This window comes from bacterium (genome assembly GCA_023150945.1).
Classification (GTDB): Bacteria; Zhuqueibacterota; Zhuqueibacteria; order Zhuqueibacterales; family Zhuqueibacteraceae; genus Coneutiohabitans.
Genome location: JAKLJX010000017.1, coordinates 1 through 57,487, shown reverse-complemented (window position 1 = coordinate 57,487; position 57,487 = coordinate 1). Strand labels below are relative to the sequence as shown.

At 59.5% G+C, this 57,487-nt stretch carries 57 protein-coding genes (1 of these 57 cut by a window edge); 14 read left to right on the top strand and 43 right to left on the bottom strand.

Features of this window, described 5'->3' with window-relative positions; translation table 11 throughout:
• Window positions 1–462: the 3' portion of a DUF4097 domain-containing protein gene (locus L6R21_20150; GenBank protein MCK6561515.1), read on the top strand. The gene continues 534 nt to the left of window position 1, outside the view; 462 of the gene's 996 nt are visible here — the last part of the coding sequence; the start codon falls outside the window, past its left edge; its stop codon occupies window positions 460–462.
• 134 nt (window positions 463–596) lie between these two features.
• Here L6R21_20150 and L6R21_20145 read toward each other — a convergent pair whose 3' ends face one another.
• The 9 genes from L6R21_20145 to L6R21_20105 form a co-directional block, all read right to left on the bottom strand.
• Window positions 597–893, bottom strand: a complete 297-nt coding sequence (locus L6R21_20145; GenBank protein MCK6561514.1) for a type II toxin-antitoxin system RelE/ParE family toxin — start codon at window positions 891–893, stop codon at window positions 597–599.
• Between the two features lie 10 nt (window positions 894–903).
• Window positions 904–1,179 (bottom strand): type II toxin-antitoxin system Phd/YefM family antitoxin, encoded by a 276-nt coding sequence (locus L6R21_20140; GenBank protein ID MCK6561513.1) that lies wholly within the window; start codon window positions 1,177–1,179, stop codon window positions 904–906.
• Window positions 1,180–1,280: 101 nt separating this feature from the next.
• The gene (locus L6R21_20135; GenBank protein ID MCK6561512.1) at window positions 1,281–1,700 is read right to left on the bottom strand and encodes a secondary thiamine-phosphate synthase enzyme YjbQ; all 420 of its coding nucleotides are present in this window, start codon (window positions 1,698–1,700) and stop codon (window positions 1,281–1,283) included.
• The gene (locus L6R21_20130) at window positions 1,697–2,782 is read right to left on the bottom strand and encodes an RNA-directed DNA polymerase (protein ID MCK6561511.1); all 1,086 of its coding nucleotides are present in this window, start codon (window positions 2,780–2,782) and stop codon (window positions 1,697–1,699) included. Before L6R21_20130 ends, L6R21_20135 begins: the two co-directional genes overlap by 4 nt.
• A gap of 29 nt (window positions 2,783–2,811) precedes the next feature.
• Window positions 2,812–3,183 carry a diversity-generating retroelement protein Avd gene (gene avd / locus L6R21_20125; GenBank protein ID MCK6561510.1) on the bottom strand — a complete coding sequence of 124 codons (372 nt, stop codon included), beginning with the start codon at window positions 3,181–3,183 and terminating at the stop codon, window positions 2,812–2,814.
• A gap of 125 nt (window positions 3,184–3,308) precedes the next feature.
• Window positions 3,309–3,599 carry an SUMF1/EgtB/PvdO family nonheme iron enzyme gene (locus tag L6R21_20120; protein ID MCK6561509.1) on the bottom strand — a complete coding sequence of 97 codons (291 nt, stop codon included), beginning with the start codon at window positions 3,597–3,599 and terminating at the stop codon, window positions 3,309–3,311.
• A 199-nt stretch (window positions 3,600–3,798) separates the two neighbouring features.
• Window positions 3,799–6,804 (bottom strand): SUMF1/EgtB/PvdO family nonheme iron enzyme, encoded by a 3,006-nt coding sequence (locus L6R21_20115; protein MCK6561508.1) that lies wholly within the window; start codon window positions 6,802–6,804, stop codon window positions 3,799–3,801.
• Window positions 6,805–6,870: 66 nt separating this feature from the next.
• The gene (locus L6R21_20110; protein MCK6561507.1) at window positions 6,871–7,233 is read right to left on the bottom strand and encodes a YraN family protein; all 363 of its coding nucleotides are present in this window, start codon (window positions 7,231–7,233) and stop codon (window positions 6,871–6,873) included.
• Between the two features lie 54 nt (window positions 7,234–7,287).
• Window positions 7,288–7,932 carry a ribonuclease HII gene (locus L6R21_20105; GenBank protein MCK6561506.1) on the bottom strand — a complete coding sequence of 215 codons (645 nt, stop codon included), beginning with the start codon at window positions 7,930–7,932 and terminating at the stop codon, window positions 7,288–7,290.
• 183 nt (window positions 7,933–8,115) lie between these two features.
• Between L6R21_20105 and L6R21_20100 the strand changes: the two genes are divergently transcribed.
• Both L6R21_20100 and L6R21_20095 read left to right on the top strand, forming a co-directional pair.
• Window positions 8,116–8,388: a hypothetical protein gene (locus L6R21_20100; GenBank protein MCK6561505.1), complete on the top strand. Its 273-nt coding sequence runs from the start codon at window positions 8,116–8,118 to the stop codon at window positions 8,386–8,388.
• Window positions 8,389–8,526: 138 nt separating this feature from the next.
• The gene (locus L6R21_20095) at window positions 8,527–9,663 is read left to right on the top strand and encodes a trypsin-like peptidase domain-containing protein (protein MCK6561504.1); all 1,137 of its coding nucleotides are present in this window, start codon (window positions 8,527–8,529) and stop codon (window positions 9,661–9,663) included.
• A gap of 219 nt (window positions 9,664–9,882) precedes the next feature.
• Here L6R21_20095 and L6R21_20090 read toward each other — a convergent pair whose 3' ends face one another.
• The 10 genes from L6R21_20090 to L6R21_20045 all read right to left on the bottom strand — a co-directional run bounded on the left by L6R21_20090 (window position 9,883) and on the right by L6R21_20045 (window position 22,866).
• Window positions 9,883–11,229, bottom strand: coding sequence for an ammonium transporter (locus L6R21_20090; protein MCK6561503.1), 1,347 nt, complete (start codon window positions 11,227–11,229; stop codon window positions 9,883–9,885).
• Window positions 11,230–11,567: 338 nt separating this feature from the next.
• Window positions 11,568–12,596, bottom strand: coding sequence for a hypothetical protein (locus L6R21_20085; protein MCK6561502.1), 1,029 nt, complete (start codon window positions 12,594–12,596; stop codon window positions 11,568–11,570).
• Window positions 12,597–12,602: 6 nt separating this feature from the next.
• Window positions 12,603–13,886, bottom strand: a complete 1,284-nt coding sequence (locus tag L6R21_20080; protein MCK6561501.1) for an alginate export family protein — start codon at window positions 13,884–13,886, stop codon at window positions 12,603–12,605.
• Window positions 13,887–13,934: 48 nt separating this feature from the next.
• The gene (locus tag L6R21_20075) at window positions 13,935–15,419 is read right to left on the bottom strand and encodes an ATP-binding protein (GenBank protein ID MCK6561500.1); all 1,485 of its coding nucleotides are present in this window, start codon (window positions 15,417–15,419) and stop codon (window positions 13,935–13,937) included.
• Complete coding sequence (locus tag L6R21_20070; GenBank protein MCK6561499.1) at window positions 15,416–16,063, bottom strand: DUF4390 domain-containing protein; 648 nt, start codon at window positions 16,061–16,063, stop codon at window positions 15,416–15,418. Before L6R21_20070 ends, L6R21_20075 begins: the two co-directional genes overlap by 4 nt.
• Window positions 16,064–16,069: 6 nt before the next feature.
• Window positions 16,070–17,431: a BamA/TamA family outer membrane protein gene (locus tag L6R21_20065; protein MCK6561498.1), complete on the bottom strand. Its 1,362-nt coding sequence runs from the start codon at window positions 17,429–17,431 to the stop codon at window positions 16,070–16,072.
• A gap of 6 nt (window positions 17,432–17,437) precedes the next feature.
• Window positions 17,438–17,854: a secondary thiamine-phosphate synthase enzyme YjbQ gene (locus tag L6R21_20060; GenBank protein MCK6561497.1), complete on the bottom strand. Its 417-nt coding sequence runs from the start codon at window positions 17,852–17,854 to the stop codon at window positions 17,438–17,440.
• 4 nt (window positions 17,855–17,858) lie between these two features.
• Window positions 17,859–18,821 carry a DUF4351 domain-containing protein gene (locus tag L6R21_20055; protein ID MCK6561496.1) on the bottom strand — a complete coding sequence of 321 codons (963 nt, stop codon included), beginning with the start codon at window positions 18,819–18,821 and terminating at the stop codon, window positions 17,859–17,861.
• Window positions 18,822–18,917: 96 nt separating this feature from the next.
• On the bottom strand, window positions 18,918–20,870 hold the full coding sequence (locus tag L6R21_20050) for an aconitase family protein (protein ID MCK6561495.1): 1,953 nt from the start codon (window positions 20,868–20,870) through the stop codon (window positions 18,918–18,920).
• Window positions 20,871–21,030: 160 nt separating this feature from the next.
• On the bottom strand, window positions 21,031–22,866 hold the full coding sequence (locus tag L6R21_20045; GenBank protein MCK6561494.1) for a PDZ domain-containing protein: 1,836 nt from the start codon (window positions 22,864–22,866) through the stop codon (window positions 21,031–21,033).
• A gap of 246 nt (window positions 22,867–23,112) precedes the next feature.
• Here L6R21_20045 and L6R21_20040 point away from each other — a divergent pair, with 246 nt between their 5' ends.
• From L6R21_20040 to L6R21_19995, 10 genes are all read left to right on the top strand, one after another.
• Complete coding sequence (locus L6R21_20040) at window positions 23,113–24,048, top strand: carbohydrate kinase family protein (protein ID MCK6561493.1); 936 nt, start codon at window positions 23,113–23,115, stop codon at window positions 24,046–24,048.
• A gap of 87 nt (window positions 24,049–24,135) precedes the next feature.
• On the top strand, window positions 24,136–25,053 hold the full coding sequence (gene rfbD, locus L6R21_20035) for a dTDP-4-dehydrorhamnose reductase (GenBank protein ID MCK6561492.1): 918 nt from the start codon (window positions 24,136–24,138) through the stop codon (window positions 25,051–25,053).
• Between the two features lie 129 nt (window positions 25,054–25,182).
• A complete protein-coding gene (locus L6R21_20030) occupies window positions 25,183–25,938 on the top strand; it encodes a polyprenol monophosphomannose synthase (GenBank protein ID MCK6561491.1) in 756 nt (251 codons plus the stop codon).
• A 55-nt stretch (window positions 25,939–25,993) separates the two neighbouring features.
• The gene (locus tag L6R21_20025) at window positions 25,994–28,147 is read left to right on the top strand and encodes a glycosyltransferase (protein MCK6561490.1); all 2,154 of its coding nucleotides are present in this window, start codon (window positions 25,994–25,996) and stop codon (window positions 28,145–28,147) included.
• A gap of 94 nt (window positions 28,148–28,241) precedes the next feature.
• Window positions 28,242–29,201, top strand: coding sequence for an acetyl-CoA carboxylase carboxyltransferase subunit alpha (locus tag L6R21_20020; protein MCK6561489.1), 960 nt, complete (start codon window positions 28,242–28,244; stop codon window positions 29,199–29,201).
• A 124-nt stretch (window positions 29,202–29,325) separates the two neighbouring features.
• A complete protein-coding gene (locus L6R21_20015; protein MCK6561488.1) occupies window positions 29,326–29,691 on the top strand; it encodes a cupin in 366 nt (121 codons plus the stop codon).
• Window positions 29,692–29,822: 131 nt separating this feature from the next.
• Window positions 29,823–30,113, top strand: a complete 291-nt coding sequence (locus tag L6R21_20010; protein ID MCK6561487.1) for a hypothetical protein — start codon at window positions 29,823–29,825, stop codon at window positions 30,111–30,113.
• The gene (locus L6R21_20005) at window positions 30,085–30,318 is read left to right on the top strand and encodes a DUF2283 domain-containing protein (GenBank protein MCK6561486.1); all 234 of its coding nucleotides are present in this window, start codon (window positions 30,085–30,087) and stop codon (window positions 30,316–30,318) included. Before L6R21_20010 ends, L6R21_20005 begins: the two co-directional genes overlap by 29 nt.
• A gap of 84 nt (window positions 30,319–30,402) precedes the next feature.
• Window positions 30,403–31,506, top strand: coding sequence for a hypothetical protein (locus L6R21_20000; GenBank protein ID MCK6561485.1), 1,104 nt, complete (start codon window positions 30,403–30,405; stop codon window positions 31,504–31,506).
• 86 nt (window positions 31,507–31,592) lie between these two features.
• Window positions 31,593–32,006: an acyl-CoA thioesterase gene (locus L6R21_19995; protein MCK6561484.1), complete on the top strand. Its 414-nt coding sequence runs from the start codon at window positions 31,593–31,595 to the stop codon at window positions 32,004–32,006.
• Window positions 32,007–32,046: 40 nt separating this feature from the next.
• On the opposite strand, the gene L6R21_19990 is transcribed toward L6R21_19995, so the two are convergent.
• The 6 genes from L6R21_19990 to L6R21_19965 all read right to left on the bottom strand — a co-directional run bounded on the left by L6R21_19990 (window position 32,047) and on the right by L6R21_19965 (window position 38,904).
• Window positions 32,047–32,352 carry a hypothetical protein gene (locus tag L6R21_19990; GenBank protein ID MCK6561483.1) on the bottom strand — a complete coding sequence of 102 codons (306 nt, stop codon included), beginning with the start codon at window positions 32,350–32,352 and terminating at the stop codon, window positions 32,047–32,049.
• 135 nt (window positions 32,353–32,487) lie between these two features.
• Window positions 32,488–34,407, bottom strand: coding sequence for a M1 family metallopeptidase (locus tag L6R21_19985; protein MCK6561482.1), 1,920 nt, complete (start codon window positions 34,405–34,407; stop codon window positions 32,488–32,490).
• Between the two features lie 215 nt (window positions 34,408–34,622).
• On the bottom strand, window positions 34,623–34,925 hold the full coding sequence (locus L6R21_19980) for a hypothetical protein (GenBank protein MCK6561481.1): 303 nt from the start codon (window positions 34,923–34,925) through the stop codon (window positions 34,623–34,625).
• Entirely contained in the window at window positions 34,922–37,108 is a 2,187-nt protein-coding gene (gene rnr, locus L6R21_19975; protein MCK6561480.1) for a ribonuclease R, read from the bottom strand. Before rnr ends, L6R21_19980 begins: the two co-directional genes overlap by 4 nt.
• A 178-nt stretch (window positions 37,109–37,286) precedes the next feature.
• Entirely contained in the window at window positions 37,287–38,636 is a 1,350-nt protein-coding gene (gene glmM / locus L6R21_19970) for a phosphoglucosamine mutase (protein MCK6561479.1), read from the bottom strand.
• 67 nt (window positions 38,637–38,703) lie between these two features.
• Complete coding sequence (locus tag L6R21_19965) at window positions 38,704–38,904, bottom strand: DUF2283 domain-containing protein (protein ID MCK6561478.1); 201 nt, start codon at window positions 38,902–38,904, stop codon at window positions 38,704–38,706.
• A 47-nt stretch (window positions 38,905–38,951) separates the two neighbouring features.
• Here L6R21_19965 and L6R21_19960 point away from each other — a divergent pair, with 47 nt between their 5' ends.
• Window positions 38,952–39,203 (top strand): hypothetical protein, encoded by a 252-nt coding sequence (locus tag L6R21_19960; GenBank protein ID MCK6561477.1) that lies wholly within the window; start codon window positions 38,952–38,954, stop codon window positions 39,201–39,203.
• Here the strand turns inward: L6R21_19960 and L6R21_19955 are convergent.
• The 18 genes from L6R21_19955 to L6R21_19870 form a co-directional block, all read right to left on the bottom strand.
• Window positions 39,130–39,423, bottom strand: a complete 294-nt coding sequence (locus L6R21_19955; protein MCK6561476.1) for a BrnT family toxin — start codon at window positions 39,421–39,423, stop codon at window positions 39,130–39,132. The genes L6R21_19960 and L6R21_19955 overlap by 74 nt on opposite strands.
• 16 nt (window positions 39,424–39,439) lie before the next feature.
• Window positions 39,440–40,846 carry a phosphomannomutase/phosphoglucomutase gene (locus L6R21_19950; GenBank protein ID MCK6561475.1) on the bottom strand — a complete coding sequence of 469 codons (1,407 nt, stop codon included), beginning with the start codon at window positions 40,844–40,846 and terminating at the stop codon, window positions 39,440–39,442.
• Entirely contained in the window at window positions 40,846–41,712 is an 867-nt protein-coding gene (gene prmC / locus L6R21_19945) for a peptide chain release factor N(5)-glutamine methyltransferase (GenBank protein ID MCK6561474.1), read from the bottom strand. Before prmC ends, L6R21_19950 begins: the two co-directional genes overlap by 1 nt.
• Window positions 41,713–41,835: 123 nt before the next feature.
• Window positions 41,836–42,903 carry a peptide chain release factor 1 gene (gene prfA, locus L6R21_19940; protein MCK6561473.1) on the bottom strand — a complete coding sequence of 356 codons (1,068 nt, stop codon included), beginning with the start codon at window positions 42,901–42,903 and terminating at the stop codon, window positions 41,836–41,838.
• 71 nt (window positions 42,904–42,974) lie between these two features.
• Complete coding sequence (locus tag L6R21_19935; protein MCK6561472.1) at window positions 42,975–43,940, bottom strand: DUF1385 domain-containing protein; 966 nt, start codon at window positions 43,938–43,940, stop codon at window positions 42,975–42,977.
• Between the two features lie 186 nt (window positions 43,941–44,126).
• A complete protein-coding gene (gene rpmE / locus L6R21_19930; protein ID MCK6561471.1) occupies window positions 44,127–44,351 on the bottom strand; it encodes a 50S ribosomal protein L31 in 225 nt (74 codons plus the stop codon).
• A gap of 132 nt (window positions 44,352–44,483) precedes the next feature.
• Window positions 44,484–45,203: a ComF family protein gene (locus L6R21_19925; GenBank protein ID MCK6561470.1), complete on the bottom strand. Its 720-nt coding sequence runs from the start codon at window positions 45,201–45,203 to the stop codon at window positions 44,484–44,486.
• Window positions 45,204–45,221: 18 nt separating this feature from the next.
• Window positions 45,222–46,523, bottom strand: a complete 1,302-nt coding sequence (locus L6R21_19920; protein ID MCK6561469.1) for a hypothetical protein — start codon at window positions 46,521–46,523, stop codon at window positions 45,222–45,224.
• A 230-nt stretch (window positions 46,524–46,753) separates the two neighbouring features.
• Window positions 46,754–47,539, bottom strand: a complete 786-nt coding sequence (locus tag L6R21_19915; GenBank protein MCK6561468.1) for a methylated-DNA--[protein]-cysteine S-methyltransferase — start codon at window positions 47,537–47,539, stop codon at window positions 46,754–46,756.
• Between the two features lie 88 nt (window positions 47,540–47,627).
• Window positions 47,628–49,265: a M1 family metallopeptidase gene (locus L6R21_19910; GenBank protein MCK6561467.1), complete on the bottom strand. Its 1,638-nt coding sequence runs from the start codon at window positions 49,263–49,265 to the stop codon at window positions 47,628–47,630.
• Window positions 49,249–50,187, bottom strand: coding sequence for a DUF1460 domain-containing protein (locus L6R21_19905; protein ID MCK6561466.1), 939 nt, complete (start codon window positions 50,185–50,187; stop codon window positions 49,249–49,251). Before L6R21_19905 ends, L6R21_19910 begins: the two co-directional genes overlap by 17 nt.
• 66 nt (window positions 50,188–50,253) lie before the next feature.
• On the bottom strand, window positions 50,254–51,072 hold the full coding sequence (gene sppA / locus L6R21_19900) for a signal peptide peptidase SppA (GenBank protein MCK6561465.1): 819 nt from the start codon (window positions 51,070–51,072) through the stop codon (window positions 50,254–50,256).
• A gap of 291 nt (window positions 51,073–51,363) precedes the next feature.
• Window positions 51,364–51,588, bottom strand: a complete 225-nt coding sequence (locus L6R21_19895; protein MCK6561464.1) for a hypothetical protein — start codon at window positions 51,586–51,588, stop codon at window positions 51,364–51,366.
• A 320-nt stretch (window positions 51,589–51,908) separates the two neighbouring features.
• The gene (locus L6R21_19890) at window positions 51,909–52,433 is read right to left on the bottom strand and encodes an ester cyclase (GenBank protein MCK6561463.1); all 525 of its coding nucleotides are present in this window, start codon (window positions 52,431–52,433) and stop codon (window positions 51,909–51,911) included.
• A gap of 492 nt (window positions 52,434–52,925) precedes the next feature.
• The gene (locus tag L6R21_19885; protein ID MCK6561462.1) at window positions 52,926–54,494 is read right to left on the bottom strand and encodes a hypothetical protein; all 1,569 of its coding nucleotides are present in this window, start codon (window positions 54,492–54,494) and stop codon (window positions 52,926–52,928) included.
• On the bottom strand, window positions 54,491–55,183 hold the full coding sequence (locus L6R21_19880) for a hypothetical protein (GenBank protein MCK6561461.1): 693 nt from the start codon (window positions 55,181–55,183) through the stop codon (window positions 54,491–54,493). The genes L6R21_19885 and L6R21_19880 overlap by 4 nt, the downstream gene beginning before the upstream one ends.
• Before the next feature lie 660 nt (window positions 55,184–55,843).
• Window positions 55,844–56,131: a hypothetical protein gene (locus L6R21_19875; GenBank protein MCK6561460.1), complete on the bottom strand. Its 288-nt coding sequence runs from the start codon at window positions 56,129–56,131 to the stop codon at window positions 55,844–55,846.
• A gap of 139 nt (window positions 56,132–56,270) precedes the next feature.
• The coding region (locus L6R21_19870) for a DNRLRE domain-containing protein (protein ID MCK6561459.1) at window positions 56,271–57,487 on the bottom strand (1,217 nt) is incomplete at its 5' end.

The window sequence follows — 57,487 nt, the reverse complement described above, 5'->3', positions numbered from 1 at the left end:
CAGGCGAAGGGCCGGCTGGCGGCGCACACCAGCGGCGGCAGCATCACCGTCGGCGAGGTGGACGGCGAGGTCGCGGTCGAAACCTCGGGCGGCTCGATTAGCGTCGATGGTGCCGGCGGCAGTCTGCGCGCGCACACTTCGGGCGGTGGCGTTACGCTGCGGCGTTTACGTGGCTCGGTCACCGCGAGCACTTCCGGCGGCTCACTGAGCGCGGAGTTGCTCGAACAGTTCAACGCGCCCTGTGATCTTTCCACCTCCGGCGGCGGCATCTCGGTTTATCTGGCGCCGGGAATCAAGGCCGATGTCGATGCGCGGACTTCCGGAGGGGACGTTGAAAGCGACTTGCCCATTACGGTGCAAGGCGCGATTGGCGAGGGCAAACTGCAGGGCAAGCTCAACGGCGGCGGGCCGCTGCTGACGTTGCGCACCAGCGGCGGCGATATTCGACTGCGCAGCCGTTGACGTTCCTGCTCTGATCAACACTTCATGCGCGCTGGTCCTCGAGGAGGGATCCTGTGAAGAGGCCAGCATGCGGCGACAATGCCTCCAAGCTGCTGGCGAAACAAAAAAGCCGAAGGGATAACCCTCCGGCTTTTTCATTTGAGCTCAAACAAAAGACTCTCCGCATCCAGGAGTTGGGCGCCATGAATGATCCGCATCACCCAGACCGTGTCCGCGATAATGCAAAAGATGATGCGGTATCGCTTCACCAGCAGGTGACGGTATTCATGCCTGCCTTCGATTTTCTCCGGAATTCTGGCGCAGCGCTGGGGTGACCACCTGAGGCTTTGCACCTTCTGTCGGAGTTTGCCGAAAAACCTTGCTGCAGCCTGGGGATTGTCTTCGGCAATATAGGCGAAAATCCTTGCGAAATCCCGTTCGGCCGCCGGCAAGATGCGAACCTCATAGTTGATGCGACTTGGCAAACTCGCTGAAGAAGTCATCGATGTCCCGCCCTTTTCCTGCGGCAAGTTCTTTCTCAGCCTCTCTGAGCAGACGCGCCAGTCGCTTCGAGGCCAGTTGTTCTCCAAAGGCCTTCACATTCAACAACACGGCAGCGGGCTTTCCGTCCTTGGTCAACACAATCGGCCGGCGTGTTCGCTGGACCTGCCGCAAAAGCTGGGTTGACTTATTCTTGAGATCTGTTACAGGTCGAATATCATCTGAAGAAATTTCCATTTCGAGACCTCCTGTTTGTGCACCACCACAAGAACAGCGCTTGCCCTCTCGCGCGCAACATAAATTATCGCATCATCTTTCGCAAGATATTTGTTGATGCCTTACTCCCCAATAATCTTCACCACCACCCGCTTCTTGCGGCGGCCGTCGAATTCCCCGTAGAAAATCTGTTCCCACGGCCCGAAATCGAGTTTGCCGTTGGTGATGGGCACCACCACTTCGCGGCCCATCACCTGACGTTTGAGATGGGCGTCGGCATTGTCTTCGCCGGTGCGGTTGTGGCGGTATTTCGAAGTCGGTGCGTGCGGCGCCAGGCCTTCCAGCCAGGCATCGAAATCCTGCAGCAGGCCGGATTCGTTGTCGTTGATGAACACCGAGGCGGTGATGTGCTGCGCCGCGACCAGCACCAACCCTTCTTGTACGCCGCTTTTGGCCACCAGCGCTTCGACTTGGTCGGTGATGTTGAGGTAGTCCCGGCGATGCGGGGTGTTGAACCAGAGGTATTCGGTGAGGGATTTCATGGGGCGGCTCCTTTGAGGAATCTTTCGCGCCGGCGAAAAGCGTAACGGTTGAACAACGTGCTGCGCAAGCCCCATGTGTCACCGTGACCAACGTGTCCCAACCAGGCCTGCACTGAGGCATTGACCGTCTGCCAGGACAGGCGGCTTCTCCCGAAGGCGCGCTGCAAAAACCGCAGACGCAGCCGGCTGCGTTTGACGCCGCTGCGCAGCAAGCGACGGTGCGTGGGGAAGACGCGAAAGCCGAGAAACGGAATTCCCTGGGTCACCGGATAGACCGCGACCTTGCGCTCGTGCAATTGCAGCCGCCAATGCACCAAAAAAGCCTGACAGTGCTGCCGGCACCGGTGCAGCCAGGCTTTGTCATCGCTGAACACGAGAACATCATCAACATAACGAATGTACCCCGGCGCGCGCAAGGTCTCTTTGACAAAGTGGTCGAAGGGATTCAGATAAACATTGGCGAAAAACTGGCTGGTCAGATTGCCGATGGGCAAGCCCTTCGCACGCTCGAAAGGCGTGAAAAGATCATCTCCGGGGAAATGGAAATGTGCCGGCTCTTGGGGATTGCTGCGGGTAACCACTTGCGCGATCAGCTCACGCGTGGGGCGGCAGGCAATCGTCCGGTCGATCTCCGCCAACAAAATGAGGTGATCGAGGCACGGGAAATACTTGCGAATATCGAGCTGCAATACATAGCGGAAGCGCCGGCAAAACTGAGTGCAGCGGTCGAGCGCGGCATGCGTGCCCTTGCCGATTTGGTTGGCATAACTGTCGCGAATGAATTTGGCCTCGAACAGCGGCCCGATGACATTGATCAAAGCATGATGCACGACGCGGTCGCGATAGGGCGCCGCGCTGATCATGCGCGGCTTGGGCCGGAAAATACGGTGCGTGCGAAAGCTGCCGAAGGGGTAACTGCCGGTGCGCAGCAGCCGTTGCACCTCCACGAGATTCTCAGCTCGCCGGGCATTGAAGACGGCAACTTCGTCACGAAAACGCTTGCCTTTCTCGGCCTTTTGTGAGGCGAGATAGAGATTTTCAAAGGCACAGATCTCATCAAAAAGATTGAGGTAGCTTTTCAAATTGCAGCCTTGGGTCTATTGTGAAAAACTCATGCAGGGCTTTGTCGTGTCTCTGGCCCTTTGCCCCTTGCCACTTGCTTGATCCAACCGCCCAAATCCGTGCCAATCTCGTACAGGCGATTGCTCGCAAAAGCAAGTTGTTTTGTGCTGAGGAATTTCATGCGTGTGCAGATGGCAAGCAGACGACGGAGTTTTTCGAGCTGAATGTTGGCGCGCTGCAGCTTTTCCAGCTTGTCCTTGCTGTAATAGGCATCGGCCACTTCTTCCAAAATGTCCAGCAGGATCTTGACGCTGCGGTCGCCGAGCAGGAATTTGTAATTGCGCGGAAAGCTTTCGAGATGCGGCAAATACCACACGATGAAATCTTCCAGGCGGGTGAGCAGGTTTTCTTTTTGGGCCATGGGTTTAGTGCCGCGGGGGGTTCTTCGCAAGGCGAACCATAATTTGATGTGGCGCGCCTGAAGGCGCTACTACAAACAAAATGCTACGACAAACAAATGCCCGGCCGCGGCGTTCGAAGACTGCTCTACCAGCCGCTACCGGGCTTTTTTATGTTTGTTCCCACCTTGCGGCAGGACGCCGGACAAGCGCTGTGAACACCCATTACTCCACGCTCTGCCAACCCGTGGGCTGTCAGATTCTGAGAGAATGAGTCTGGGTTCTTGAGGCTTCTTGCCACCTGCAACTTGCCCCTTGCCCCGGGTGTTTTGGCGCACCGAAAGCCGATATTATTGTTGCGAATATCCGGCTCGTTATTGTTGCGGTAGGCGCACGCCGCGTTGTCTGGTTGATTGTTCCACGCGCCGCCCCGCAGCACGCGCGATAAGCGCCTGCCCGTAAAGCAAAATTAATAACCCAGACTGTGGCAGGAAAATTCCTCAAATTTCAAAAAAATTTTCGAGGCAAAACGCGCTACAAGCGCGTTTTGCCTAAAAGTAGTCTTAAATTCTCTTGCCCCTTGCCTTTTGCCCCTTGCTCTGAGTGTAAAGGGTAAAAGGGAAAAGTGCACAGGGTGCTCAGGTTCTGGCGCACCGAAAGCCGATACTATAGCTGCGAATATCCGGCTCGCTAACGTCGCGGAAGGCGCACGCCGCGAAGTCTGGACGATAGTCCCACGCGCCGCCCCGCAGCACGCGCGTCTTCTTCGTATCATCGTAGTAGTCCGTACACCATTCCCATACATTACCCGCACTATCGCAACATCCATAGGGAGAATTTACGTCAGCAAACTGCCCGACTTTCATGGTCATTACGCGGCCGGTGAATTTTTTCGGGTATTCATTTTCCCACCAGGGCTTCCAATCTTTCTCATAGTCCCAAAGATCCCTTTCCGCCCAATAGCTCGCACTGTTGCAGTTGTTGCGGTTCCATGTGTAGCCCCAGGGCCAACGCCGGCCGTCAATGCCGCGGCTGGCTTTTTCCCACTGCTGCTCGGTGGGCAAAACTTTGCCGGCCCATTTGCAAAAGGCTTGGGCGTCATTCCAACTTACCTGCACGACCGGGTGGTCAAGGTTCTTTTCGGTTTGATTTTTGAGTGCAAACGGATTGCGCCAGGTTGCCTGTTTGACTTGTTTCCAATCGCCACCGACAAGCGTCCAGCCACCACCACTCTTTTCGGCTTCAGTGACGAAGTTGGTAGCCTTGACAAAGGCAAAAAACTGTGCGGCAGTTACCGGCATCTTGTCGATCCAGAGGCCCTTTTCGAGAATAACGATTTGCGGCGTCTTGCCGCCGTACTGGCCGCCATAGATGAACGGCCCAGCGGGCACGTAGACCATTTCCACTTCGAAGCCGCCGGGCAGCCGTGAAACAAAGCTGCCGTCCTGGCGGCGGTCAATGCCCTCGGGCAGGCCCTCCTGCTGCAGCGCCTGCACGACTTGCTTGCGATAAAAGTCATCGCGGCGCAGCTCCGGCAACAGCAGATAGTGCAGGAAAGTCACCACCGCGTTGCTGAGCGGCAGCGGGGCGGCGGTGCCGTCCCGCAGCTTGGGCGCCAGCTCTTCGGCGACGAGAAATTCCTGAATCGAACGATGAGAGAATTTGTAGTGGGTGTCACCCGGCCGGATCAAAAACGAGCAGGTGAGAAAATCACGGCTTTTGGTGTTGATCTCCACCGCCTCGGCGCGGGAAAACCGGTTCTCGATCAGCGCTTTGACCTTTTCCGCCGGAAAAGCGGATTCGTCATTTTTCCAGCATTCCATCGCCAGGCCGCGCAGGAGTTCCAGCCGCTGGGTCCGCGGGTTTTGCCGTGGCCACAGCCGTCCGCGTTTTTTCTCCTGGCGTTCCAGCTCGCCGTTGAGATAATCGCGGTAGAGCACGGCGGGGTCGATGTCCAGCTTGGGCAGACCCTTTTGCTCGCGCGCGCGATTTTCTTTGAGCAGGCGCGGCAGGGTTTTGGCGATCATGTCCAACATCACCGCGCGCTTGCCGAGGTCGAGCAGGTCTTCGATTTCACCCATCTTTTCCAGATAGAAATCGGCGTTGCCCTCTTTGTCTGCCTCGCTGTCTGCGATGAGCGGCAGGCGGCGTTCGAGGAAGGTGCGCATTTGTTCCGGAGAGAAGTTCGCCAGCCGCAGCAGTGCCCAGCGCTCGCGCTTCTGTTTGATGGGCGTGACCAGCGTGGCCTTGGGCTTGAGCGCTTTTTCAATTTCATGCTCGTCTTCAAAATACTCTTCGCGGCTGGTGAGAATCACCCGGCTTTCCGGCGCCGGGGCGAGCTTGGCCAGCTCTTCGAAAGCCTGCTTGATGGCGTCGAAATCCGGTACCTGCGCGATCATTTCATCGAAGCCGTCGAGCAGAATCAGCAGCAAACCGGCGCGGTTCATGTGGTCGAAGGCCTCGAAGGAGGCCTCGGCGGCACCGCATTTCGCCAGCACCGCGCGCACCAACCCCTCGATGCCGACATGATGCTGATAATCGTGCAGGCGGATCAGAATCGGAATACGGCCCTGAGCCTGGCCGGCAAGCTCAAAGGCGAGTTTGCGGCAAAAAGAGGTTTTACCGACGCCGTATTCGCCGACGAGGGAAAGGAAATTCTGCGGCTGGGTGAGCCAGTCGTTGGTGATGTAGTCGAACAAATCGTGGCGTTGGCCGTTGTCCTCGAATTCCACCGGCACATAGTATTGCGCGATTTCATCTTCGTCTTTCTCCCATTCCAGCCGCAGCCGGTCGCGGTAAAGCTCGAAGTCGATGAGCTGGGCCACGAGTTGATCGTAGCGGCAGGGGCTCCAACCGTAGGTTTTGGCATTGGTGTAAACGCCGGGAGTGAAGCCGAAGTTTGTAACCAGCACGCCGCTGTTGGCCTGGCCGCTGCTCTTGGCCAGGTGCAGCGTGCCGAGAATGTTGTTGGTGAGCAGGCTTTCGTCGGCGCGGCCCTGCATGGTGTCCACGCAATGCACCAGCAGCCGGTCCGGCTCAGCGCCGGGCCGCGGTTTGGTGAAGAGAAAATCCAAAGGCTGGCTGGCAATGGCGAAGTCACGCTCGGCCAACCGCCAACCGCTCCACAGGTAGATGCTTTTGACTTTGTCGCGAAAAGCCTGATGGCCGGGCAAATCGGCAGGCAGCGTGGGCAGGGTGAAGAGGTTTTGCCTAAGCCAGTTGGCGAAGTCTTCCCCCAGCGCTTGTTGCGCGGCGGAGAGCGCCTCGACTTTTTCAATCAAATGCTGCAAGCCGGCGAGGATTTCTGCGCTGGCTTCGGCTTGCTGCATGAGTTGCTCGAGTCGAGCAGGATCATCCGCCTTCTGCGCGCCGGCGAATTTCTTGATCCAGTCAGAAAAATGCTCGGTGGCCAGGCCGCCGAGAATGCCGCCCACGGCTTGCGCAATGGCAGCGGGATCACCGCCGGCCGCAGCAATCGGTAACAGAATCGCGCCGGTGAAAAAAGTGCGCAGCGCCACCTGCGAGCGCTGTTTCAAGCTGGAGCCGGCTTTTTTCAGCTCGGCGTGGAGCTGTTGCTGAATCTGCGGCTGCAAGCGGGGCAGCAGGTTTGTGGGATCAGCAGAGGCAGGTGGCGGCTGAGGCATGGCAGTTTCTCCCTGGAGGAAATCGGATCAGCAGAACCGGGTCTATCCAAAACGGATTTCGCCGCTTTACAGCCAAAACGCATTCGGCAGGTGTTTGATTTCGACCTCTTCGCCGCGGCGCGCCACCGCGATCACGTCGAAGCGGCAGTCGCGGTTTTCGATTTTGTGAACCGTGAGATAGGCCAGCGCCACCCGGCCGATCTGGCGCTGCTTGCGGCGGGTCACCCAGTTGAACGCCTCGCCCATGGCCTCCGAGCTTTGCGTCTTCACCTCGACGAAAACCAGCATGCCGTCGTGCTCGGCGATGAGATCGATCTCGCCGTGGCCGTGGCGGAAATTGCTGGTCACGATGGTGTAGCCGAGCTGTGCGAGATATTCCGCGGCGCGCTGCTCGCCCCAGTTGCCCAGCTTGTTGCTCGCTTGACTCATCGTTACCCTCCCCAAAAGAAACGCGGTAAACGGAGAACGAAACCGCAGGACGCTTTACTCCCTGCCGGCCGAGCGGCGCGGCTTGAATGAGCGGCGATGAATGGCGCACGGCCCGAGTTTTTTCAGCGCGGCAAGATGCGCGACCGTGCCATAGCCCTTGTGCTGATCGAAACCGTATTGCGGAAAGCGGCGATGATAGTAGCGCATGATCTCGTCGCGCACGACTTTGGCGAGAATCGAAGCGGCGCCGATGGTGAACGACAGCCCGTCGCCTTTGATGATGGCGGTTTGCGGGAAATCGCAACCGAGCAGCGGGCGGCCGTCGATCAACACGTGCTCGGGCAGGGGATCAAGCTCGGCAATGGCCTGGCGCATCGCCATCTGCGTGGCCTGGTAGATGTTCAGACGGTCGATATCTTCGGCGTTGACGATGCTGATCGCATAACTGGTGCATCGCTCGATCAAAAGCGGATACAAATCGGCGCGCGCTCGCGGGGTGAGTTTCTTGGAGTCATCGACGCCGGCGATGCGCTCGCCGGGCGGGAACATGATGGCGGCCGCCACCACCGGGCCGGCCAGCGGGCCGCGGCCCGCTTCATCCACGCCGGCGATGTGCTGCAAGCCTTGCTGCCACAGCCGGTTTTCATAATGCAGTTTATCCAACGCAACTCGCATGCGCGGTGACACCCTCGCCTTCATCTGACTTTCATTACCGCAAAGGGAATTTTGCAATGCCGCAATATAATCCGGCCGGCGTGGGAATGCAATGAGAAAAAAGGCTTGCAGGTTCAGGCGCAAATCGGTAATATTTGCCGAACCTGATGCGCAGGTTATCGAGGTCAAAGTTGCCCGATTCACGGCCATGCCAGGGAGGCAAAACACATGACCTACTCCGAAGCCGGATTCCATTTTGATGAGGAGGAGATCGCGCAGGTTGCCGAGACATTCAATCTCGACACCGACTGTCTGCAGGTGGAGTTTTTCAGCCCCGGCCATCAGGGCATCTTCGTCGAGACCGTGGCCAACCGCAAGTTCCGTATCCATCTCAGCCTGGAGGAAAAACGCATCGTCGCGGTACAACAGATTGCCGGCCCGACCACGCGCGGCCTCGAGACGCCGGATCCTTTTGCGAAATACAAAGCATTCATGAAGTAGCCGCGGCAGGCTCTGGCGGCAGTGCAAGCTTCCGCCTCCCGGCAAGTGTACATGCCTTCAAATCAACCAGCCGGACGGCCGCGGTAGCATTCTTCACTCTCCGTTCATCATTTTCAATCATCACAAGGACTGTTCGTCATGTCACGGCATCGTTCCTCTTTGTTGCCGAGTTTGATTATCGGTATCGTGGCGGGCGTCGTCATTGCGACCGTCTATTTTCATTCCCCCTCGCCCGGCCGCCAGGCGCCGGCCGCCAGCCGGGATTCGCTGTCGATCACACCGGTGGCCGCGCGCACGGAAACCAACACGCTGCTGGCCGACGAGCGCAACACCATCGATATCTTTCAACGATCTTCGCCCGCGGTGGTGTTCATCGTCAACAAAGCGCTGCGCCGCGACTTCTTTTCGCTGGATGTCTTCGAAGTGCAGCAAGGCTCGGGCAGCGGTTTCATCTGGGATGACAACGGCTACATCGTCACCAACTTTCACGTAGTGCAGGACGGCAATGCCTGGAGCGTGACCCTGAGCGACAATTCGACTTACGACGCCGAGCTGATCGGCACCGAGCCGAGCAAGGACATCGCCGTGGTCAAGATCAGTGCCCCGCGCGCGAAGCTGTCGCCGGTGGCCATCGGCACTTCCGATGACTTGCGCGTCGGCCAGAAGGTGATTGCGATCGGCAATCCCTTCGGCCTGGATCAGACTCTGACGACGGGCGTGGTGAGTGCGCTCGGCCGCCAGATCAAATCCGGCAACAATCGCACGATCGAAGGGGTGATTCAAACCGACGCCGCCATCAATCCCGGCAACTCGGGTGGGCCGCTGTTGAATTCACTGGGGGAATTGATCGGCATCAACACCGCCATCTACAGCACCAGCGGCTCGAATGCCGGCATCGGCTTCGCCGTGCCGGTGAACATCGTCAAGCGCGTGGTGCCGCAGTTGATCCGCTATGGCAAGGTCATTCGGCCGGGTCTGGGCGTGGGCATCGTCGATGATTCATTTGCGCGGCGGTGGGGCATCAAGGGCGTGATTATCGGCCGGGTGCAGCCGGGCGGTGCGGCGGCGCGCGCCGGCTTGCGGGGCATCACCCAGAATCGCTGGGGCGAGGTCCGCCTGGGCGACGTCGTCGTCGGCATCAACGGCAAGCGCGTCACCAACATCGACGAGCTGAGCAATGAGCTGGAGCGTTATCAAATCGGCGAGACCGTAACCGTGAACATCCTGCGCGGCGAGCAGGAAATGTCGGTACGCGTGCGGTTGCAGGAGCTTTAGGCACACCAGTCAACTTGCCTCTGCGACGCAGCCAAGCTGGCTCATCCCGCGGCCGCGCTGGCCCTTGCAAAACAGGCCGGCGCGGCCGTGTGCATTTGCGGGCGAATCGCCGGTCATGCAGGCGAGAGCTTGTGAATCACCGGGCGCGGTGCTGAATATTTCACAAAGTCGCTCCTGAATGACGACAGGCGGGAGTGGCCTCTTGGTGAGGGTACGGCACTATGCCGCCTGCGCCATCACGATCTTGCGGCCGTTGCTGCTGTGCTCCGCATTCACGGCCTCGCCGTGCTGGCTCAGGTCCAATCCGAGTTCCTCCTGCTCCGCCGGCACGCGTAGCGGAATCAGCCGGTCAGTGAGTTTGTAGAGCAGGAATGATCCACCAAAGCTGTAGAGGCTCACGATCACGATCGCCAGCAGGTGATGCAGGAACACCTGCGGATTGCCTGCGAGCAGCCCCACCCCCTGCGCGAACACACCGGTCGCCACCATTCCCACAATGCCGCCCACACCGTGACAGGGAAACACATCGAGCGTGTCGTCCAGCGTCGATTTGGATTTCAGATGCACGGCATAATTGCTCACGATGCTCGCCAGCGTGCCGATAAAGATGCTGGCGCCCACGGTCACGTAGCCCGCGGCCGGCGTGATTGCCACCAATCCCACCACTGCGCCGATGCACGCGCCCAGCGCCGAGGGCCTACGGCCGCGCGCACCATCGAACAGAATCCAGGCCAGCATGGCTGAGGCCGAGGCCGTGTTGGTGGTGAGAAACGCCAGTGTGGCGGTCTCCGAGGCTGCCAGCGCGGACCCGGCATTGAAGCCGAACCAGCCAAACCACAGCATGCCGGTGCCGAGGATCACAAAGGGAATATTGGCAGGGGCATGGGGCTCACGACTGTAATCCCGGCGCCGGCCCAACACCAGCGCGCCCGCCAGTGCCGCCAGCCCGGCGGACATGTGCACGACCGTGCCCCCGGCAAAATCCAACACACCCCATTGCCGCAAAAAGCCCGCAGGATGCCAGGTCCAATGCGCGAGCGGCGCGTAGATGAACAAACTGAACAGGCAGATAAAGAGCAAATAGCTCGAAAAGCGCACGCGCTCCGCGAACGAGCCGGTAATGAGCGCCGGCGTGATGATGGCGAATTTGAGCTGAAACAGCGCGAACAGCACCAGCGGGATGGTCGGCGCCAGCGCCGGATGTGTGGCCCCGCCGACGCCGCGAAACATAAAATAGGTAAACGGGTTGCCCACCAGGCCTGCAATGCTCTCGCCGAAAGACAAACTGAAGCCCACCACTACCCACAGCAGGCTGATCACTCCGAGCGCGATGAAGCTCTGCAGCATGGTGGAAATCACATTCTTCATGCGCACCATGCCGCCGTAGAAGAACGACAGCCCAGGCGTCATGAGCAAAACCAGAGCCGTGGCGGTCAGCATCCAAGCCACATCGCCGGCGACGATCGGCCCGCCGCTTTCGGCCGGAACGGAAGCGGGAGTCAAAACCCCAAGAACGCTCACTGCCAACAGAATTCCAAACGGGAGAAGCCAGCGCTTTTTTCTCATATTCGCCCTTTCGCTTTGGTGGATTGGAGTTTTTTGGGGAAATCACTCGACCCAAATCATACATAAATTAGTTATGCCGTTATGCTATTCTGCATAACTAAATTAAATAATGGCGGCGAATATATGACAAAAATCACGATTGATCAACAAAAATTTTTGTTGATCTGCTCATTTTAATAAAAAAATAAGTCCAGAAGACGAATTCGTCTTCTGGACTTAGAATCTTGAACAACGCTGACGTCACTCTTTGTCGGCTTGCTTTGCTGGCAGGAGCCCTAAGATTCAATTGCCCGCATGCCGCAAAAGCCTGAGACCAGCCAAATCAAGTTGTTGTTTTTTCATAAAGAAGAAATCCACCTTCGGATCAACTCCACACCCGCCGTATCCACCCGGCTCGTGCCGATCGGCGGCATGAACTGCGTGCTATCCGGCAGCGTGCGCGCCAGCAATTGAAACAATAGGCTGGCCTCGGGTCTGCCCGGCTTGATGCGCACCAGAGCGGTATCGCCGGAGGCATATTTCTCCGGCCGGACGTTGATGGTGCTTTGCTTGAGATACGCATAACGCAAATCCAAGCCGGTGGTGGAGAAAACCGGAGAATGGGGATTGTGGCAATTCGCGCAGTTGCCGTGCAGATAGCCGATCGCTGCTGCCTCCAGCGGCGCGCCGGGGATATCCACCGGAGAATCTGCCGGCGGTTGCATGAAGATGTTCCGGGCTGCCAGCACCCGCAGTTGATCCCCGCCGTTGCTGGCGGCAACACCACTCAAGCGAATCGCCTCGAACCCGATGATGAAATCCTTCTGAGGCTGATGGCAGGCCAGACAATTCAGCCGGCTGGGGATGGTGTAGACATAGCTGCCCAGCGGCAGGCTGAAGGAAAAGCGAATCTCGCTGCCATCGGTGAGGAAGGCCTCCTCGCCGGCGCTGTTCCACTGGTACACGCCCACCTGCCAGCCGGTACTGCGGCGCTGCAGCACGCGCGTCTCGATTTTGCGCAGCGGCAGGCCGTGATTGCCCATCGCCGTCAAGTAAAAGGTCTTGAAGAAAAGCGTGCCTTCGGGATAAACCCAATGCTGCGGGTCGTGGTTGTCGATCTTGCTGCCCGGCGGCAAGAACAGAAACCGGCTCTTGTCGTTGTCATCCGAGTACAGGGCATAGCGCACGGTGTAGGGAATGATGCGGCGGTCGGGCGTTTCGGCAAGCGGGTCGTCGTACAATCCGGTTTGCGAAATCTTCTCGGGCAGCGCGGCGGTGGGATTGTCCAGCAGCGTCACTTCCGGCTCGGGCGCGATGGGCGTGCCGCGTTGCGCACAGCCGGCCAGCAGCGCGGACAAGCTCAGCATAGCAATCAGTCTCACAATCATGGCTGCTCACCACTTCATTTTGATGGTAACGTAGGCAAAGTTTGAATCATCAGCTTCGGGATTGCCGTCACGCACGAAATCTCCCACCAGAAAACGGCTGAGGCCCAGGCTGAGGCTGACGCGTTCGCGAAAATCATGGTCCACCTGCACATCGAGTTCATGGCCCAGTTCGATGCTGTCTCCGGGCCGCGCGGGCAACAGGGTCTCGGCGCGCTGGTCGAAATTGAAACCGCGCACCACATACCAGGCATCATTGCCGTGCGCGAGGCGTAGATAATGCCACTGCGCGCGCAGCCGCCACACCGGCGCCGGCGCGACCTCGGCGGTCAGAACCACGTCGGCGATGTTGCTCCAGCTTGCGTAATCCATCGCGCCGAATTGGCCGTGGCTGGCGGGAAAGAGCGCGGAAAAGGTTTCGAGCTTGTTGTCTTTGGGATTGCTGTCGCCCGAACCGAACTTGTACGCCGCGCCGACTTGCGGTGCCCAGGTTTGCCACAGCTTGACCTGGCCTTGCAGCACGAGCGCGTAGGCGGCAACGTCCAGACTGCCGTGCCGGCCGGTTTGAAATGCGCCCTCGGCGTCATAGGCCAGGCGCGACCAGAGTGTGCCCGCGAGCCGGCCGCCCAGCGTGCCGAGCATCAGGCTCTTGCCGCTGCTGCTGCCGATGGGGAAATCGCGATCATCCACCAGCAGCAGCGCGTAGAGATCCAACAGGCGCGTGCTGATCTTGCCGGTGGTCAAAAAGGCGCCGGCGAGTTCTTGATTGCCATCAACACGGGTGGCGTTTTTGTCGCGGATTTGCGCCACCCACAAATCGAGCGCCAAGTGGTTGGGCCGGTAGAGCAGGCGCGCGGCTTCGAAGGCGCGTCCGGTATTGCCCCATTCCGGAGCCGCCACCAGTCGCCGGCTGCCCAGATTCAATTCCTGGCGGCCGAACCGCAAACTGAGCGGCTTGCCGGCGAGCTGGCGCAATTCGAAATAGGCCTGATACACATCCGCATTGCTGAGCGGCTGCGTCGTGCTGCCGGCCTCACCCCACAGCCGGCTGTCCTGGAGTTGCACAAAAGCTTCCAGATTGTTGGGCAAGCGCCAGTGCAAGCCCACCCGCAGGCGCTGCAGCACGAACACTTGCTCGTCACCGAGTTGGGAATCGAAATCCGCATTTTGGCGGTACTCCGAGCGGTTACGGAGCTCACCGGAGATCTCCAGCGGCGTTTGCGCCGGCAGTACATGCGGCAACAGGCAAACGCCCGAAATCAGCACCCAATGCAAAGCCCTCATCGTTCTCATTTCGACCAATCCTTTTCTGCTTGAGTATTTTCAATATTGACGCATGCGTTAATTTGGCAAAGATGGCGGCACCGGGGTTGCGCACGGCAGTAGCAACTGGAAACACGTGCCGCGGCCCACGGTGCTGGTCACGGTGACGGCACCGCCGTGCTCGGTGACGATCTGCTTCACGATTGCCAAGCCCAATCCCATGCCCGATTTCTTGGTGGAAAAATACGGCTCGAAAATGCGCGGGAGATTTTCGGCCGGGATGCCCGGGCCGGTGTCTGCCACGATTATCTCCACCTCGTCTGCCGCATGGCGCGTCTGCATGGTGACTTCTGCCTGCGGCGAAGATTGCAGCGCATTCTCGAGCAGATTCAACAAAACCCGCCGCATCGCCTCCCAATCGAATATCATCACTGGCAGGCTTTGATCCAATTCCAGTTTCAGCACGCGCTGGGTGTAAAGGCGGGCGACTTCCATGACGAGATCATTCAGTTGTGCCGGCGCCGGATGCAGCTCGGGCAGGCGCGCAAAGTCCGAAAACTCGCGCACCAGGCGGCGCAGCTTGTCGATTTCCTCGTTGATGATGCCGCTGCTTTCACGCAGAGTGGCACGGTAGTTTTCATCGTCGCCGCGATAGGCATCCTGCATCTGCTGCACCAGCAACTGCACCGGCGTGAGCGGGTTTTTGATTTCATGCGCCAGCACCCGCGCGATTTCCCGCCACGCCGCCATCTTTTCCAGCGCGATCACTTGTTCCTGGTGCCGCCGCAAATCCTCCACCATCGTGTTGAATGCGCGGGCCATCGCGCCAATTTCATCGCCCGCGCGCACCGGCGCGCGATGCTGCCAATCGCCCTGCGCGATGCGACGTGCACCCTCTTCCAAATCCTGCAACGGCGCGGTAATGCGCGTTGCCAAGTACCAGCCCAGTCCCACGCTCAGCAGCAGCACCGGCGCATACACGGCCAGGAAAACCGCGATCAAGCTTCGTTGCAGGTGCGTCCTTTCGAGGTCGATGATGTTGAAGAACTGCGCAGCACGCAAGACCGCGACGGTCTGCCGGCGCAGGGCCTCCGGAACTTGCCGTTCGCCCACAAGCACGGAACCTTCACCGAGTGCAAGCGCCAGCCGAATCGCGAGGGAATCGCTGCCGGCTTCGCTCAAGGAATCAAGAGGCAGCGGTTGCGTGGGGCGAGGCGGCAGTTCTTGTACTGTTGCCTGGGCCGGCCAGTGGCGCGCAAGGTTGCCGTGGCCGTCATACAGCGCCAAGCAATGTGCCGGATCAGGAGAGGGCGCGGCGGCGGCATTCTCCTCTCGCAAGGCTGCGGCGACCTGCTGCAAATCCCGGCCAAGCGCGGCGCGTTCCTGTTGCGTGAGCTGCTGCACCGCCTCGAGCGCGGCATTGAGGCCCTCTGCCGTCTGGCTGTGCAGTCCAATGGCCAGCGCCTTGTCCAGCAGATTCTTGGCGAGCCAGGCGACCGTGACCGCCGGCAGCAGGGTGAGCAGCGCAAACGTGAGAATGAATTTCGAGCGCAACCGTTTCATGGTTTGCCGGTGAGCTGAAGCGGCGGCGAAGTCGCCCACGCCGAGGCGCCGTGCACGCGCTCCTGGCCGCCGAGAAAAAAAGACAACAACCGGCTGACGTTCACGCTGAAACCGGAACGGCCGGATTCCGAAGCTGCCGCGGCCTCCTGCAAATCCGCGGACTCGATGCGTTCACGCCACTGGTGATTCTGCCGGCTGCTGATGGGAATGACGGTCACCTGCAGGCGCACACGGCAAGTGGGAACGGCAGGAAGTTCGGCCAGCGCCAGCACCGGCAGCCGTGTGAGCGTGCTGCAGATTTTTTCTATTTCTTCAAAAGAGCTGCCGGTGCGGCGGCGGTGATTCGACACAACGTGATAACGCTGCGCCCAAATGTCGTATCTGATCTCCATCACCTGCAACGCCGCCGCCACTTCGCGGTTGCGCTCGTTGATCACGCGGAAATCGCAGCGCACCACGGTGGGCAGGCCGCTGCGAATGGTGTTGGCGATTTTGTTGGAGAACAGATCGGCCATCTGCGCGTCGACCAGCAGACTGTCGCGCTCCAGGACTGCAGTCAGTGCAGTGATGCGAGGCGCTTGTGCGGCAAGCGGAAGGGCGAGCGGCCACGGGAGCAGGAGGATTGTCAGCAGCAGGCGGCGCATGGCGAATCAGAAAGTCTGTCCCAAGGCGATATGAAAACGGAAATCATCGCGGTCGAGCGGATAGGCGAAATCCATACGCAGCAGACCGATGACCGGCACTTTCACACGAAAGCCGAAACCGGCGGAGGTGAAAAAGCGGCCGGCATCGTCTGGCAGGCTTGTGGTACTGATGCGGCCGGCATCAAAGAAGATTGCGCCCAGCAGCCCGGGCCGGTGCAGTTCGCCGGCCACCGGGAAGCGCATTTCCGCCTGCGCCAGCAGCAACGCCGTGCCCCAGCCCAGCGGGGTCAGGCCGCGCTCGGGAAAGCCACGCAGAGCATAGGCGCCGCCAAGATAGAAGCGTTCATAGAACGGTGCCGCTGACGCGACGCGGCCGGCCTTGCCATGCAAAGCCAGCACGCTGCTGCCGAGGGCGCGATACCAGCGGCCGTCGAGCACGATGCGGTTGAAACGCCGCGTGGCGCCCAGCGCGGCCTCCGCGCGCTCAAATGAAAGCGCTCCCCACGTGCCGGCGCGAGGAAAATAGTGATCGTCACGGGTGTCGATTTGCAGCCGCGCGAAGAACGTGTTGATTTTCTCCTTGGCCAACTGCGCGGCCAACGCGGGCGGAAAGTCGGTGCGCGTGACGTTCTTCGCTTCGAATTCCGCTTCCGGGCGAACATTCTCAAAATGAATTCCCGCAGAAAAAAAGCGCGCCCAGCCGCGACTGCCGCGCAGCGCGATTCGGGCAGCGCCTCTCCTGACTTTGTGCAGCGCCTGGCGGCCGTCGAGATAATGAATGTAGTCAGTGGCAGAGGAACCGGTTTCGAACTGCAAGTCAAAGCCCGAGGCGAGGAGGTCGGGCTGGCGAAAATGGAGAAAGAATCCGCCGGTGCGGTCGCCGATGACAAGGCGCGCGCCGGCAATGCTGCCGCCGCCCAAGAGATTGTCGCAGCGCACGCCTGCCGGCACCAAATACCAGCCCTGCAATTCACTGAAGCCACCGGCGAATTCCAGCCAGGGCCAGCGCCGCTCTGTGACTTCGATCACGAGCACGATCTTTCCCGGCTCGCTGCCGGGCTTCGAGCTGAAGTCAACTTGTTTGAAAAAGTGGGTGGCGGTGAGTGCCGCGTAGTCACGATCGATCATCTCGGGCGTGACGGCGTCACCGGGTTTGAGCTGGAGATAGCGGTGAATCACGTGCCGGCGGGTTTTGGTGGCGCCGAGAATTTCGATGCGCTCCACGATGAGAGCCGGAGAGGGAGATTCAGAAGTGAGCGCGGCAGCCGTGGAATCCCGGCTTTGTGCGCTGGCGGCCCCCGGCGTGCCGCAAAGCATGAGAAAGCAGAGCGCGGGCACTGCCACAACGTTTCGCAGCGGGGCAACCATGATGACTCACTCGCCTGAGAACTGCGCCACAATCTCCCGGCGCCGGGGCCGGTTGTCAAAATCAACCAAGACGATTTGTTGCCAGGTGCCGAGCAGCAGTTCGCCCCCGGCAAACGGCACCACCAGTGACGGGCCGAGCAGCGCAGCGCGCACGTGGGCATAACCGTTGCCGTCATGCCAGGTGTTGTCATGTGCGTAATTGGCGTGCACCGGCGCGAGTTTTTCAAAGGCAGCGGGTAAATCCTTCAGCAAGCCCGGCTCGAATTCGATTGTCGTGATGCCGGCCGTGGAACCGGAAACGAACACGGTCACGGTGCCGTCATGCAACTTGGCTTCCTGCAGCGCCGCGCGGATTTGCGGGGTGAGGTCGCGAATGTCGGTGAAGCCTTGGGTGGAGACGGAAAGGGTCGTGGTGTGAATCATGGCATCACCGGTTGCGTTTGCCGGTAGGGCGGCGGGCCGCCGCACCGTTGCGCAGCCAAAGATCCAACTCCTTCACCGTACGCATGTTCAGCAAGGCCAAGCTGAGCTGCTCCAGATGCATGTCATCCAGTTCTCGCAGCCGCGCTTGCAGTTCGGCTGGTATCCGGCGGAATTTCTGCTTTAGCATTTTTTGCACCAATGAGAGCTGGGCCAAATGCTTGCCTTCGAGCTTGCCTTCGAGCTTGCCTTCGAGCCTGCCTTCCCGCTTGCCTTTTTCGAAGCTCTCCTTCAACCAACTTTCGACGATGCTGGTTCGCTTCAGCATGTGAACCTCCTTCATAAAATGAGCTTGTACCACCGCCATCCCGAATGAGCGAATGTCGACGATCATGGCCGTGGCAAGCAGATTCGCACGCAACTTGGGATCAGCAACACCCTGGAGCAATTCTTTTTGTACCGCAATGAGCTGCGGATCGGGTTTGCGGTGAAAGAGAGGTAGAAACGGCGCCAGTTCCCTCAGTTCACCGCTCAAGATGCGGGCTTCATACTCCCAAAGCCGGACACTCGCCAGCCGGAATTCATTCGACATGGCGCCCAGCCGGATTTCAAAACTGTCCGGGAATACGGCATGCTTCTCCTTCTCCAAGTAGACAATGACCACCAATGCCGGTACCTTCAAAAGGTATTGCAGCGCCAGTGCTTTCAGAGCAAACGTCGGCAACTGCGCCCGTTTGGGATGCAGCATCGCCTCCAGGATCACGGCATAGACCCCGCGCCTTTCCCGCACCAGCAACACTTTGTCGCCGCGCAATTCAGGCAGATTGATTTGCGGGTCCGCCAGCTCCTTCAGCACGATCTCTCGCTTGCGGCCAAAGAGCAAATCCAAAAAACAGCCTGGCGTCAGCGCGAGCATGGTCTTGAACGCCCGGTCGATATCGTGCAATGTGCCCTCCCAATTGTTTTGCATGCAATCGCGGCAATTTGTTCTGGCCGCGCGCAGCGTCGCTGCTTGGGTAAGTTCGCTTTAAGTGAGCGCCCTGCGCCCTCTCATCGCGCGAAGCGATCAGGCCTGCTCGAGTTCCTGCTTGACATTCGCCACCAAACCGCCGTTTTGGATGATGCGCCGCATCACCGGCGGCAGCGTCGCGGCCGCGTAGGTGATGCCGTCCAGCATAACGGTGGCGGCAGCCAGATCAAGCTGCAGCAGGTCGCCGTCCTTGACGCGGCGATAGAATTCCTCGTCGCGCAGAATCAGAAACGGCAGCGCCTCATTCACCAGGTTGCGTTTGTGAATGTAGGCAAAGCTCTTGGCGATCACTGCCTGCACGCCGGCGCCCTTGAGCGCCCACACGGCGTGCTCGCGGCTCGAGCCGCTGCCCCAGCCTTCACCGGCGACGAGGATGTTCTCGCCCACCGCCACGCGCTGCCCGAAGTCCGGCCGAAAATGATAGAAAGCCTTGGCGCCGATTTCCTTCAGGTCGGAAAGGTGGCAGAATTCGCCGGCAATCATGGCATCGGTGTCAACATGATCGCCGAATAGTTGCGCACGGCCGGTGAGAACGGCGGGCTGCTCCTGCCGGCCGGCGGCGCGAGTTTTCCCGGCACCTGCGGCCGCGGGTTGCGGCTGCGGTTGCGTGTGCACCACGGCGGGCAATCCGCTTTTCGCAGCAATGAGCCGGCTGACGCGATCGCGATCGAGGCGCGCGATATACGGCCGCGGATCAGAGATCTTCAAATCGAATGCCGAGGCCGCCACCGTCAGCGCGGAGGCCAGCCAGGCAATGCTGCCCTTGCCCATGCGATTGTGAAAGTTGCGATTCTGCGAAGACAGCCAAACTTCGCCGGGCTGCGCACGATCACTCGCGATGCCGAGGCACATGCTGCAACCCGGTTCATTCACGCGAAAGCCGGCGCGGCGATAGATTTCCAGCAGCCCTTTATCCTGCAAATGCCCCGCGATTTCCAGGCTGCCGGGAACGACGATGCGATTGGCGGAGGGAACCGGCTGGTTGCCTTCCGCCAACGCCGCCTCCAGCACCAGGGCGGCCAGAATCAATTCTTCTTCGGTGGTCGTGCATGCGCCGATGAAGCAGCCGTCGAGCCGCTGGCCCGCGGCCTCCGTCACGCTCACGACGTTGTCCGGCGAATACGGTCTGGCCACCTGCGGCACCAAACCGGCCAACTCGATGCGAAAGCGCGCGACATACGAGGCCTCTGCGTCGGCCGCAAACCACCAGCCGCCTTCCCGCATCTTCGGATCGCGGCGCTGCTGCATGGTTTGGCGCACGCGGCCATCCGCGGGAAAGATGCCGTTGAGCCCGCCAAACTCGGCAGTCATGTTGGCAATGGTAAAGCGAAAGTCGGTGGAAAAATCCTCGAGCTGATCGCCGCTGAATTCCACCGTGCGTTCCATCGCCACCGTGTTGCGTCCCAACTGGCCGAGGGTTGTGAGGATCACATCCTTGCCGGTGATGCCAAAGGGCAGGGCGCCGGCATAATGCACGCGAATCGCTTCGGGCACTTGCAGCCAGGAATAACCCCGCACCATGGCCGCGACGATGTCTGCGCCGCCCAGGCCGATCGCCAGCGCGGCCATGCCGCCGTGCGAGCTGGTGTGAGAATCGGCGCCCAGCACAATCTCGCCCGGCCGCACCAGTTGCCGGAAGAACTCGGTGTGCATGATGGTTTGATTGGCATCGTAGAAATACTTCAGCTTTCTCTCGCGTGCGAAGCCGCGCGCGAGCTGCACGAGACTTTGCGTGCGCGCGTCGGATGCCAGCGTGCCGGCATCAACCGTGTGGTCCAGCGCCAGGTAGAAGCGATCTTTGTTGAACAGCGGCGGCCGGCCCAACGCTGCGTAGGTCATGTTCATGCCGTTCCAGGCCAGCTCGCTGGCGATGGTCCAGTCCACCGCGATGGCAAGAATATCGCCGGCTTGGACGTAATTTTTCTCCCAGCCCAGCGCATGCTGCAGGAGAATTTTTTCAGTAAGCGTCATCGGACGAGGTGAAGTCATGCTCAGAACCCAAAGAGGAATGTTGGCAAAGGATCAGAGATTGGATTGCGTTTCACGAGAACGATCGTGCGCGGCGAATGGCGTGCAAAACGCGAATGCAATATAAAATCGCCTGCCGCCGAATGCAACCCCGTTGTCATCCGGCCGGGCTGCGGCCGGCTCATTTGGCGGCCTCGCCCGGCCAGGCGGTGCCCAGCCAATCCGTGTAGATTTGCTTCTGCAAGTCAGTGGGATTGCTGCTGTGCCGGACGATGACCTCCGGCACCTCCGACGCGGCCAGCTTCACTTGGAACTGGCGCAGTTTTTCATGGCGAAAGACCGTGAGCCGGATCTCCTCGCCCGCTTTGCAGTCCGCCAGCCGGTCGAGCAATTGCTCAGCGCGAATACGGTACTCATTGAGCGCCACCAACTCATCGCCGGTGTTCAGGCCGGCGGCGTAGGCAGGCGAGCCGGCAATCACGGAAGTGATCAAGGTGCGGCCTTCCCGCTCAGCGACTGCGATGCCGAGCCACGGCTTGGGCGGATTGGCGGGAATCTCCTGCACTTCGAGGCCGGCGTAGCGCAAGAACGCGGCAAAATCAATCTCGGCGGTACCGCGCACATACTGCGCAAAGAAATCTTCAAAACTGCTCTCGCCCACTTCTTCCACCACGCGCTGAAAATCCGCCGGCGTGAAGCCCGGGCCGGAAAGCGGAAAGGCCTGATACGCCCGGCGCATCACCTGATCAAGCGAACCGCGGTTCTGCGTGCGCTGGCGGATTTCAAGATCGAGAATCAAGCTCACGTCGCCGCCCTTGTCATAATAGCTGACTTCGCGATTCTGGCTGTCCTCGTGGTTGCGCCAGAACTTGATCCAGGAATCAAAACTGGATTCCTCCAGGGACTGCAGCCTGCGCCCCGGCCGGCGCCGATCGTTCTCAATCATCCGGGCGAGTTCGGTCAGCAATGACGCAATCGAACGCAAGCCCTCGCGCCGCAGCAGAATCGTCGTGTAGTAATCCGTCATGCCTTCACTGATCCACAGCGAGGGCGAGTAGTTCTCTTTGGTGAAATCAAAAGGGTGAATGCCGGCCGGCCGCAGTTGTTTCACGTTCCAGGTGTGAAAAAATTCATGCAGCGCCAGGCCGGTGAAGCGATCGTAACCAGACTCATTGCGAAAATTGAAGGGATTGATTCCCATGATGGTGGAGTTGAGATGCTCCGTGCCGCCTCCCATGCCGGGCGCGCTGTGCACCAGGAAAGTGTAATGCTCATAGGGCAAGTCGCCCCAGAATTTGAAGCTGGCCTCCACCACCTGGCGCAGCCGATCGATCAGCCTGTCCTTGTCCCAATTGCCCTCGCCGAAGAGGCTGAGCACGTGTTTTTTCCCCTGCACTTCAAAGGAAAAATCCTGCTGCGTGCCGATCTCCAGCGGGCAGTCGATGAAGTAATCGTAATGCGGTGCCTGAAACCGATTCGGTTTGCCGGACACGCGGTCCAGCCCGGTGGTGACGTGCCAATTGCCGAATGGCTCGATCTGCAGCGTCAGCGGCAGGCGCCGAAATTCTTCGACATACATGAACACCGCTGTGCCGCTGACGAATCCGTGCTGATCATTCAAGCCGCGGGTGCGCTCTCTGAATTCATTCGCATAGACTTTGTATCGAACGGTCACCGCCGGCTGCCCTTTGGTTTCGACACGCCAGGTGGCTTTGTCGATCTTGCGCCAGGGCAGAGGCGCGTCGGTTCCCTCGCCGGCGTGCGCGGAGAACTCCTGCACGCCGCCGGCGAAATCGAAGATCACATAGCGGCCGGGCCGCCACGCCGGCATGATGAAATCAAGAAAGAGATCATCCTTGGCAATTGGCGCAACGGTCATCTCGACTTCGAAGAGATGCGTGTGCGGCTGCGGCATGCCGAGACGATAGTGAATGGTTGGAGGGGAGGCGGTGAGCGGCGCGTTCATACAGGCGAGTCCCATGGTTATGATCAGAAGCAGAAGGCGTCGGGCGTTCATTCTGTTCCTTGTCCGTTGATGGTGTGCATTGCGATGAAGCGGCGGCAGCCGGGACTTGATCAAGCACGGCGACGTCATAGCGCCGCACCCCAGGCATTTTTGCCGAATGATAATCCAAAATCGCTCCAGATGCAAGCCTCGTGTGCCTGCCCGTGAAGTCCCGCTGCGGGATTTCGTCTTTGCTTTTAGAGCTCAAATTCTTACATTGCGCCGCAAAAAACCGGGCATCAGACAATCGGGCAAAGCATGGCACAACGGATCGCTGCGATCGGAACGTTCATCCGCGACACCATCATCACGCTGGAGCAACAGGAAGTGCAGAGCATTGGCGGGCTTTACCATTCCTGCGCTTTTCTTGCCAGCCTGACGCAGCCTCCCACCGTCATCCTGCCGTGCTGCCGGATCGGCAACGATTTTCACGCTACCGCGGTGGCGGCGCTGGCGCGCTTCGGGCCCCACCTGAGCTTTGAGTTGATGCAGCGCGTGACGCAACCCAACACCAAAGTAACGCTGGTTTACCGCAGTGCCGAAACGCGCGACGAAAGCACCTCACCGCCGATGCCCGCTCTCGGCCGCGATGAACTTGCGGCCACGAAAGACTGCAGAGCGGTCTTAATCAATCTCATCACCGGCAGGGATGTCGAATTGCCGGCGCTGCAATGGCTCAAGGCGCAATCACCGCGGCCGCTGATCTACCTCGACGTCCATTCGCTGGCGCTCGGCATCGCGCCCGGCGGTGGGCGATACTATCGCGAAATTCCCCAAGCCGAAGGCTGGATGCACGCCACCGACATTCTGCAGATGAACGAAAAAGAAGCGGCGACCCTGCTCGGCCATGGCGGCGGCGACGCGGATTTACTCGCCTTCGGTGAACAGGTGGTGGCCAACGGCCCGGCGATTTGCCACATCACGCTGGGGAGCCGCGGCTCCCTGCTGTGCTATCGCGCGCGCGGCGCCATTCAGCGGGAATTCATTCAGCCGGAGGTGCCGGTGAAAGCGGTTGACATCATCGGTTGCGGCGACGCATTCGGCGCGGCATTTCTCGTCCACTATCTCGAATACCATGAGGTGCCGGCCGCCACGCGCTTTGCGAACCGGGTGGCGGCATTGAACACGACTTTTCTCGGCTCGCTGACGCCGGAGTTGTTCCGTTCGCATGTGCGGCCGCACCTGCCCGCATGAGTCTGCGGCCAACGCCGCAGCAGAATAAGGAACGAACCAACATGAGATGCCTGAATTGAGCAAAAATCAGGAGGATCCTTGACGACCATGAAACTGATGCGCAAGCGAGTCTTGATCACCGGCGCCAATGGCTTGCTGGGACAGAATCTGCTGCACGCCTTTGCGAACGATTACGATCGCATCGCTTGCGACCGCAGCCCGGAGTTTGTGGCGGAGCTGCCGGAAGTGAACTATCAGCCCTGCGACATTACGCGGCGCGCCGACGTGATCAAACTCGTGCGGGAGGTGATGCCGAACTTCATCATCAATGCCGCAGCCTTCACCGATGTTGACGGCAGCGAGCAACAGCGGGAGGCGTGCTGGCAGGTGAATGCCACCGCGGTCGGCTATCTCGCGGAAGCGGCCCGCCACGTCGAAGCGCGGCTGCTGCACCTCAGCACCGATTATGTTTTTGACGGCACCAGCGGTCCCTACACCGAGGCGCATCGCCCCAATCCCCTGGGCTTTTATGGCCGCGCCAAGCTGGCAGGCGAAAATGCGCTGATTGGCAGCGGCGCTGCTTATGCCATCGCGCGCACGATGGTGTTGTACGGGCATGGCCGCAAGCTCAGGCCGAGTTTCGTCACCTGGCTGATTCGCCAACTGCAGAATGGCAATCCCGTGCGCATCGTCACCGATCAATTCGGCAATCCCACGCTCGCCAGCGAGCTGGCGGTGGCGCTGCGCATTTTGGCGGAATCGGGGCGCGACGGCATCTACCACATTTGCGGCACGGAGATCATCGACCGTTATCATTTTGCCTTGAAAATCGCGGAAGTCTTCAACCTGGACGTCAAGTTGATCGCCCCGATCCGCACGGCGGATTTGAAGCAACAGGCGCTGCGGCCGATGAATTCGGGATTCGATATTGCCAGGGCGGTTCAGGAATTGGGGATTTCGATGTCCAACGTGACCGAGGGATTGCAGAAGTTCAAACTGGAGAGTGCCGGCGGCCAGGCGGCATAAGCGCGCGGCGCAGCGCCGTCTGTTGCGCCGGTTTCAACCCGAGCCAGGCAGGATCAACAAAAGTGAAGTCCGGATTCCCGGCGCGACCCGGCGGCGAGGAACTCGAGACGGCCAATGGCTTGACATTGCATGAAGGAGTACGAACTGAACACTCCCATCCAGCAGCATGTTCTGGTGGTGATTCCAACCTTCAACGAGGCCGGAAATATTGACATGCTCTTGGACCGCCTGTTCGGTCTCAATATCCCGACGCTGCACGTTTTGATCGTCGACGACAACTCTCCGGACGGCACCGCGGGGCTGGTGGCGCGGCGCAGCCGCCATGAGCCCCGGCTCCATTTGCTCCACCGCGAGAAGAAAATGGGGCTCGGCACCGCCTATGTCGCCGGCTTCAAATTCGCGCTGCAAAACGGCTTTGATCTGATCTTCGAGATGGATGCCGACCTCTCGCACAACCCGGATGACATTCCCCGCTTTCTCAGCAAAACCGGCGAATTCGATTTGGTGATCGGCTCGCGTTATCTCACCGGCGTCAACGTCACCAACTGGCCGCTCTCGCGGCTGCTGCTCAGCTTGTTTGCCAATGCCTACACCCGCATCATCACCCGCATGCCGATTCTTGACTGCACCAGCGGTTTCAAATGCTTTCACCGTCGCGTGCTGGAGGCCATCACCCTCGATCACATTGTTTCCAACGGTTACGCTTTTCAAATCGAGCTGCACTACAAAGCCTGGCGCAAAGGCTTTCGCATCTGTGAAATTCCCATTGTCTTCACCGAGCGCCTGGCGGGCAAGTCGAAAATGTCCCGCCAGATTCAACTGGAGGCAGCCAAGATGGTTTGGCGCCTGAAGCTGCACGACTTGCTGGGCAAGCTCAACCATTGAGTCCGGCCCGGGCCGCGAGTGGCGGGCCCGGCCCGCGGCAAAAGACTTTCAGCTCATGCACACTCCGACCACGTCACCGGAAGATCTCGATCAGGCCGGCACGGCACTGCGGCCATTGGAACTGGCAACGGCACCGGAATTCTCGATCATCATTGTGAGCTACAACGTGCGTGAATTCCTGCGGCAGGCCTTGCTGTCATTGCGCCGGGCGCTGGCGGGTCTGTCAGCGGAAATCTTCGTGGTCGACAATGCTTCAGATGACGGCTCCGCCGCCATGGTGCGCGCGCAGTTTTCCGAATGCCGGCTCATCGAGAATGACAGCAATCTCGGCTTTGCCGCGGCCAACAACCTCGCGCTCAAGCAGAGCCACGGCCGCCTTTTGGTTTTGCTCAATCCCGATACCGTGGTTCAGGAGGACACCTTCAGCGCGCTTCGGGATTTCATGCATTCCCATCCGGCAACAGGCATGGCCGGCTGCAAAGTGTTGAATCCAGACGGCTCACTCCAACTCGCCTGCCGCCGCAGCTTTCCGACGCCGTGGGTGGCCTTCACCAAACTCTCCGGCTTGAGCGCTCTGTTTCCGCGCAGCCGCTGGTTCGGACGCTACAATCTCACCTATCTGCCGGAGGACGAAACCTGCGAGGTGGAGGCGATTTCCGGTTCCTTCATGGTGGCACGGCGCGAGGCGGTGGCGCAGGTGGGGCTGCTCGATGAATCCTTCTTCATGTATGGCGAGGATCTCGATTGGTGCTTCCGGTTTCGCGCAGCGGGCTGGCAGATTCATTATTTCCCCGGCACGCAAATCGTCCACTTCAAAGGCGAAAGCTCGAAGCGCAGCAGCCTGGACAGCCTGCATGTGTTCTATCAGGCCATGGGGCTGTTCGTGCGCAAACATTTTCGGCGGCGCATGTTCGTCATTTCCTACTGGCTGCTGCATGCCGCGATCTGGGTGCGCGCGATCATTGCCTTTGCCAAATCCGCATTCGACCGCCTCGCGCTGCCGTTGCTCGATTTGCTCCTCATGCAAGTCAACCTCGGCGTGGCCATCTGGCTCCGCTTCGAACGCAGCTCCGTGCTGGCCAACTACTTCATCGTCGATATCGTCTATTCGTTCGTCTGGCTCACCTGCCTGGCGCTGTTCGGCTGCTATCAGCGCGCACGGTTTTCCTCCTATCAAGCATTGGCGGCCACCTTCACGGGTTTTCTCATCAATGCCAGCCTGACGTATTTCTTCAATCAGTATGCCTTTTCCCGCCAGGTGGTGCTGCTGGCGGGCGGCCTCAATCTCATCATGCTGGCGGGCTGGCGCCTGCTGGTGAAAGTGCTTTACCACCTCGGCATCGGAACCTTCACCGGCACGCTCGGCCGCACGCTGCTGGGCGCGCGCACGCTGATCGTGGGAGATTTCAATTCCGATGTGCCGTTGGTGGAGCGACTGAAGCTCAACTTCGGCGGCAGTTATGAGCTGGTGGGACTGGTGAGCCTGGATCCGGCGCAAATCGGGCAGACCTTCGCCGGATTGCCGGTGATCGCCTCGTTGCACGAATTGGATGAGCTGCTGCAATCCGGCGCCGCGCCGCGGATTCAGCAGGTGATTTTCTCCACTCAGCGCGTGCCGTTCGACCGCATCATGCGCGCCATGGCGCGCATCCGCCGGCATCAGGTGAGTTTCAAACTCGTGCCCAGCCATCTCGATGTCATCATCGGCAAATCCGGCATCGATGACATTGCGCAAGTGCCGTTGATCGAAATCGAAAACCGGCTCGTGCACCCCCTGCCCCGTCTGAGCAAGCGCCTGTTTGACCTGCTGCTGGCGGCGCTGGCACTCGTGCTGCTGGCGCCGTTCTTCCTGATCCGGTTGCTGCGCGTGCGCCGCTGCGAGACGGTGGCGTTTGCCATGCCGCAACAACCACCGCTGCGCTTGTGGCACGTGGCAGGCCGCAGCCGCATCGATCGCTGGCCCTGGCTGTTCGCTGTCTTGCGCGGCCGGCTCACCTGGGTGGGGCGTGAACTTTGGGAAGACGCCGCCCAATCCGAACGCGCGCGCGGCATCGGTTTGTTGCCCGGCCTCACCGGCCTGGCGCAGGTGAGCAAGCGAAAAATCCCCCTTTCGCAAGAAGAAAAAGATAAGTATTATTTGTACTACGTTACGCACTACAGCCCGCTGCTCGACTTGGAAATTCTGTTTCGAGCTTTCTTTCGCATCTAAAACCAGCGCGAATGCAGTTGTTTCCGCTCCGCCGTGCTTGCGCTTCCTGCGCGCGGCCACACGGAAAATCCCTTACCGAAAAGGAACCATGACCATGAGCGGCTTTATCCTCGAATTTGAACGCCCGATTGCAGAGTTGGAGAAACGCATTCAGGAAATGCGCGAATACGATGCCGCCGCCAATGCCGGGCTGGCGGACGAAATCCGCAAGCTCGAAGAAAAGGCCAAACGGCTGCGCGAAGAAACTTACGCCAAGCTCACCCGCTGGCAGCGCGTGCAGCTCGCACGCCATCCGCAACGGCCCTACACCCAGGACTATCTCGATCGCATGGTCGACGACTTTGTCGAGCTACACGGCGATCGCGCCTTCGGCGATGATCCCGCCATCATTGCCGGCCTCGGGCGCCTGGGGCCGCACCACGTTTTCATTGTGGGCCAGCAAAAGGGCCGCGATACCAAACAAAAACTCTACCGCAATTTCGGCATGCCCCATCCCGAGGGTTATCGCAAAGCGCTGCGCATCATGAAGCTCGCCGCGAAATTCCGGCGGCCGATCATCTCGCTGGTGGATACGCCCGGCGCCTACCCCGGCATCGGCGCGGAAGAGCGCGGCCAGGCAGAGGCGATCGCGCGCAACCTGCTCGAAATGTCACACCTGCCGGTACCGATCATTGTCGTGATCGTGGGCGAAGGCGCCAGCGGCGGCGCGCTCGGCATCGGCGTGGGTGACCGGGTGTGGATGCAGGAAAACACCTGGTATTCCGTCATCTCGCCGGAAGGCTGCGCCGCCATTCTCTGGCACGACAGCACCAAGGCCGAGCAGGCCGCCGAAGCCATGAAGATCGGCGCCAGCGACCTGATCAAACTCGGCCTCATCGACGCCATCATCGAAGAACCCAAAGGCGGCGCGCACCGCGATTATGACGAAGCGGCGCGCATTCTCAAAGATTGCCTGATCTTCGAGCTGGACAAACTCGTCAAGATTCCGCCGGACGAACTGATCGAGCAGCGCATCGCCAAATATGGCCGCATGGGCTTCTTTGAGAGGAATTAGTGTTGCGTTCCCTTGATCGGTATGAATGCGTCAAGGTGACATTCAAGAGGAATCTTGTGGCGCACAAGGCGTCCTTCCGAAGCATGCTTGTGACGCACAACGAATCATTCAGAGGGGAAACCTGATGCCGACACACATCAAAAGTCCCACGCTCATTCAAGCCGCCGGCAACAAGCCCAAACGCATTGAAGAATTCATCGGCCGGGTCAATTCGAACACCGCGGCTGTCAGCATTGCGCGCATGCGCAGCCCCGCCGGCTGGATCGAGCCGGGCCAGACTCCCGAGTTCGATGAATATACCGTCGTGCTGTCCGGGCTCTTGCGCGTTGCCACCAAAGCCGGCGTCCTCGAGGTCAAGGCCGGAGAAGCCGTGATCGTTCACCGCGGTGAATGGGTGCAATACAGCACACCGGAACCCGCAGGCGCGGAATACCTTGCCGTGTGCCTGCCGGCATTCTCTCCGGAAAGCGTGCATCGCGACGAGGAATGAGCTTCGTTGACTTTTGCTGGCGGTTCGAGTGGCAGAAATCGCCGCGCTGGCGGCGCGCAGAGATTCAACAGAAAATGGCAAGAACTGCCGCACCGACTCCTTCAGGCTGCCTGCGGCAAGGATTTTGACCGATGAAGATAGAATGGACAGATTATCTCAGGTACAAAGCAACACTGCGGGGATTTGATCTGGGCATCATCGAAAGCATCCTGAAGTTTTCGCCGGAACGCTATTTCGATTCAGCAGCGGGGCGACGGGCCGCGGTTGGGCGTCATGATGACAAGCTGGTCATCGTGCCCTATGAGGCGAATGAAGAGGTCATCGTACCGATAACCATTCATGCCATAACACGCCAGCAAATCAATTTTCGAATCAGGATCGGGAGATTTATCCATGAACAAAACCAAACTAACATACTTTGAACACGAGGATATCCTCCACCTGGCGATCTCAGATGAACCGGAAAGCGGAAGCATCGAGATCAGCCCCCACATTACCGCTGAGCTGAATGCCAGCGGAGAGCTCATTGGCATTGAAATCCTCCATGCCAGCACCTTCCTTCGTGATGCCATTCTGGAGTCCGTGCAAGGGAAGTTGTTGCAGGCCGCAATCGTGCCAGCGGCATAATCTCACCGCGCCTGCCGGCATTCTCTCCGGAAAGCGTGCATCGCGACGAGGAGTGAGCCCTTCTCCACAAACAATGACAGGCAAATGTACTCTCCCCATGTGAACCGCCGAGCCGTCGCCTGGCTGGCCCTGGCATTCTTCGCCGGGCTTGCTCTTCCCGCACAGCCGCAACCGGAAAACTGCTGGGCGCCGGACAAGATGCAATCGGTGGAGGCCAGCATTGCCCGCGCCACGCCCGTGGCTGAGTGGCAGAAAGATCTCGAATTCGCCGGTAATCTCCTCAAACAAGTGCGCACCCTGCGCCGCATTCCGGAAAAACGGCTGCGCAACAACATCTATCCCGGCCATCCCGTGCCCGGCTTCGGCCATTTCGCCCGCGTGAGTGCCATGCTCTATCCGCCGGCGGGGTGGGCTGCAGGCGAATGCGGCCTCGGCAAAGGCGCAGACTATTTCAACAGTGGCCATGTGGATATCACCTGCAATGATCCGCGCCTCATCTTCGAACATCAACCTCATGCCGTGCGGGAATTGCAGGCGTATTTCGAACCGCCGGCCGCGGCGCGCCTCGGGGAGGAAACTCTTTATCATGCCGGAGAGAATTGGGTCGTGGTGCTGACGCCGAATCGGCAACCGCCCTGGGTGCCTATCACGGTGGCAGAGTATCTGCAATTCAAAACGCAGGAGGCGGAGAAGAGGCTGGTCGAGTTGGAGACGACGCTGACTGAAATCTCCAAGCCATTCGCGCCCACGCCTGAAAGCCTGGAGCTGATCGCTGAATTCAAGAAAACTGATCCGGCGCAGGCGGAACAACTGCAGCAGACGATCGCCGAAACCCGCAGAATTTGGGAAGAAAACTCGATTGCCGGTAGGAAACAATACGGCGAGTTGATTCAAGAGCAGCAGAAACTGATTGCGGAGATTGCCGCATATCGCTCCAATTTGACGGCCGCAGAACGGGGCGCGCCGGCGCGGCTGGGAGACGGCCGCTTTGATCTTGCCGCAGGCGGGACTCTCGATCGCGGCAAGATTGTGCGCCTCAATCCCGCGCTCAGCCAGGGCGAGAACCCCACCCGGCGCATTCAGCTCATCGTGGTGAACGTGTTTGCCAATGATCAGACGCTGTGGGACGAGTTGGCGCAGGCCCTGCGGGAAGTGGATTATCCCGCTCTGCGCCGGTTGTTGCGGTAAGCCCGGGCCGGAGCCCGTTTCAATGCCGGGTTTATGAATATCGAAGCGGCTTTTGTCCCCACTCTTGCCAAACCAGCCAACCGGACATGCTCGAAAACGCTCTGCAATTGCGTGTGCGCTACGCCGACACCGACAAAATGGGCGTGGCGTACTATGCCAACTATCTCAAGTGGTTCGAAGCCGGCCGCACGGAAATGCTGCGCGGCACCGGCCTGCCCTATGCCGAAATCGAGCAGTTGGGCGTGGCGTTGCCCGTCACCGAAGCCTATTGCTCCTATCGCAGACCGGCATACTGCGACGATCTCTTGCGCATCGTCAGCCGCATGCGCGAGTTCCCGCGCGCCAGCTTGCGCATCGAGTATGAAATCTTCAACCAAAACGACGAACTGCTGGCCACCGGCTACACCACGCATGTTTTCATCAACACCGGCGGCAAACCGGTGCGGCCACCGCGGATTTTTTTGCAGACGCTGCGGGCCTTCTTCGAAAAGACGGCATGAGCCGGTGGGCAATTGATCGTACCGTCCCTCGCGACCTGGGCTAATTCACACGCCGCAAGCGTTGTGGCTGTGCGCCGGGCACGCGCTCAATCTCACCGATAGCTTCCAGATGCAATTTGACCGTGGTGGTGTACCACAGCAACGAGCCAATCGTTTGCAACTCCTCTGCGGCAAGCTGTTGTCGCACCAGCTCGGCAAGCTTGCGGAACTCGACGCCGGTTCTGTTTTTGGGAACGGCCCGGCGAATGGCCCGGCGCAGCGTTTCATACTTCCACCGATCGATGCGGGTGCCCTGCTTGCCCGGGGTGGGCGTCAAGCACAGAATTTTGCCGGCAGTTCTCTTCATGACAGATTCCTCAACAAAATTTGTCAACCGTGAGAAGCGAAACGCGGCGCGCGATTTGTTCTCGGCCGGGCGGCGGAGGCTGAAAAGCCGCGTCGCGATCTCGCACGAAACGGCCAGCAGCAGGCGCCACGCTGCTCAGGGCTGCCACACTTGATTGCTGCGGTCGAGGTCCGGAAAATCGTTGCGGGCGTCGATCTCCACGCGCCGCACCGCGGGCCGGCTCGCCACGCGCAGCGTATGCTGGCGGCCGCCCGCCAGCCAGACTGATTCCGGCAGCAGGCGTGCTTCGACGGTGCCGTCCGCGCGTGTGATCGTGACCGGCACCGGCATGGCCGCCAGCCCGCGATCTTCAATGACAATCTCGAGCGAATCGCCCGCCGATTGCACGGCTGCAATCGCCTGATCGAGCGTCCAGGTCTCGTAGAACCAAATGCGCCAGAACCAGGAGAGATCCCGGCCACTGACGTCAGTGCAGGTGTTGAAGAAATCATACGGCTGGGGATGCTTGTTCTGCCAGCGTTTTCCGTATTCGCGATAGGCGCGCAGGAAGGTTTCTTCGCCGAGCATGGCTTGCAGGGCAAACAACACTTGCGCGGTTTTGTTGTAGGGCAGGGCGTAATAGAGATCCGCTGCCGGAAACAAATCGCCGTGTCGCATCAACTCGACTTCGCGGCCGGCGCGCGCCGCGGAGAGGTAGGTTTCGCGCCCGACGATGGAACGGTCAAAACCAAAAAGCTGTTTCACGCCCACCGCACTGTTGAATTGCGTCAGGCCTTCGTCCTGCCAGGGGTGGCGGGTTTCATTGGAGCCGACGTGCATGGGAAACCACATGTGACCGATCTCATGCATCAAGTTGCCGGCCAGGCGCAGCGTGTCCTGATAACTTTGGATCACGGTCATCATGGGATATTCCATGCCGCCGCCGTCGAGAATGCCTTCGACGGCCGTCATCTGGGGATAAGGATAGGGCCACAAAAAGCGGGAGAGAAATTCCGTCGCCAGCCGGCTGTAGCGTGCGCTGTGAAGCCAGGCGCTCGCCTCGGGTTTTTCGCGGTAGAAGCAGTGAATCGCGATGGTGCGCTGTTGTCCGGCGGGTCCGGCCAGCGCGCGCGTGGCCTCCCAGCGAAAGCGCTCGCTCGCGGCCCAGGCAAAATCGCGCACGCCGCGCGCGCGAAAATGCCAGGTGTGGCCCTGCTGCTCGGTTTGGCGAAACGCGAAGGCGCGATTGCCGGGTGTGATGATGGCCACGACCTCGTCACTGTCGGCCGCCTGTTTGAGCCGTGCCAGCGTGGCGGCGGAGAAGATTTCCCGGAAATTCTCCAGCGTGCCGGTCGCGGCGACCAGCCAGCCATTCGGCACGGTGAGACGGACATCGTAGTCGGCATAGCCCATGTAGAATTCCGACTGCGAGAGATAGGGATCGGTGGCCCAGCCCGACACGTCGTCATATACCGCAAGCTGCGGATACCAGTAGCCGAGGAAAAACACCTCGCCATCCTGGCCCTGCCGGCCGTCGCCCGGCGCCGGCGGCGGCGAGTAGGACCACGAGATCGCAAGCGCGAGGCTGTCACGCGGCAGCATCTTCGCAGGCAGGCGCAGCCACAGCAACGTGCCCTCAACAGTGTATCCCGCTTCAAAATTATTCCGGTTTGAAGAAAAAAGTGGCGTGCCATTCACCGCCAGGTGATGAATCAGCATGCCGTCCGTGAGCGGAAGCTCGGTGTTGCGCACGGCCTCGGCGCGAAACACGTTTTGCCGCAGATGAACCGCGAGGAACCGCAGCGTATCGGGCGAATGGTTGTAGTAGCGAATCGTCGCGTCGCCACTCACCCTGTTGCTGGCGGGATCAAGCGTTGCGTGCAATTGATACTTGGCGTATTGCTGCCAATACTTCGGCCCGGGGCGGCCGGTGCGCGTACGCGTGCCGCGTTCCACGGCGCGGCGGAACTGCAACGTTTCGAAAACGGGATAGGGTTGGGGACGCGAAGGTTGATGGGTTTGTGCGAAGACCGGGAGATGCAGCAGGAGGATTGCCAAGCAGGCCAGGCGTTTCATGAACAGGATTCTCCGCATTCAGGGAAGGGGAGGGCCTCCACGAACAAGTCCGGCTGGAGAAATTCCGCGGAGGCACGAATCAGAAAGAACCAGGGCAAGATCTTTATCAGCCTACTGCCGGGCCGGGAAAACTGCCGGCGCCGGTTTGGGTGCAAGCTGCAAGCCGTTTTTGTGCCCGCCCTCCCGGTGGTACCGGCAGTGCATCAGGCCGGCATTCAATCAAGCAGCTTTTTGATCCAACTCTTGCGCCGGCCTTTGATCAGCCAAAGCGCGAGCCCCACGCCCGCCATGACGCCGAGGGTAATGCCCAAGCCCAGCAAGATGTTCTTTTGTCGATTGGCCTGGATTTTCTCTTCCGGGGTAAAGCGCTCGAAAAACTCCTCACTGCCGTCGGAGAGGGGTTGCTTCGCCATTGCGGCCTCCTTGGTTGGTGCCTGGGCGGGCGGCGCAGGCCGCGCCAGCACCGGTTTGCGATCAGTCATTACCGCCTCATCAAAGTAGTTTTCCGTATAGGTCATTTCTTCCTCCGTTTGCGCGGCTCCGTTTTCTGCGGGCGTTCCTTCCTGGAAGATCGCGACTTTTTTTCAACCAGAACGAAATCGAGCAGGCGTTCGCTGACATCCACCTTCACCACTTTCACGCGCACCGGATCTCCCAGCCGGTAAACGCGCCCGCTGTTCTGCCCTTTCAACCGATATGCCTTCTCCTCGAAGACATAGTAATCACCGTCGAGATCACTGATGTGCACCAGCCCCTCCACCATGAACTGCGGAATCTCCACGAAAAAGCCGAACGCGACCACGCCGGAGATCAGGCCGTCGAATTCCTCGCCGAGAAAGGCCGACATGAACTCGGCCTGCTTCATTTTCACCGAAGCGCGCTCGGCCTCCAGCGCCACCAGCTCGCGTTCCGAGGCTTTTTGCGCGGCGTGATCGAGTTTACGCTCGAACCATTCGTGCAGTTCCGCGCGGTAGCCGCGGGCATATTCCTTCAACGTGCGATGGGCGATCAAGTCCGGATAGCGGCGGATCGGCGAAGTGAAATGGGAATAATGCTGGAAAGCCAGGCCGAAGTGGCCCTTGTTGGTGACCGAGTACTTCGCCTTCATGAGCGACCGCAGCATTATATTTTCAATAATGTCGGACTCGGGCGTGTTCGCCACCTGCTTGAGAAATTCACTGAGCAGCTTGCTGGTCACTTGCTGCTGATGATCGAACTTGAAGCCGAGCGCCTTGACGAACAGCGCGAAATCCTTCATCTTGAGCGGATCGGGTGCCTCGTGGATGCGGTAGATAAACGGCGGCTTCTGCTTGTACTGCTTGCGCAGGGTGAGATCGATGTGCTGCGCCACGGTTTGATTGGCGAGCAGCATGAATTCCTCGATCAGGCGGTTGGAATCCTGGCGGAGCTTGCGCCGGATTTCAATCGGATGGCCCTGCTCATCGAGAATGACTTTCACTTCCGGCGTGTCGAAATCGAGGCTGCCGTTGCGCAGGCGGCGCCGGGTGAGCGTGTGCGCCAACCGGTTCATGCGCCGCAGGGTCTCGTCGATTTCCGGCGACACCGACTCTTTGCCGTCGATAATACGCTGCGCCTGCTCATAATTCAAGCGCTTTTTGCTGTGGATAATTGTTTCAACAATCTGATAATTCACCACTCGGCCGCGCGGGGTGACTTCCATCAGGCAGGAGAAGGTCAGGCGGTCGCTATCCGGCTTCAGGCTGCAGAGATCGTTGCTCAAGCGCTCGGGCAGCATCGGCACGACGCGATCGACGAGATAAACCGAAGTGCCGCGGTCCAGGGCTTCACGATCGAGCACCGACTTCTCCGCCACGAAATGGCTGACGTCGGCAATGTGCACGCCCAGCTCGAAATTGCCGCTGTTCAATTCCCGCAGGCTCACGGCGTCGTCGAAGTCCTTGGCATCTTCGGGATCGATCGTAAAGGTCAAGAGCTCGCGCAAATCCAGCCGCCGCGCCAGCAGCTCGGGTGTGAGCGCCATCGTCAAGCCGGCGGCCTCCTGCTCGACCTCCACGGGAAACGAGGCTGGCAGATCAAAGGCATACGCCACCGACAACACATCCACGCCCGGCTCCCCGGGAAAGCCGAGCACTTTCACCACGCGGCCTTCGGGGTTCTGCAGCTCATCCTCCCACGATTCGATGGTGACCGCGACTTTTTGCCCGGGCTTGGCGGCATTGAGATTCTCTTCCGGAATGTACACATCGCGCAGGAGCTTGATGTCATCCGGTTTGACATAGTAATAATGCTTGCCGCGCTGCAGCGTGCCGACGATGTTGTTGTGGCTGCGCTGCAGAATCTCCACCACCCGGCCCTCCGGCCTTCTGCCCGAAGGCCGAGCAAACAACTCGACTTTGACCAGGTCGCCGTTCAGCGCGGTGCGCATGTTCTTCTGGGAGATGAACACATCATCCTTGCCCTCGCCAACCAGCAGGAAGCCATAGCCCTGAGTTTTCACGTGCAATTTGCCGGAGAGCGTCGAGGTCGGCCGCACATGCGCAAAATGGTTGTGGCGCAACTTGGCCAGCAAACCCTGTTGTGCCAGCGACCGCAGCAGGCCACGATATTCCGAATACCTTGCCGGCGGAACATGCAGCAGGCGGGCCAGTTCCTTGGCCTTGAATTGGCGGGCGGGTTGTTGCGCCAGCACTTCCAGTGTGCGCTCGATCAGATCTTTCATCTTGTTGAACTCATTTCATTGTCCCCCCCGGTTAGGCAACGCCTGGGGCTGCATGACTGGCAGGAGAGGTTGGCCCTCACTTCGTGCGAGTGAGAGGATTTTGAGAATTGCGCGGGCGCTTGCATGCCCTGCCGCGTCCGCGGGCCACTGCTCTTTTTCGTGTGCCGGAGGTTGCAGATCAATTCGCCAGGACTTTCAATATCTCATCACACAATTGTTCGGCGGCTTCCGGTGTCTGCGCCTCCGACATCACGCGCAAGATCGGCTCGGTGTTCGAGGCGCGCACCTGCACCCAGGAGCGGTCGCGCAAGATCTTGATCCCGTCGAGACGGTCGATTTGCTCATGGCCATAGACTTCTTCGAGGCGCTGCAGCACGCCGGCCGCCTTCTGCTTGTCCGGCAATTCGAGCTTCTTGCGGCACATGGTGTATTGTGGCAGCGTGCGATTCAGCTCGCTGAGCGGCATGCCGGCGTCGGTGAGATGCTGCAGCAACAGCGCAACACCCACCATCGCGTCGCGGCCGAGATGCACCTCCGGCAAAATCACGCCGCCGTTGCCTTCGCCGCCGATCACCGCCGCAACTTCGCGCATGCGCTTGGCAACGTTGATCTCGCCCACTTTGGTTCGTTCAATCTCGCAGCCGTACTTCGCCGCCAGATCATCCAGCACGCGCGAGGTGGAAACATTGGCCACCACTTTACCGCGCTTGCGGCGCAGGATGAAATCCACCACCAGCGCCAGGGTGTATTCCTCGCCCAGCGGCGCGCCTTTTTCCGAAACCAGTGCCAGCCGATCAGCATCGGGATCCACCGCCAAACCCAGATCGGCATGATGCGCCACCACCGCACGGCCGAGCTGCGCCAGGTTTTCCGGCATGGGCTCGGGATTGCGCGGGAAACGGCCGTGCGGTTCGAGATTGAGGTACACCGCCTCACAGCCGAGCTGCTCGAGCAGTTGCGGCAGGATGACGCCACCCGCGCCGTTCACGCAATCCGCCACGACTTTGAAACGGCGCCGGCGAATTTGCTCGACATTGACCTCCGGCAAACTGAGCACGGCCTGCAAATGATCCGCGACGGCATTGCTGTAGCTCGTCAGGCGGCCGAGCTGATCCCAGGTTTTGCGCGCAAAGGCCGCGCTGGCGCGCAGCGCATTGACTTTCGCGCCCTCCACGTCATCGAGAAACAGGCCGTCGTGCGCGAGCAGCTTGAGGCCATTCCACATCACCGGGTTGTGGCTGGCGGTGAGAATGATGCCGCCCGCGCTGTGTTGCTTTTCCGTGGCCAGTTGCGTGGTGGGCGTCGGCGCAATGCCGAGGTCAACCACTTCGCAGCCGGTGGCGAGCAGACTGGCGGTGACGAGTCCGTGCAGCATCGGCCCGGAGACGCGGGAATCGCGGCCGACAACGACGCGGCCCGCATTGCAGTAGGTGCCGAATGCTTGTGCAAAAGAAATGACGATTTCAGGGGTCAATCCTTCACCGATTACCCCGCGTACGCCGGAGATGCTGATCATGAGTTGAGACACGGGAGCTCCTTTGCTTGCAACCGACATGTATTCGTTCTGTTCTTCAGCCCCAGTTGGTTCAATGCCCTCACGTCGTTTCAAACTGCCTGCGCCGCCGCTTGTCAGGCGTGGAGCGCTTGCTCAATTCCAGAATCTCGATTCCAACCAATTGACCTTGCGCGTCACAATCCATGATGACGCCGGGAGAGGCTTCTTCCGACTCGACAATCTCCACTTCCACCGACTCGAAGTAAAGAGCGTCGTCTTCTTTGTCAATGCGGACTTTCAAGTATCAGCTTTGCTGTTTTGACGCCCGCCGCCGCTTGCGGAGAGGAATTGCATTCATCTTCAACACCAGGCGCAGGCCTGGTTGACGTCGTTGTCGCTCGAGAAAAACCGGGCAATATCCGGCTCCAAAAGAACCAGATTGGTGCCTCGGCGATGACGCTCGACATATTTTTCCTGCTTCGCAGCACACAGGAGTTGCTGCAAATCATCGCACTGCGAACGCAGGTCATCTTCCAAAGCGGCTCTCGATTTCCTTTTCATGGGCTTTTCTTTCCGTTGGCTTCAAGCGGCGGGCACTGATGTTGCGAATGCCATCACGCCGCTCAGTAGGTGCGACCATCAACAAACGATGGCGCGCAGAAGTCCCAATGATAATGAAACGAGCTTCAGTGTCAGAGTGGTCCGGATCAGGAAATGTCAGGCTCACTGGATCTCGCAATACGGTTGCCGCCTCTGGAAAGGAGACTTTGTGTTGGCGAAGATTCCGTGCGGCTTTGCCAGAATCCCATTCGAATTGCAGCTTGGCAGGCTCCTGATCAACCCAGTTGAAAATCCTCCTCTGAGAATTTCACCGCCGGATATTCCCGCAGTTTCTTCTTGAAAATGTCGGCAATCTCAGCCAGGCGTTCTTGCGTCCGGGCTTCGAAGCGAATGACCAGCACCGGCTGGGTGTTCGAGGCGCGCACCAGGCCCCAGCCGTCGCCGAACAGCACGCGCGCGCCGTCGATGTCGATGACGGAATGGCTCTTCTTGAAATGCGCCACCAGGTCGGCGACGATGTTGAACTTGTCTTCATCAGTGGCGTCGATGCGAATCTCGGGCGTGGAGACGAACGCCGGCACCTCATCGTGCAGCTCCGCCATGGTGCGGCCGTCGCGCGTGAGAATCTGCATCAGGCGGCCACTGCCAAAGATGGCGTCGTCGAAGCCAAAATAGCCGTCGCCGAAGAAGATATGGCCGCTCATCTCACCGGCCAGCGGCGAATGTACTTCTTTCATCTTGGCTTTCAGCAGCGAGTGGCCGGTTTTCCACATCAACGGCTTGCCGCCGGCTTTTGCGATCATTTCCGGCAGCGCCTGGCTGCACTTCACGTCGAACACGATGGTCGCGCCGGGATAGCGGGTGAGCGTGTCGCGCGCGAACAGGGCGAGCAGCTTGTCGGCAAAAATCGGCCGGCCGAGATTGTCGACAATGCCCATGCGATCGGCATCGCCGTCATAGCCGATGCCCAGATCGGCTTTTTCGGCGAGGACTTTTTCACGCAGATCCTTGATGTATTTCATGACTGTGGGATCGGGCAGATGATTCGGGAAATTGCCGTCCGGCTCGCAATAGAGCCGCACGACTTCGCAGCCCATCTCTTCCCAAAAATCCGGCGCGAACAAGGCGCCGCAACCGTTGCCTGGATCCACCACGATCTTGAGTTTCTTGTGAATGCGGACGCGCTGCCTGATGGCGGCGAGGTATTCCGGCGTGATGTCGACGCTCTCGAGCTTGCCTTGGCCCGAGGCGAACTTGTTTGAGCGGATGATCTGATAGAGCTGTTGAATGTCCTGGCCATACACCGCGCCGACGCTGACGTGACCGTCCTCCGCGTGCACGCCTTTGGACATTTTGAAGCCGTTGTACTCGCGGGGATTGTGACTGCCGGTGATCATGACGCCGCCCTCGGCCTGAAAATGAATGATGCCGAAGTACTGCGTGGGCGTGGGCACGACGCCGATATCGATGAGGTCGACGCCGCAGCCCAACATCGCGGGCACCAGGGCATCGCGCAACCGGTCGGAAGACAAACGCAAATCGCGGCCGACCACCAGCCGCTTCCGCCCCTGCGCCAGCATCCAGGTGGCAAAGGCTTTGCCGATGAGTGTCACGTTTTCATCGATGAGATCTGTTTCTGCAATGCCGCGAATATCGTATTCGCGAAAAATCGTGCTGCTGATCACCGTGAACCTCCATTCTGTGCTTGCGCGATCAAGTGACGGGGCCTCCCGGCATAATCCGTGAGTATCTCCGGCTTCGCGAAGCTGCTCGCTCTGAAGAGTTTTTCAATTTGCGCATGGCGTTGGCTCGCCATCTCACAGGCCACCCAGCCGCCGGCTTTGAGGTGGGATTGACAAAAAGCCACAATACAGCGATAAAACTCCAATGCCTCCTCCACGAACAACGCCGCCGCCGGTTCATGCTCCCGAATTTCCGGCTGCAACTCCTCACGCTCCTGCCAGAGAACGTAGGGAGGATTGGAAACGACAAAATCAAACTGTTCGGCGGACGCAAACGCGCGGTCCGCACACATGTCCGCCAGACGAAATGCAACGCGTTCCGCCACCTGATGGCGTTGCGCATTGGTTTTCGCCGTCGCCAGCGCGGCCGCAGAAGAATCCACGGCAACCAGCCGCGCCTGCGGCAGATGCTTCGCCAAAGTGATGGCAATGCAGCCTGATCCGGTGCCAAGATCGATCAAGCGCGCGCCGGGCTGCTGCCGTGCGAGTGCGATGACTTTTTCCACCAGCAGCTCAGTCTCGGGCCGGGGAATCAGAACCGCGGGATTGACTTCGAATTCCATGCCGTAGAATTCGCTCACCCCCAGAATGTATTGCAGCGGTTCGCGCTGCAGCCGGCGGTGCACATACTCCAGAGCCGTCTGCTGCTGCGCCGCCGTAAGGCGCCGGTCGTGATCGCGGTAAAGATCGGAGCGTTTGAGTTTGAGCAGGCCTGCCAACAGCCATTCCGCTTCGGACTGTGGCGCGGGCAGCCCCTCGTGCTGGAACACCGCGGAGAGGTGACGAATGAGTTGGGGGAGGGGCAATTCAATCTGCAGGGAATTCCGAGGCGCACTCGCAGCCGCGTCGCGCCGGTCGCGGGTCCCGGCAGGTGTTCGCGCCGCCGCCGCCTCGGCTGTCTTGTTCGTGTTTGCGAACAACACCCGCACTCACACTTCTTGTTTGAGCTTTTCCGAACGCTCGGCGAGCGCGAGCTGTTCGATGAATTCATGCAGATTGCCGTCGAGCACCTCCTCGAGGCGGTAGACGGTCAAACCGATGCGGTGATCGGTGACGCGATTCTGCGGGAAATTGTACGTGCGAATCTTGTCGCTGCGGTCGCCGCTGCCCACCATTTGTTTCCGGGCGCTGTCGATCTTGGCCCGTTCTTCGTTTTGTTTGATTTCCAGGAGGCGCGAGCGCAGCACCCGCAGCGCCTTGGTCTTGTTCTTGAGCTGTGATTTTTCGTCCTGGCATTGTACCACCAGCCCGGTGGGAACGTGCGTGACGCGCACCGCCGAGTCGGTGGTATTCACGCTTTGCCCGCCCGGCCCGGAGGAGCGGAAGACATCGATGCGCAAATCATTCGGATTGATGTCGATGTCGACGTCCTCCGCTTCCGGCAGGACGGCCACGCTGGCGGCGGAAGTATGAATGCGCCCACTCTGCTCGGTGACGGGCACGCGCTGCACGCGATGCACCCCGCCTTCATATTTCAGCTTGCCGTAAGCGTCTTTGCCGTTAATCTGAAAAATGATCTCCTTGAAACCACCGACGCCCTGGGCATTGCTCGAGAGCACTTCGACCTGCCAGCCCTGGCGCTCGGCAAAACGGGTGTACATGCGATAAAGATCACCGGCAAACAGACCGGCCTCGTCGCCGCCGGTGCCGGCGCGGATTTCCATGAGGGCATTGCGGGCATCGGCCGGATCGCGCGGCACGAGCAGCAGCTTCAATTCCTCCTCGAGTGCCGGCAACTGGGCTTCCAACTCCTGCAAATCTGCCGCGGCCAGTTCCTGCAGCTCGCGATCGTCGCTTTCTTCCAGCAGCCGGCGGCTGTCGGCAATGCTGCGTTGCAGCGCCTTGTAGGCGTGATATTTCTGCACCACGGCTTCGAGTTCCATACGCTCCTTCGCCACTTCCCGCAAGCGCTTGGGATTGGCGACCACCTCGGCGCGGCTCAGCAGCTCATTCAACTCGGCGAAGCGGTTTTCCAATTTATCGAGTCGGGCCAGCATTGCTTCTCTTTCAGTCTTCCTTCTTCACCAGGTATCGCGGCCAGGATTATCGCGCCTGCGGCGTCTTCCCGCTAGGCCGGCTTGGCCACCAGCGCTTCGCCGCCGTCAACCACGACCTGCGGCATGGCCTCGACATTTCTGCCCAACGCGGCTTGCAGCGCGACGAGAGCGACTTCCAATTGGGCGGCATCCGGTTCGCGCGTGGTCAGGCGCTGCAGCCACAGTCCGGGCGCAATTAAAGCGCGCCAGAAAGGATGGCGATAGCCCGCGGCTGACAGGCGAATCAACTCGTAGGAAACGCCGCCGATCACAGGAATGAACAGCAGCCGCACCAGCCGCTCGGCCACGGTGTCGGGCCGGCCGAGCAGCATGAACACGAAAATGCTCACGATCATCACGATCAACAGAAAGCTGGTGCCGCAGCGTGGATGAAAGCGCGAGAAGCGCGCGGCATTGGCCGGAGTCAGCTCGGTGTTCGCTTCATGGTTGAAAATGCTCTTGTGCTCGGCGCCGTGATATTCGAACACCCGCTGGATTTCCTTGAGGCGCGAGATCAGGACGACATAGCCCAAAAAGAAAGCCATGCGAATGAGGCCGTCGATGAGGTTGAACCAGAAGCCGGAACGCGCACCGGTGAGATCGGTGAGCACCAGAGGCACATAGAAGAAAACCGCCAGCCCGAGGGCCAATGTCAAAGCCAGCGTCAGCCCCATCTTGATCTTTTGCGAGGCGGACTTGGGTTGACCCGGCGGCGAGCCTTTACCGTTGCGGGACGTCCGCGCATCCATCTCGGCAAGATCGCCGGAGTAGGTCAATGCCTGCATGCCGAGCACCAGCGCTTCGAGCAACACCACGGCGCCGCGAAAGATCGGCCAGGCGAGGATATTGTAGCGCGCCAGCAGCGAGCGATAGGGCCTTTTCCAAACGGTGATCGCGCCGTCAGCGCGGCGGCACGCGACGGTCACCATGTCCGGCGTGCGCATCATCACGCCCTCGATGACCGCCTGTCCCCCGACCATGAGTTGATTGTCTGCCATGGCGTCGTGCGTATCGTTCAATTTTGAAATTTGAGTGGTTGCGTCAGGCCTTGCCCGTGTTCGCCGCAGAATCGCGCCGCGCGGTTATGCCGCCACCACCGGCCGCCTTGCCACAAACAAAAAACGGAATACATGCCCGGTCACGCGCGTGCGAGGATGCATTCCGTTCGGTTCCAAAAAGGTTTGCTAAGCCTGTGCTGCCGCACCTTTCGATGTGCCCTGATACTTCTTCATGAATTTTTCGACGCGGCCGGCAGAGTCAATCAGCTTCTGTTTGCCGGTGAAGAAGGGATGGCATTGCGAGCAGATTTCAATGCGTTGCTCGCCAACGGTGCTGCGCACCCGAAAGGTATTGCCGCATGCGCAGGTGACCGTGCCCAACCGGTAATTGGGATGGATGTTTTCTTTCATTTTGATCTCCAAACCTAGCTTTTGTTTTCAGGGGCGCAATATACAACCGCATCGCCGCAAATGCAAGCGCATTCTCGGCCCTCCTGGCCTGACGGCAACACGCTGAAGATTCAAGACATGGCAGGCGGCTCGTCACTCCAACGAAGCACGTGCCAGGGCAATCGCAAACACCTGTTCGATCCCCGCTAATCGCAGGACAGCAGCACATCCATTCACCGTTGCGCCAGTGGTGATCACATCATCAACCACAAGAACGCTGCGCAATGTTGGCGGCAAAGGCGTGCCCAGTTTGAAAGCACCCGCCAGATTGCGGCTGCGCTGTTCAGCGCTTAGCCCGACTTGGCTGCTGGTGAAGCGGATGCGCCGCAACGCCGCAGGCAGGACGCGCAATCCCCAACTTTTGCCCAACGCCTGCGCGATCAACAGGCTCTGGTTGAAACCTCTCTCCCGCCGGCGGCGGGGATGCAAGGGCACGGGAACCAATGCCGTCTTTGCCATTTCTGCCGGCGAGGGGAGAAGCGTCAGCAGCGCGGTACGCAGCCGCACCGCGGCTAGCTGGCCCAAGCGGCCCGCGAGCGCCGGCCGGTCATGATACTTCATACTGGGAATCAGCGCGGTCATCTCATCGCGATAGAACCAGGCGGCGTAATCCCCTTGAATGCCGGCGTTCTCGTTCGTTTCGCCTTGCCAATGCCGGCCGGCCGGAATCACGGCTTGTTCGACCCGGTGCCAACACCGCCGGCAGCAGAACGGATTCTCGGCGCACACCTCGAGTTCGGCACAGATCACACAACTCGGCGGATAGACGAGATCAAGCAGGTTCCGCCACAGGTTTTGAATTACCCCAAGCACGCTTCCCCCTGGCCGCAGTCAGCGGCCGCCGCCAAGCGGAAAGGTGTAGGCAAACGCCAGTTGCGGCTCGAAGCGGCGCTGCACTTTGTATTTCTGCGCGGTCTGATCGTACTTGAAAGTCCAGGCGTAATCCATGTAGAGGATCAAAAACTGATTGAGCTTGTAACCGATGCCGATGCGCGCCGCCGAGTTTTCATCCATGCTGAACACATCGGAGAGTTTGTCGATGCGGGTGTCGTCATACATGCCGCGCGCCGCGATGTTGGGCACGGCCTCGGGGATCGTCGCCTCCAGATGCAGGCGGCCGCTGCGCGGCACGCCGTCCAGGCGTTCGAAGCTGCCGAGCAGCCGCAACGTGTTCAACACGTGGCCATAGAGCAGGCCGTAGGTGCCACGCAGATTTTTGCGTTGCGCTTTCAGCGAATCTTCCTTGGTGCGGCGCTCGAGTTCATAGATCGGGCCGAAATAGGCCGGCAGGAATTTGGGATCGATGAAGCGGCGCTCCAATTGCGCACCGACATCGACCAGGCCGGCCAGCCCGCCAAGATTCAGCTCCATGCCGAGCGCCTGTCCGGAACCGTAATCCACGATCTTGGCGACCTCGCCATACAGGGCGTAGCGTACCAGCGAAGTCTGAATGATGGGCAGCTCCGCGTCGAAACCAAATTCGGTGATGCCGTTGTCGGTGCCGCGATATTCATCCGGATCAATATCCGTGACATAAGTTGCGCCAATGGCGAAGTTGCGGAGAATGGGGGCGTTGGTGGCGAGCTGCAACGGCCGGTAGTAGATGCGGCCGCCAAAAATCTCGCCGCGGCCGAAGTTGTTGGTCATGGTCTCGAAGCCGCCGATGCCGAAATCATAGTCGAATTCCATGCCGACTTTGCGCTGGTCGATGATCAGCGAGTTGTTGTAGTAGTTCATGATGAAGCCGTGCCCCAGGCGGGCGGCATCCAGGCTGCCGATGCGCGCATAAACCGGATCGGGATTGCGCTTGCGGCTGTAGCGCACGTAGCGGAAGAGGCGCAAAACGTCATAAGCCTGATCCCAATCTTCATCGCGCAGATTGCCGGTGTCAACATCGAAGCGCAGGGGAATATCCAGCCCGATCCCCCATTTGCCGAATGCCAGATCCGGCCGCATGTTCATGGTGAAGTATGATTTCCCATCGATCACCGAAACGCCAACGCCGCCCGTCACCACGCCTTGATCCTGCAGCACATTCTCATACAACGAAGTCTGCGCCATGCCGTTGCGCGGCGCCAACACGCTCGCGGCCGACAACAGCACCAGGACGATCCACCAACGTTGCGATTGCATACTTGTCTCCTGTGTAGGAATTCGAATTGAAAACGTCGCGGCAAAATAACGAATGAGACCTGAACTTACAAGGCAAAACTCGGCGACAAGCTGCTGCCCGGCTGCCGCTGTGCCCGCCAAGAATCACCTCGTGCACCGCTCCTCCCAACGCGGATATTTCTCCTCCGCTGGGTGGTTGCAATCTGTTGGAGAAATTTCTTGTCTCCAAGGCAACGATTTCGTTTCAAAAACTAGTTGGCGAAAAAAAGATCCATCTGCCTGGTGAGCGTGGGCCAGCGCACGCCCTCCAGCTCGAGCAGCCGGCGTTTGATCGTGGTGCCGGCGGAAAAACCGCCGAGCTTGCCGCCGCTCGCCACCACGCGATGGCAGGGAATGAAGAGCGGGATCGGATTCGCGCCCAGGGCCTGGCCCACGGCACGCACGGCCTTGGGATTGCCCAAGCGCGCTGCCACGTCGCCATAGGTGAAAACATGGCCGTAAGGAATTTTGCTCACCAGTTTCAGCACCTGGCCGGTGAAACCGCCCGGCACAAACCGCCAGTCGATCGGGGTGGTGAAACTCGTCAAGCGGCGCTGGAAATAATCACGCAACTCGGTGACAATGGCGGCGGTGGCACTTTTGTCGCGCGTGATCCAGGCTTCGGGCTGCCGCGCCTTCAAGGATTCTTCAATCTCGAAGGGCGTGGCTTCAGAGAACGCCGCCAGGCACACGCCCGCCGCCGTGCTCGCGATCCACATCGGACCCGCCAGCGGATGATGCACGAGATCATAATAGATCTGCCGCTGCCGCATTTTTTGCTTGATGGCGGCGCGCAGCAGGGGCGCGCGCTGCCGGCCCCCCATCTCATTCACCAAAGTCTCCAGCCCTGCCAGCACTTCGTGATACAGCGCGAATTCGCGCCCGCAGTTGGCACACTCCGAAACGTGCTGGCGCAGGCGCTGCTCCTCCTCGGCGGTGAGATTGCCGAGGTACAGCGCCATGACCATGTCTTCAGTGATATGGCCGATGAGCTGCATAACACCTCCCGGGCATTGTGGAGGTTCACTGCACTGGAAACCGCGCCAGCATTGCAGCAGCAGCGTGACGCGCGCCGGCTCCACCAACTCACGGTTTGCCGGCCCGCCTGGCTCCGGTTTCCGACACCTGCACCCGCATCAGAATTTTCTCTTCCGGGTCGATGACCAGCCGCTCCGGCGCCGAGGCGGAAGGCAAAGCAACCGTCACCGCTTTTGCATCAACCCACAGTTCATGCCTGGCTTCCCGGCCGCCCGCAGGCAGAGCTATCTGCAGCGGCAAGCGAAAGGCAGCGCCGGCTTGCGTCTGCCTGATCTGCACCTCGACTTTCCCGGCAGCCGGATGCCACTGCCAATTCACCTGCAACTCGGGGTGGCCGGGCTGCCGCAGCCACTGCGCGAAAAACCATCCCAGATCTGTTCCGGCAACTTTCTCCATCACCGCCTGAAAATCCGCTGACACTGCCGTGCCGTTCCGGAATTGCGCATAAAAGCTGCGCAATCCCTGCCAGAAACATTCTTCTCCCACCAGACACCGCAGCATGTGCAGCACCCACGCCGCTTTGGCGTAGTTGTTCGGATTGAGCAGCCGCCGATAATCCGTGATGGTGGTATCGAGTATCGGCGCGGCGTGGCGCAGCGCCGACTGCAGATAGCCGGCACGCTCGTCTTGCAGCACGGCACGGTATCCCGCCGGACCTGCGACATGTTCATAGAACAAGGCCACGCCGTAGGTGGCAAACCCCTCGCTCAGCCAAAGGTGATGCCAATCTCCGGGGGTGACCGCATCGCCGAACCATTGATGGGCAATCTCGTGCGCGGCGGTGCGTTCCAAATTGCGTCCTTCACCGAAGCCGTCTTCCGCGAAGAAAATGGCGCCGGCGTTTTCCATGCCGCCATAGCGCGTGTTGGCTTGCACCAGAGCCAGCTTCTCGTAAGGAAAGGGCCCGAGCCGGCGCGTGAAGAATTCCACCATCGCCGCCGTCCGGCCGAGCGCGGCGCCGGCAACCGCCGCCTCTTCACGATAAGCATAGATTGCGAGCGGCACGCCGGCCGTGGTGGTCAGGTGCGACACCTGAAAATCCGCCGCGCCGAACACCATGCAATAGGTGGGAATTGGCGCGGTTTCTTGCCAATGCCAGGACTTCATGCCGGGCGCGGCAGCGCTGACCGCTACCAGCCGGCCGTTCGCCACCACCGTGTAATGTGCCGGCGCGGTGAGGTGAAACTCGACAGAGGCCTTGTCCGAAGGATGATCGACGCCGGGAAACCAGTAGCGGCTGTAATCCGGCCAGTTGTCGGCGAAGACGGTACGGCGGCCGAATTTGTTCTCCGCCATGACCAGGCCCTCCTGCGGCACGCCGTGATAGGCAATCACAACCGCCAGCGTGTCGCCGTTCTTGCGGCCCGGCGGCAGCGTCACGAGCAGGCCATCAGGATCCGGAGTAAATGCCAGCCTCCGGCGGCCGCTGGTCACTTGCGTGACGGTCATGCCTTTCAAATTCAAATGCAAGGTCGAGTCACCGGCATCGCGCACGATCACGGCGAGCGTGGCCTCGCCTTGAATGTGATTGTTTGCCTCGGCCAGTTCCAGGCGCAGGCGATAGTGCCAAACATCGAAGGCCGGCTGGCGCGGGTAACCATCTGTGGCCGGCAGCGCCGCCGCGAAGAAGGCGAGACTGAGAAGCGCTGCCGCCCGGCAGCACATGGACTCAGGGCTGGCCGGCATCTTTCTGAACCGCTGGTGCCGGCGGATTGACAAACTGGAATCCGGAATTGACGCGCAGAAAAGCCATGCCAACGCGTTTGCGATTCGCCTTGAGTTGCTGCACCATCGCGGCAAAAGACTCATCGACCACCTGCCGGTTGCGCGGCCGCGAGGAGGCGTGCCGGGCCACCAGCTCGCCGTTGTCTTTGCGGATGATGAAACCCATGTGGGCGGAAAAAATGCCCGGTGATCTTTGTATGATGCTGAACATGTCGCCCGTGCGCAGGCTGTCCTGAATCGCGAGCAGGTGTTGCTCGGGAATGTACTTGATCGTCATGGTTTCGGGCGGGGGAATCTCGACCAGCTCGCTGTCGGGCACGCCGAGAAAGCGCAGCAGTTTGCGCCGATCGATGGTCTTGGTCATCTCACGGCAGTGCTTGCCGCCCACGACAGCGGTGACGTCGTGCAGCAGCCAGGCGTTGTTCGGAACCCAATCGGCATGGGTGAAATGATTGCGGCGGCGCAAATCGATCTCGCCGTCGCGATAGCGAATGCGCTGCAGCGTGTGAAACATTTCTTCGTAACTCGTCGAGCTGGCCATGGCCAGCACTTGCTCGGTGAAGGTCACGCAATCCGCGCGGGTGAAATCAATCAGCGGATCGCGATCATACTTGGCCTCGGGTCCTTCGCCCAGGCAAAAAAGCGCATAAGGCGTGCCTTTGGCCCGCTCCGAGAATAACGCCAGGCGCCGCGTCAGCGCGGGCTCGCGCGCCACCACCTGCCGAATCAGAGTATCGATTTCGACATGCGACATCGCAAACAGCGCCTTGGGCGCGAGCGGCACCTCGTCCGGTGCGGCGGTGCGGCCGTTGGCCACCGGCTGGGCGCCGGCTGACACCACCAACAAGACACTGCTCAACATCACGGTCAATCGTCGGAACAAAGTCGTCTCCTTGCGTTGGCTTGTTCATAAAGGCGATTGGCTTGGCTTGCAGACCGGGGCCGGCACTCAGCGCGGCATCAAGTAGAGCGGAATCCCCCGCAGGCGGGGGCTTGCGCCCTCCCAATCAAGCTGGCTCAAAAAACGGCGGGTCAGGCGTTCATACCACGGCTTGCGCATCCGCCCCACTTCCACCAAGTGCGGCTTCATGGTGAGGTTGGCCAGGCCCTTGATGGCTTCGACGGCGGCCTCGAAGCTGCCCAGCTCATCCACCAGGCCGTGGTGCAGCGCCTGGCGGCCGGTCATCACGCGGCCGTCCGCGAATTCCCGCACTTTCTCCGGCGCCAGCTTGCGGCCGCGCGCGACGGTTTCGACAAACTGCTCATGGCTGTCGTTGATCAGCTCCTGCAGCATGTTGCGCTCTGCCGCGGTGATGCCGCGAAAATACGTCAACGTGTCTTTGAACGTTCCGGACTTCACCACTTCCATCTCGACGCCCACCTTGCCGAGAAGCTGGCTGAGATTACGCGATTGGATGATGACGCCGATCGAACCGGTGATGGTGCCGGCATTGGCGATCACGCGCTCGGCAGCCATCGCCACATAGATACCGCCCGAGGCCGCAACTTCGCCGAGCGAGGCGACCACCGGCACTTTGGTTTCGTCGTGGAAGCGCAGCAGCGCTTCATAAATTTCCTGCGTTGCGCCCACGGTGCCGCCGGGCGAGTTGATGCGCACCAGCAGGCCGCGTGCACGAAAATGCCGGGCCTCTGCCAGCGCCAGATTCACGCGGCGCGGCAGCGGATCATCGCCCTCTTCACTCATCACGCCATTCAGGTGCAGCACGGCCAGGCGCGGCCGCTTTTGCCGGCGCAAACGTATCTTCATGCTCACAATTTCCTGAAATCAATCATTCTCATCCACCGGCGACCTCAGTCCGGCCGGGATTTTCGCACGGCATCAACCGGCCTAATTTGGCCGACAAGCTAAACAAACCCGTTCTAAAAAACAAGTGTGCGAATGCCGCGGAGGCAGGCGCGCAACCGCGAAAGGAAAAAGCAATGTCAGGACAGGCGGAAGGCCCACCGGGAGATCGCGTATTCATGCGCAATCTCCCGGCGGTGTCAGCAGGCAGGCAACGCCGGCTGGCAGGGTTGGGATTTCGGCGCCGGCTTTGCTTCACAGCGATGGTATCGCCGTCGGATCAAAGAGCCACTTTCGTCCCCCGCCCTCCACGGCGTTGAGGAACTTGATCAGGCCGCGCATGCCGGTTTGCTGATCTTCCCCCTGCACATGTGGCTGCCGTTTTCGCAGAGCAGGTAGCTGCCGTTTTGCAATTGTTGGGACAGCGATTTCGTGCAGGAGGAGAAACGCGAAGCGGTTTGCGATCGTCTGCCTGCTCATGCCTGCTCCGTCTCGATGAAATGCTGCACGAAATTTCAAGCAAACTGGAATCCGAAGCTCTGCGGGCAGCACTGCATTCAACCAATCTCAGACAACAGGAAGTCACAAAGTCATCACCGGAACCACAGAGGTACTGAGAAAGTCGAGAAAGGCTTCTTTGATCCTGTAACTCTGCGCTCTCCGCGTCTCCGCGGTTCACCTGGTTGCTTTGTGCGCAAGAATCTTTCAGAATTCGACTCAGAGTTTGAAACGCCAAACGCTTCTTTTCGTCAGCCCTGCCCGGTAGGCGCAGCCGGGCAGGGCTGCCTCTGCTCAGAGCCTCACTGCTTCTTTTCTTCCTGCCCCGGCGCCGGCAGCATGCCGAGCTGCATCATCATCGTGTAGTCGTCATTCAAGCCCCAATGCTCGACCGCCTTGCCGTTGACAAAGCGCACGATATCGACGCTCTTGACTTCGATCTTTTTGCCGGTCGCAGCCAGGCCCATGAACTCGCCCTGGTGCGTGCCGCGCATGGTCGTGTACGCCCACACCTTGTCACCCTTGGCGATGATGTCCTCGACCGTCACCTGCAGATCCGGGAAGGCGGTGCGAAACATGCCCATCATTTGCTTCAGGCCCGCCTTGTTTGCCGGCATTTTGGGGTCGGGGGCATAGTGCTCGACAAAATTGTCCGCGACCAGCTCGTCGATGACTTTCATGTTGCCTTTGCCCATCACCTCCTCATAGAAGCGTTTGATGGCTGCAGTGTTCGCCTCTTCTGCGCTTTGCGCGGCAACCTCTGCCGTCCGGACGCCAAGCGCGAGCAGAATCACAACCAGCGATGAAAGGACGCGGTTGGAAGACATTTGAAACCTCCTGTGAAATGGAATGGAGCACCGCCAGCCTGCCCTGGCGGTCGTTCTGTGCTGCCGCGGCAGGACGGTTTGTCAAAATTCATTACCGGCACTAAGACCCGGCGGAGCAAGACAGCAAAGAGCAAAGTCACCCCTGAAGAACCTGCTGACAAAACGGCCACAGCCTTGCCGTTTGCAGCTAGCCGGCGCTCTGCGTGCCGATCGTCCTTGCGGCACGGCACCGAGAAAGCCAGCTTCTGGAATTCAACAGGAGAATACGAATCAGGGATCAAATCGGATTGCCGGCGGAGAAGGCAACCCGGCCAGGGGGAGAGTCAAATCGGTGCGAATCCGAATATCAAATGTGTGACAGGCACATGCCAGTTTCCCGCCCGCAGCGGCAAAATTCCGTCACGGACAGAATACGATTCACTGCCGCGGGCATTTGCTGCCGCGGGCGGCAAGGCGGGAAGACTTCGTTTCAACTGCAAGAGACAGCGCACCTCACATCCCGGGAGTGGACCCCGTGTTGGCGGCAAGCAGGCGCTGCAGTTCCTCGAAATGCTGCTTGGCTTTGTCGAATTGCTGCAGCCGGCGATAGCCGCGAATCAGCAATTTGTGCAAATTGATTACTTCCTCGGCATCGAGTTGGTGCGCGAGCGCATAAGCCTTCTCGGCATGACTCACCGCCTGGCGGGGGTCCGCCTCGGCCAGCGTGGCCAGCGCGAAGTAGCTCTTGCCGCGGCCCGACCAGTCGAAGGAGGAAGCCTGCAAATAGTAGGTGTAAGCGAGCTTGCGATCGACCTCGATCTTTTCATTGCCCAGGCTCAGGCACATGGTACCGTAGTTGTAGAAGTAGAGCCGGCTGAGCGAATCCGGCGGCGCGCCCTGGGCATCGGTGGCAATGCTGGTGACGATGTTGAGCAGGCGCTCGGCCGCTTCTTCCTTATGATCCAGATTGGCGAACTCGATGAGCGCCAGCCGCCAGCCGATTTCATTGCGCGCGGCCGGCGTGCGCAGCTTGGGCAGCAGCTCGGCAAAGGTTTTTGCCGCCGCCGAAAACTCACCGCGGCCGGCGTGTGCCAAAGCACTGTCGCGCAGCACCGTCGCCGTGATGTTGCCGTCATCCCAATCCATCCACTCGAGATAATTCTCAACGAGGCGGCGTTGCGCCGGCGTGGTTGCCAATGGCAAGGCACGGCGCAAGGCAGTGTAAGTTTTCTCTTCATTCACCAGCCGGATCGCGCTCAGCGATTGATAAAGCACCGAGTTGAACAGGACGTTCGAATCAACCGCGGCGGCCGCCGGCTGCGTGGGATCGGCGATGCGGCTGTCCTGCACCGCCGCAGAGGCCAGCAGCCGCTGCTCGCACGCCTCGAAATTCTCCAGGGATTTTTGCCACGCCTGCACGGCGAAATAGTCCTGCGCCAGATTGAAGTAATGCGAATACTCACCGGGCTCGAGACGCACGAGTGTTTCCCAGATGTTGATCGCGCGGCCATAATCCTCACGATCCTTGAAGCGGTCGCCCAACAGCCGGTAAACCGCTGCCAGCCAGGTGCGCGCCTGCGTGGCAAACGGGTTGAGCTGCAGCGCCTGCACGAACGCTGCTTCCGCCGCCTGCAGATGGGCGATCGCCTGCTGCCGCACGGCCTCCTGCTGCGTCTGCAAATACTGCTGAATGAGCGGCACGCCTCTCTGCAGTTTTTGGCCGCCTTCGAGTGTCGCCCTCGCCGCCGCGAGCGAATCCTCCGGCGTCACGCGCGGCGGATGGTCGGCTGCGCGCTGCAGGATCGCCCAGACCGAATCGGCTTGGGTGAACGCAAGCTGGGCGGTGGTGATGAGCTTTTCCGCCTCCTGAGCTTGCGGCCAGGGCACGAACAACTGGCGCGCGAGCGAATCCGCATGCGCAGCGGTCAGCGGCGTCACGCCCGGCGGAACGCGAATGGCGCTGAGCTTGCGGCCGCCGGTTTGCGGCAGGGCTGCCGTGGAGAGCAATGTCAGCGCAACCACGGCGGCAAAAAATCCCGGCGGCCATCGGCGGCAGGCCGGCAGACTCATGTTCGTCTTCATTCTCCCCCCCGATTCACGTACACCGTGTCGGTCACCGATTGCTCGATGTAAATGACGTCATAAACCGGTTTGTCGACATAGATGGTGTCGGTGCGCGTGTAGAACACCAGATCGTGCGCAAACTGCTTCCAGTCTTTCGGCTCTTTTTCCATCTCTTTGGGATCGCGAAAGCCCCACACTTTCAAGGCTGCGGTTCCGGCAACGTCGTCGAGATCAAAATACAGCCGCAGCCGTTGGCCCTGGTAAGTGCTTTGGACCAACCGTACCAAACTGGCATACATCGCGGAGGCGGTGAGGTAGTTCGAGTGCGCCTCGATTTGCTTGGTCTTCGGGTTGCGCTGCCCGACAATGTCGATGGCGCCGGCGCGCTTCCAGCTTTGCATGACCGCCAGCGCAGTGTCGGACTGGCTGAGGTTGATCAGCCGCTTGGAGGGATAGATCTGCATGACGTCGGTTTCATTGAAGCCGTCGCCGCGAATGTCGATCACCTCGAGACTGTCGATTTTTTCATCGATGAAATACTGATCTGCGAAGAATCGGATGTCCGCCGGATCGCGGATCACCGCGGCATCGACGGTTTTGAGATTGACGATCACCTGCTCGACCTGCGCCCGGCCGGCGGCCGGCCAAACCGCAACCAGTGCGGCGCAGAACAAGTGAACCAAGCCCGCAAACATTTTTCGTTTCATGGTCGTCCCTGCACCATAATGAGATGACTTTGAACCCCGGCTTGACGAATTGCGGCTGCAAGATAACTGCCACGCCGCTAAATTTCAACTGCATTATTTGACTTTTGCTTTTCCGGCCGATCCGGCCACCCCGTGACTGCAGCCGTGCTTCGACCTCGTGCGCAGAGTGGCGCGCACGGTCTGCGAACAAAGCAGCCATCGGCTGGGCACAACGTTTTCACCAATCCCTGAATGTCGCGATTGCTCTCGATCTTCTTTTTGATCCCCAGCCGGACGGCTCTTGCTGGACGGCGTTTTCACCCACTTCTGCGTTAAGTTCGTCAAGTCCCAGCTTTTCCAGGTGGGATGTTCGCCCTGCTGAAACAGAACCGTGCTTTCAAACTGGCCGTTGGCATCAACGGTGATGGGGTTGTTGCCCGGGCCGATCTTCGCGCGAGATCAAGCAGACCCAGTCGCGCTAAGATGCATTGATCACATAATCGTGGCTTTGGTGGAAATACTCACTCCACAAAAATTGAATCTCATCAGCCCGCACTTCTTTGCTGAACCTGATTTCTTACCCGCCATCAAAGCACTGCGGCGTCATATATTTTAGTATTCTGATCAGTTCAGATCTCGCGAATTGCCGGCGAATGGATTGGCAGGCAAAGGCCTTATTTGTCAATTTTCAGATTTGGAAATCATAATTCTTTTCTCTTTTATATTCCAAAATAGCTTCTGCTTGTTATCGATATACCAATTCTTCCAATTGGTAACATCTTCTTGCTCTACTTCAATTCTTCCAATATCAGTTCCATCTGCCTTGGATGGGATACCGGTCAAAGATTCCAAAAAATCGATTGTCGCTTGCAGTTTTTCTAAAGGATATTTCTTACCTCGATATTGACCAGTCAGCACTGAGTCAAGAAGCGCAAAATGTTGTTGAAATACTGTTTCAACCTTTGCCATATGTGTTGAAGTGTTCTTTGTATCTTTGCTTCTTAATGAATTCTTTTGCACCTCGATGCATGAGAGTGAAAAAAAAGCGGCAAAATCGCGATATAAAGAAGACGACTGTGGCTATACTTCGAAGCAAGGCGGAAATTATTCATTGCTCAACCTTCGTAATATTGTTTCTGACCAAAATGTACTTCACCGTTCTCGTCATGGAAGCTTTTGTATAATCAATGAATATGCTTCCGCTTAGGATGCCAGGTCCATCTAGTTTGAGATCAGCTCGCTCGGCGCCTCTTGTGGTTGCATTAACCGCATTCTCCGATTGAATTGCAAGAGAATGATGTGTATCAAAGTCACTAATTCCCGTCAGTTGTTTTGCCGCTTGTTCTCGAACCTCATGCGCTAGCTTTCCCGCCGCAGTAGCAAATGGGCCATTGCCAAATTTAGAAACATCGGCCATGTCTATTTGACTGAGGGAGTATGATCCTACTATGACTTGTTCAGAGCTACTGACAAGGCCAATATTAACAACACCGACATCATGACTTGCTGCACTCATCAGCGCATCATAAAACCCTTGTTGCTGAGATGTTAATGTGCCATCTTGGCCTGTTGCTGTAATCGTTGCCAAGCCATTTTCATTAACTGATACTGTGAAAAACCCTCCTAATGCTTTATTAGCAGTCTCGACGAACGCATTCATATTTTCCTGAGAGCCGGAAAGAATGAGGCTGTCTCCATTTATATCGATAAATTTGAGAGGGTTGTTTCCTGCATAGTGATATGGGGTCAGTGAAGGATATTTGTCAGCGAAACGATCCCTCGCGAAAAATCGCCCGATCTCCGCATCATAATACCTCGCCCCGAAGTAATTCCAATTCACCCCAAACTCATCATCCCATTCTTTGCCCGTAAACTTGTTCTTGGCTACTGCCTGGCTGTCACTCCACGTTCGCTTCTTGGTGCGGCCTGCCAATAAGTACCCCCACGGATCGTAATCATCATAAGCCACCACCGGCGCGCCGGCACTGTCCAGCACTGTGGCGCGAATCGAGCCGAGGTGATCTTTCAGAAAATACACCGTCTTGGGCTGGTTCGACCAGATGATCATCAACTGGGGTTGCTTGGTTTCGTGCTCCGAAGAGTAAAAGCGCAGATCATAGGCATTTACATCCTCGTTTGTAGCCCACAATATCACGCCGTTATTGCTCGATGGCGTTTTCACCCACTTCTGCGTTAAGTTCGTCAAGTCCCAGCTTTTCCAGGTGGGATACTCGCCCTGCTGAAATAAGAGCGTGCTTTCAAACTGGCCGTTGGCATCAACGGTGATGGGGTTGTTGCCCGGGCCGATCTTCGCGCGCGGCGCCA

Coding starts and splice junctions, on each gene's coding strand:
- L6R21_20055 (MCK6561496.1), bottom strand. CDS start 18,821: ATGCAAAACAATTGGGAGGGCACATTGCACGATATCGACCGGGCGTTC.
- L6R21_20045 (MCK6561494.1), bottom strand. CDS start 22,866: ATGAACGCCCGACGCCTTCTGCTTCTGATCATAACCATGGGACTCGCC.
- L6R21_20095 (MCK6561504.1), top strand. CDS start 8,527: ATGTCACGGCATCGTTCCTCTTTGTTGCCGAGTTTGATTATCGGTATC.
- L6R21_19990 (MCK6561483.1), bottom strand. CDS start 32,352: ATGAAGAGAACTGCCGGCAAAATTCTGTGCTTGACGCCCACCCCGGGC.
- L6R21_19875 (MCK6561460.1), bottom strand. CDS start 56,131: ATGGCAAAGGTTGAAACAGTATTTCAACAACATTTTGCGCTTCTTGAC.
- L6R21_20070 (MCK6561499.1), bottom strand. CDS start 16,063: ATGCGCCGCCTGCTGCTGACAATCCTCCTGCTCCCGTGGCCGCTCGCC.
- L6R21_20105 (MCK6561506.1), bottom strand. CDS start 7,932: ATGAAGGCGAGGGTGTCACCGCGCATGCGAGTTGCGTTGGATAAACTG.
- L6R21_20135 (MCK6561512.1), bottom strand. CDS start 1,700: ATGAAATCCCTCACCGAATACCTCTGGTTCAACACCCCGCATCGCCGG.
- L6R21_20005 (MCK6561486.1), top strand. CDS start 30,085: ATGAACAAAACCAAACTAACATACTTTGAACACGAGGATATCCTCCAC.
- prfA (MCK6561473.1), bottom strand. CDS start 42,903: ATGCTGGCCCGACTCGATAAATTGGAAAACCGCTTCGCCGAGTTGAAT.
- rnr (MCK6561480.1), bottom strand. CDS start 37,108: ATGAAAGATCTGATCGAGCGCACACTGGAAGTGCTGGCGCAACAACCC.
- L6R21_20140 (MCK6561513.1), bottom strand. CDS start 1,179: ATGGAAATTTCTTCAGATGATATTCGACCTGTAACAGATCTCAAGAAT.
- L6R21_19885 (MCK6561462.1), bottom strand. CDS start 54,494: ATGAAGACGAACATGAGTCTGCCGGCCTGCCGCCGATGGCCGCCGGGA.
- L6R21_20025 (MCK6561490.1), top strand. CDS start 25,994: ATGCACACTCCGACCACGTCACCGGAAGATCTCGATCAGGCCGGCACG.
- L6R21_20100 (MCK6561505.1), top strand. CDS start 8,116: ATGACCTACTCCGAAGCCGGATTCCATTTTGATGAGGAGGAGATCGCG.
- L6R21_20050 (MCK6561495.1), bottom strand. CDS start 20,870: ATGACTTCACCTCGTCCGATGACGCTTACTGAAAAAATTCTCCTGCAG.
- L6R21_19915 (MCK6561468.1), bottom strand. CDS start 47,539: ATGCAGCTCATCGGCCATATCACTGAAGACATGGTCATGGCGCTGTAC.
- L6R21_20085 (MCK6561502.1), bottom strand. CDS start 12,596: ATGATTGTGAGACTGATTGCTATGCTGAGCTTGTCCGCGCTGCTGGCC.
- L6R21_20030 (MCK6561491.1), top strand. CDS start 25,183: ATGAAGGAGTACGAACTGAACACTCCCATCCAGCAGCATGTTCTGGTG.
- L6R21_20110 (MCK6561507.1), bottom strand. CDS start 7,233: ATGAGTCAAGCGAGCAACAAGCTGGGCAACTGGGGCGAGCAGCGCGCC.
- L6R21_20115 (MCK6561508.1), bottom strand. CDS start 6,804: ATGCCTCAGCCGCCACCTGCCTCTGCTGATCCCACAAACCTGCTGCCC.
- L6R21_20080 (MCK6561501.1), bottom strand. CDS start 13,886: ATGAGAACGATGAGGGCTTTGCATTGGGTGCTGATTTCGGGCGTTTGC.
- L6R21_19880 (MCK6561461.1), bottom strand. CDS start 55,183: ATGAAACGAAAAATGTTTGCGGGCTTGGTTCACTTGTTCTGCGCCGCA.
- avd (MCK6561510.1), bottom strand. CDS start 3,183: ATGGCCCAAAAAGAAAACCTGCTCACCCGCCTGGAAGATTTCATCGTG.
- L6R21_19890 (MCK6561463.1), bottom strand. CDS start 52,433: ATGTCTTCCAACCGCGTCCTTTCATCGCTGGTTGTGATTCTGCTCGCG.
- L6R21_20000 (MCK6561485.1), top strand. CDS start 30,403: ATGTACTCTCCCCATGTGAACCGCCGAGCCGTCGCCTGGCTGGCCCTG.
- sppA (MCK6561465.1), bottom strand. CDS start 51,072: ATGAAGATACGTTTGCGCCGGCAAAAGCGGCCGCGCCTGGCCGTGCTG.
- L6R21_20090 (MCK6561503.1), bottom strand. CDS start 11,229: ATGAGAAAAAAGCGCTGGCTTCTCCCGTTTGGAATTCTGTTGGCAGTG.
- L6R21_19935 (MCK6561472.1), bottom strand. CDS start 43,940: ATGGCAGACAATCAACTCATGGTCGGGGGACAGGCGGTCATCGAGGGC.
- L6R21_20075 (MCK6561500.1), bottom strand. CDS start 15,419: ATGAAACGGTTGCGCTCGAAATTCATTCTCACGTTTGCGCTGCTCACC.
- L6R21_20040 (MCK6561493.1), top strand. CDS start 23,113: ATGGCACAACGGATCGCTGCGATCGGAACGTTCATCCGCGACACCATC.
- L6R21_19985 (MCK6561482.1), bottom strand. CDS start 34,407: ATGAAACGCCTGGCCTGCTTGGCAATCCTCCTGCTGCATCTCCCGGTC.
- L6R21_19920 (MCK6561469.1), bottom strand. CDS start 46,523: ATGCAATCGCAACGTTGGTGGATCGTCCTGGTGCTGTTGTCGGCCGCG.
- L6R21_20060 (MCK6561497.1), bottom strand. CDS start 17,854: ATGATTCACACCACGACCCTTTCCGTCTCCACCCAAGGCTTCACCGAC.
- L6R21_20020 (MCK6561489.1), top strand. CDS start 28,242: ATGAGCGGCTTTATCCTCGAATTTGAACGCCCGATTGCAGAGTTGGAG.
- L6R21_19980 (MCK6561481.1), bottom strand. CDS start 34,925: ATGACCTATACGGAAAACTACTTTGATGAGGCGGTAATGACTGATCGC.
- L6R21_20010 (MCK6561487.1), top strand. CDS start 29,823: ATGAAGATAGAATGGACAGATTATCTCAGGTACAAAGCAACACTGCGG.
- L6R21_19895 (MCK6561464.1), bottom strand. CDS start 51,588: ATGAGCAGGCAGACGATCGCAAACCGCTTCGCGTTTCTCCTCCTGCAC.
- L6R21_20065 (MCK6561498.1), bottom strand. CDS start 17,431: ATGGTTGCCCCGCTGCGAAACGTTGTGGCAGTGCCCGCGCTCTGCTTT.
- L6R21_20015 (MCK6561488.1), top strand. CDS start 29,326: ATGCCGACACACATCAAAAGTCCCACGCTCATTCAAGCCGCCGGCAAC.
- L6R21_19910 (MCK6561467.1), bottom strand. CDS start 49,265: ATGCCGGCCAGCCCTGAGTCCATGTGCTGCCGGGCGGCAGCGCTTCTC.
- rpmE (MCK6561471.1), bottom strand. CDS start 44,351: ATGAAAGAAAACATCCATCCCAATTACCGGTTGGGCACGGTCACCTGC.
- L6R21_19995 (MCK6561484.1), top strand. CDS start 31,593: ATGCTCGAAAACGCTCTGCAATTGCGTGTGCGCTACGCCGACACCGAC.
- rfbD (MCK6561492.1), top strand. CDS start 24,136: ATGAAACTGATGCGCAAGCGAGTCTTGATCACCGGCGCCAATGGCTTG.